35 protein-coding genes and 5 pseudogenes are annotated in these 41,892 nt (G+C 53.9%); 18 read left to right on the forward strand and 22 right to left on the reverse strand.

Features of this window, described 5'->3' with window-relative positions:
• Window positions 1-72: 72 nt before the first annotated feature.
• A pseudogene (locus ACSZO4_RS08905) lies at window positions 73-459 on the forward strand (HlyD family secretion protein); the annotation flags it as partial.
• Window positions 446-2,550, forward strand: a pseudogene (locus ACSZO4_RS08910) (peptidase domain-containing ABC transporter). The pseudogenes ACSZO4_RS08905 and ACSZO4_RS08910, both read left to right, overlap by 14 nt.
• Before the next feature lies 1 nt (window position 2,551).
• On the opposite strand, the gene ACSZO4_RS08915 reads toward ACSZO4_RS08910, so the two are convergent.
• The gene (locus tag ACSZO4_RS08915; RefSeq protein ID WP_437888532.1) at window positions 2,552-3,001 is read right to left on the reverse strand and encodes a DMT family transporter; all 450 of its coding nucleotides are present in this window, start codon (window positions 2,999-3,001) and stop codon (window positions 2,552-2,554) included.
• Window positions 3,001-3,516 (reverse strand): N-acetyltransferase family protein, encoded by a 516-nt coding sequence (locus ACSZO4_RS08920; RefSeq protein WP_437888534.1) that lies wholly within the window; start codon window positions 3,514-3,516, stop codon window positions 3,001-3,003. Before ACSZO4_RS08920 ends, ACSZO4_RS08915 begins: the two co-directional genes overlap by 1 nt.
• 38 nt (window positions 3,517-3,554) lie before the next feature.
• Between ACSZO4_RS08920 and ACSZO4_RS08925 the strand changes: the two genes are divergently transcribed.
• The 4 genes from ACSZO4_RS08925 (at window position 3,555) to ACSZO4_RS08940 (ending at window position 8,341) form a co-directional block, all read left to right on the forward strand.
• The gene (locus ACSZO4_RS08925; protein ID WP_437888535.1) at window positions 3,555-4,130 is read left to right on the forward strand and encodes a helix-turn-helix domain-containing protein; all 576 of its coding nucleotides are present in this window, start codon (window positions 3,555-3,557) and stop codon (window positions 4,128-4,130) included.
• Between the two features lie 118 nt (window positions 4,131-4,248).
• Window positions 4,249-5,286, forward strand: a complete 1,038-nt coding sequence (locus ACSZO4_RS08930; RefSeq protein WP_437888536.1) for an NADP-dependent oxidoreductase — start codon at window positions 4,249-4,251, stop codon at window positions 5,284-5,286.
• 258 nt (window positions 5,287-5,544) lie between these two features.
• Window positions 5,545-6,201 carry a GntR family transcriptional regulator gene (locus tag ACSZO4_RS08935; protein WP_437888538.1) on the forward strand — a complete coding sequence of 219 codons (657 nt, stop codon included), beginning with the start codon at window positions 5,545-5,547 and terminating at the stop codon, window positions 6,199-6,201.
• 199 nt (window positions 6,202-6,400) lie between these two features.
• A complete protein-coding gene (locus ACSZO4_RS08940; protein ID WP_437888539.1) occupies window positions 6,401-8,341 on the forward strand; it encodes a methyl-accepting chemotaxis protein in 1,941 nt (646 codons plus the stop codon).
• A gap of 55 nt (window positions 8,342-8,396) precedes the next feature.
• On the opposite strand, the gene pqqU is transcribed toward ACSZO4_RS08940, so the two are convergent.
• Window positions 8,397-10,505 (reverse strand): TonB-dependent receptor PqqU, encoded by a 2,109-nt coding sequence (gene pqqU, locus ACSZO4_RS08945; RefSeq protein ID WP_437888541.1) that lies wholly within the window; start codon window positions 10,503-10,505, stop codon window positions 8,397-8,399.
• Window positions 10,506-10,761: 256 nt separating this feature from the next.
• Between pqqU and ACSZO4_RS08950 the strand changes: the two genes are divergently transcribed.
• Entirely contained in the window at window positions 10,762-11,823 is a 1,062-nt protein-coding gene (locus tag ACSZO4_RS08950) for a YncE family protein (RefSeq protein WP_437888542.1), read from the forward strand.
• A 67-nt stretch (window positions 11,824-11,890) separates the two neighbouring features.
• On the opposite strand, the gene ansP is transcribed toward ACSZO4_RS08950, so the two are convergent.
• The 3 genes and pseudogenes from ansP to ACSZO4_RS08965 all read right to left on the reverse strand — a co-directional run bounded on the left by ansP (window position 11,891) and on the right by ACSZO4_RS08965 (window position 16,842).
• Window positions 11,891-13,387, reverse strand: coding sequence for an L-asparagine permease (gene ansP, locus ACSZO4_RS08955; RefSeq protein ID WP_437888544.1), 1,497 nt, complete (start codon window positions 13,385-13,387; stop codon window positions 11,891-11,893).
• Window positions 13,388-13,756: 369 nt separating this feature from the next.
• Window positions 13,757-15,066 (reverse strand): annotated as a pseudogene (locus tag ACSZO4_RS08960) (MFS transporter).
• Between the two features lie 579 nt (window positions 15,067-15,645).
• Window positions 15,646-16,842 carry an L-talarate/galactarate dehydratase gene (locus ACSZO4_RS08965; RefSeq protein WP_437888545.1) on the reverse strand — a complete coding sequence of 399 codons (1,197 nt, stop codon included), beginning with the start codon at window positions 16,840-16,842 and terminating at the stop codon, window positions 15,646-15,648.
• Window positions 16,843-17,163: 321 nt separating this feature from the next.
• Here ACSZO4_RS08965 and ACSZO4_RS08970 point away from each other — a divergent pair, with 321 nt between their 5' ends.
• The 3 genes from ACSZO4_RS08970 to pptA are packed head-to-tail and all read left to right on the forward strand — an operon-like array spanning window position 17,164 to window position 18,953.
• Window positions 17,164-18,177, forward strand: coding sequence for a LacI family DNA-binding transcriptional regulator (locus ACSZO4_RS08970; protein WP_437888547.1), 1,014 nt, complete (start codon window positions 17,164-17,166; stop codon window positions 18,175-18,177).
• Window positions 18,178-18,181: 4 nt separating this feature from the next.
• Window positions 18,182-18,736 carry an AAA family ATPase gene (locus ACSZO4_RS08975; RefSeq protein WP_437888548.1) on the forward strand — a complete coding sequence of 185 codons (555 nt, stop codon included), beginning with the start codon at window positions 18,182-18,184 and terminating at the stop codon, window positions 18,734-18,736.
• Entirely contained in the window at window positions 18,723-18,953 is a 231-nt protein-coding gene (gene pptA, locus ACSZO4_RS08980) for a tautomerase PptA (RefSeq protein ID WP_437888550.1), read from the forward strand. Before ACSZO4_RS08975 ends, pptA begins: the two co-directional genes overlap by 14 nt.
• 42 nt (window positions 18,954-18,995) lie before the next feature.
• Here the strand turns inward: pptA and ACSZO4_RS08985 are convergent, their stop codons facing one another.
• Both ACSZO4_RS08985 and ACSZO4_RS08990 read right to left on the reverse strand, forming a co-directional pair.
• On the reverse strand, window positions 18,996-19,568 hold the full coding sequence (locus ACSZO4_RS08985; protein ID WP_437888552.1) for a flavin reductase family protein: 573 nt from the start codon (window positions 19,566-19,568) through the stop codon (window positions 18,996-18,998).
• Window positions 19,569-19,613: 45 nt separating this feature from the next.
• A pseudogene (locus ACSZO4_RS08990) lies at window positions 19,614-21,419 on the reverse strand (diguanylate cyclase).
• Window positions 21,420-21,662: 243 nt separating this feature from the next.
• Between ACSZO4_RS08990 and ACSZO4_RS08995 the strand changes: the two are divergent.
• The 4 genes from ACSZO4_RS08995 to ACSZO4_RS09010 all read left to right on the forward strand — a co-directional run bounded on the left by ACSZO4_RS08995 (window position 21,663) and on the right by ACSZO4_RS09010 (window position 25,945).
• Window positions 21,663-22,364, forward strand: a complete 702-nt coding sequence (locus ACSZO4_RS08995; RefSeq protein WP_437888553.1) for an ABC transporter ATP-binding protein — start codon at window positions 21,663-21,665, stop codon at window positions 22,362-22,364.
• On the forward strand, window positions 22,361-23,329 hold the full coding sequence (locus ACSZO4_RS09000; protein ID WP_437888555.1) for an ABC transporter substrate-binding protein: 969 nt from the start codon (window positions 22,361-22,363) through the stop codon (window positions 23,327-23,329). The genes ACSZO4_RS08995 and ACSZO4_RS09000 overlap by 4 nt, the downstream gene beginning before the upstream one ends.
• Before the next feature lie 42 nt (window positions 23,330-23,371).
• On the forward strand, window positions 23,372-25,027 hold the full coding sequence (locus ACSZO4_RS09005; RefSeq protein ID WP_437888557.1) for an ABC transporter permease: 1,656 nt from the start codon (window positions 23,372-23,374) through the stop codon (window positions 25,025-25,027).
• Between the two features lie 75 nt (window positions 25,028-25,102).
• Window positions 25,103-25,945 (forward strand): arylamine N-acetyltransferase, encoded by an 843-nt coding sequence (locus ACSZO4_RS09010; protein ID WP_437888558.1) that lies wholly within the window; start codon window positions 25,103-25,105, stop codon window positions 25,943-25,945.
• On the opposite strand, the gene ACSZO4_RS09015 is transcribed toward ACSZO4_RS09010, so the two are convergent.
• Complete coding sequence (locus ACSZO4_RS09015; protein ID WP_437888559.1) at window positions 25,920-26,516, reverse strand: TetR family transcriptional regulator; 597 nt, start codon at window positions 26,514-26,516, stop codon at window positions 25,920-25,922. The genes ACSZO4_RS09010 and ACSZO4_RS09015 overlap by 26 nt on opposite strands.
• A 113-nt stretch (window positions 26,517-26,629) precedes the next feature.
• Between ACSZO4_RS09015 and ACSZO4_RS09020 the strand changes: the two genes are divergently transcribed.
• Window positions 26,630-28,150: a SmvA family efflux MFS transporter gene (locus ACSZO4_RS09020; RefSeq protein WP_437888561.1), complete on the forward strand. Its 1,521-nt coding sequence runs from the start codon at window positions 26,630-26,632 to the stop codon at window positions 28,148-28,150.
• On the opposite strand, the gene ACSZO4_RS09025 is transcribed toward ACSZO4_RS09020, so the two are convergent.
• The 3 genes from ACSZO4_RS09025 to yddG all read right to left on the reverse strand — a co-directional run bounded on the left by ACSZO4_RS09025 (window position 28,116) and on the right by yddG (window position 29,989).
• Window positions 28,116-28,592, reverse strand: coding sequence for an RES family NAD+ phosphorylase (locus ACSZO4_RS09025; protein ID WP_437888563.1), 477 nt, complete (start codon window positions 28,590-28,592; stop codon window positions 28,116-28,118). The genes ACSZO4_RS09020 and ACSZO4_RS09025 overlap by 35 nt on opposite strands.
• 3 nt (window positions 28,593-28,595) lie before the next feature.
• Window positions 28,596-29,042 (reverse strand): type II RES/Xre toxin-antitoxin system antitoxin, encoded by a 447-nt coding sequence (parS, locus tag ACSZO4_RS09030; protein WP_437888565.1) that lies wholly within the window; start codon window positions 29,040-29,042, stop codon window positions 28,596-28,598.
• Between the two features lie 65 nt (window positions 29,043-29,107).
• Window positions 29,108-29,989: an aromatic amino acid DMT transporter YddG gene (gene yddG / locus ACSZO4_RS09035; protein WP_437888567.1), complete on the reverse strand. Its 882-nt coding sequence runs from the start codon at window positions 29,987-29,989 to the stop codon at window positions 29,108-29,110.
• 222 nt (window positions 29,990-30,211) lie between these two features.
• On the opposite strand from yddG, the gene araJ reads away from it, so the two are divergent.
• Entirely contained in the window at window positions 30,212-31,387 is a 1,176-nt protein-coding gene (araJ, locus tag ACSZO4_RS09040) for an MFS transporter AraJ (RefSeq protein WP_437888569.1), read from the forward strand.
• Window positions 31,388-31,415: 28 nt separating this feature from the next.
• Here araJ and ACSZO4_RS09045 read toward each other — a convergent pair whose 3' ends face one another.
• The 9 genes from ACSZO4_RS09045 to ACSZO4_RS09085 all read right to left on the reverse strand — a co-directional run bounded on the left by ACSZO4_RS09045 (window position 31,416) and on the right by ACSZO4_RS09085 (window position 40,874).
• The gene (locus ACSZO4_RS09045; RefSeq protein WP_437888571.1) at window positions 31,416-31,703 is read right to left on the reverse strand and encodes a HigA family addiction module antitoxin; all 288 of its coding nucleotides are present in this window, start codon (window positions 31,701-31,703) and stop codon (window positions 31,416-31,418) included.
• The gene (locus tag ACSZO4_RS09050) at window positions 31,703-31,981 is read right to left on the reverse strand and encodes a type II toxin-antitoxin system RelE/ParE family toxin (protein ID WP_437888592.1); all 279 of its coding nucleotides are present in this window, start codon (window positions 31,979-31,981) and stop codon (window positions 31,703-31,705) included. Before ACSZO4_RS09050 ends, ACSZO4_RS09045 begins: the two co-directional genes overlap by 1 nt.
• Window positions 31,982-32,125: 144 nt before the next feature.
• A complete protein-coding gene (locus ACSZO4_RS09055; RefSeq protein WP_437888573.1) occupies window positions 32,126-32,563 on the reverse strand; it encodes a VOC family protein in 438 nt (145 codons plus the stop codon).
• Window positions 32,564-32,684: 121 nt separating this feature from the next.
• Window positions 32,685-34,403 carry an ABC-F family ATP-binding cassette domain-containing protein gene (locus ACSZO4_RS09060; RefSeq protein ID WP_437888575.1) on the reverse strand — a complete coding sequence of 573 codons (1,719 nt, stop codon included), beginning with the start codon at window positions 34,401-34,403 and terminating at the stop codon, window positions 32,685-32,687.
• Window positions 34,404-34,715: 312 nt separating this feature from the next.
• On the reverse strand, window positions 34,716-36,413 hold the full coding sequence (locus ACSZO4_RS09065) for an NAD-dependent malic enzyme (protein WP_437888577.1): 1,698 nt from the start codon (window positions 36,411-36,413) through the stop codon (window positions 34,716-34,718).
• 175 nt (window positions 36,414-36,588) lie between these two features.
• Window positions 36,589-36,723, reverse strand: a complete 135-nt coding sequence (gene sra, locus ACSZO4_RS09070) for a stationary-phase-induced ribosome-associated protein (RefSeq protein WP_437888580.1) — start codon at window positions 36,721-36,723, stop codon at window positions 36,589-36,591.
• 161 nt (window positions 36,724-36,884) lie between these two features.
• On the reverse strand, window positions 36,885-37,967 hold the full coding sequence (locus ACSZO4_RS09075; RefSeq protein WP_437888582.1) for a mannuronate-specific alginate lyase: 1,083 nt from the start codon (window positions 37,965-37,967) through the stop codon (window positions 36,885-36,887).
• Window positions 37,968-38,021: 54 nt separating this feature from the next.
• The gene (locus ACSZO4_RS09080) at window positions 38,022-39,560 is read right to left on the reverse strand and encodes a methyl-accepting chemotaxis protein (protein ID WP_437888584.1); all 1,539 of its coding nucleotides are present in this window, start codon (window positions 39,558-39,560) and stop codon (window positions 38,022-38,024) included.
• 690 nt (window positions 39,561-40,250) lie between these two features.
• A complete protein-coding gene (locus ACSZO4_RS09085; protein WP_437888586.1) occupies window positions 40,251-40,874 on the reverse strand; it encodes a helix-turn-helix domain-containing protein in 624 nt (207 codons plus the stop codon).
• A gap of 170 nt (window positions 40,875-41,044) precedes the next feature.
• Here ACSZO4_RS09085 and ACSZO4_RS09090 point away from each other — a divergent pair, with 170 nt between their 5' ends.
• Both ACSZO4_RS09090 and ACSZO4_RS09095 read left to right on the forward strand, forming a co-directional pair.
• Window positions 41,045-41,269 (forward strand): helix-turn-helix domain-containing protein, encoded by a 225-nt coding sequence (locus ACSZO4_RS09090; protein WP_437888588.1) that lies wholly within the window; start codon window positions 41,045-41,047, stop codon window positions 41,267-41,269.
• Between the two features lie 2 nt (window positions 41,270-41,271).
• Window positions 41,272-41,784: a DNA-binding protein gene (locus ACSZO4_RS09095; protein ID WP_437888590.1), complete on the forward strand. Its 513-nt coding sequence runs from the start codon at window positions 41,272-41,274 to the stop codon at window positions 41,782-41,784.
• Here ACSZO4_RS09095 and ACSZO4_RS09100 read toward each other — a convergent pair.
• Window positions 41,773-41,892 (reverse strand): annotated as a pseudogene (locus ACSZO4_RS09100) (IS5/IS1182 family transposase); the annotation flags it as partial. The gene ACSZO4_RS09095 and the pseudogene ACSZO4_RS09100 sit on opposite strands and share 12 nt — an antisense overlap.

Below are 41,892 nucleotides of genomic sequence, written 5' to 3' on the forward strand. Positions count from 1 at the left end.
GCGGGCATCGTGAAAAATCTATGGCAAAGAAAGCCTTATGTTCTCATAACTGACGATTAAATCGCACCTTCCCTTGTGACCTGGGTTCCTAATGACGCTATTCCTTATATTAAGCCCGGCGACCCGATTAATATCCGCTATGAGGCATTTCCTGCTACCCGCTTCGGTCAGTTCTCCGCTGTTATTACCATGATATCCAGCACACCGGCCTCGCCCCAGGAGATCATGACTTATCAGGGTGCGCCGGTAAGCGCAAATAGCGCCATCCCCTGGTTCAAAGTCACGGCAAAGCCAGTAACGCAGGTCATCCACTATGAAGATAAATACCTGCCTTTAGCCAACGGGATGAAGATCCAGAGCACGTTGTTTCTGGAAAAAAGAAAAATCTATCAATGGATGTTTGCGCCATTTTTCGAAATGAAACACAGCGCGATGGGGCCGATTCATGAATCAGAATAGGGTTAAAAAGCTGTTTAAACAGCTGGATCTGACCTTGCGTCGGCGGGTACCCGTTATTCATCAGACCGAAGCCGCTGAATGTGGGCTGGCCTGCCTGGCGATGATTTGTGGGCATTATGGCAAAAATATCGATCTGGTTGCTTTGCGCCAGCAGTTTAATCTCTCTGCTCGCGGCACCACCCTCGCGAGCCTTAGCACAATAGCCGACCAGCTTAAGATGGCGAGCCGGGCGCTTTCCCTCGAACTGGATGAGCTTAATGCCTTAAAAACGCCCTGTATTATCCACTGGGATTTTAATCACTTTGTGGTGCTGGTCAGCGTCAGCCGCAATCGTTATGTCCTTCACGATCCGGCCAGAGGCAAGCGGGTGGTGAGCCGCGCGGAAATGTCGCAATATTTTACCGGTATCGCACTTGAGGTCTGGCCTGGCAGTGAATTTAGTCCGCAGACAATTAAAAACCGTATCAGCCTTAAAACGCTGATTAACAGCATCCACGGGATAAAAGGTACGCTGACTAAAATATTCTGCCTTTCCGTCGTTATCGAAACCATTAATCTTATTCTGCCCATTGGCACTCAACTTGTTATGGACCATGCCATTCCGGCCGGGGATCGAGGATTACTCCTGCTTATTTGTATCGGGCTGGTATTTTTTATTCTGCTTCGCGCTGACGTCGGTATGCTTCGGGCGTGGTCCTCGCTGGTAATGGCAACCCTTATCAACGTGCAATGGCAATCTGGCCTGCTTAATCACCTGCTGAAGCTGCCGTTAAGCTATTTTGAACGCCGTAAACTGGGGGATATTCAGTCCAGGTTTGGTTCTCTGGATGCGCTGCGTTCAACCTTTACCACCAGTGTAACCGGCGCCATTATGGACGGGATTATGGTGCTCGGCGTACTGGTTATGCTGGTGCTCTATGGGGGATATCTGACGTGGGTGGTGCTGGGTTTTACGGCGATTTATGTTCTTATGCGCCTGCTGACTTATGGCTATTATCGCCAGCTCTCAGAAGAGAGCCTGGTCCGGGGAGCACGGGCAAACTCGTATTTTATGGAAACGCTGTACGGTATTGCCACGCTGAAAATACAGGGCATGACTCAGGGGCGTGGAAAACACTGGCTGAACCTGAAAATAGATGCCATTAATTCAGGGATTAAAATCACTAAAATGGACCTTCTGTTCGGCGGCATTAACACCTTTGTGACGGCCTGCGATCAGGTGGCCATTTTATGGCTGGGAGCGGAGCTCGTTATTGATAATCAAATGACCATTGGGATGTTCGTGGCCTTTGGCGCTTTTCGCGGGCAATTTTCTGAGAAAGTCGCGTAACTGACGGCATTTTTGTTACAGCTGCGCATGATGAGTTTGCACAACGAGCGTATTTCAGACATCGCATTGCATCCGCCAGAAGCGGAAAAGCCAGAACGGGAACGGGCGGCCGGGATGACGCCCGTGGCGCTGGAAGTTGTTGATCTTAGTTACCGCTATGACAGCCAGGCTAACCCGGTATTCCAGGGGCTGTCATTTGCCATTGCCGCCGGTGAAAGTGTTGCTATTACCGGTCCATCCGGCGTTGGGAAAACCACCCTGATGAAGGTCTTATGTGGCCTGTTTGTGCCAGACGGCGGCAAAGTGATGGTGGATGGGAGCGATATTCATCAGTTAGGGGTTAACAATTATCACCAGCTCATCGCCTGCGTGATGCAGGATGATCGCCTGTTCTCTGGCTCAGTTCGCGAAAATATCAGCGGCTTCGCTCAACAGGTGGATGAGTCATGGATGATTGAATGCGCAAGGGCCAGTAATATCCACGACACCATAATGACGCTGCCAATGGGATACGAAACGCTAACGGGCGAACTGGGAGAAGGGCTATCCGGTGGGCAAAAACAGCGGATTTTTATTGCCCGGCGCTTTACCGTAAACCGGGCATTCTGTTTATGGACGAGGCGACAAGCTCCCTCGATGCCGAGAGCGAGCGCCTGGTCTGCGAGGCCATTAAAAAAATGAGCATCACCAGAGTGATTATCGCCCATCGGCAAACGACGCTGGCGACGGCAGACAGAGCAATATCGCTGGCTGTCCGCTGATTCAGAACTGGCGTCTGGCCACCAGCCAGGCGCCGATCACCAGTAACACCGCGCCGCAGACCGGCCCCACCAGCGCTTTTAGCGCTACGCCCTGGCTTCTGACGACATCCATCACCAGCCCGCCAATCAACTGGCTTGCCACCAGCACCGCGATGGTGGTTGCTGCGCCCAGATACTGGTAGCCGCTGATACTGGCAAACACAAAAAAGGAGCCGAGCAGGCCGGGGATTATCGTCCACCAGTGTACGGTCGAGGCCAGCTCGCTGAAACCGGCAGCGCCATGTTTAACCAGCAAAATGCTGACGAACAGCACAATTCCCACCAGCGAGTTGAGCAGCATGGCGATAAGAATGGTGGAGGCTGACTGGGTAATGCGCACCATCAGCATATTTTGCACCACCAGGCCAATACCTGCGGCGACGAGGAAGCACAGTGTCAGCGTCTGGTTCATCAGATAGCGTCCGGATCCTGTCGGTCATCGAGCTGTAATTGCAGGAACGTTAAATCCAGCCAGCGACCAAACTTGGTCCCCACCTGCGGCATTTGGGCGGTGAGTTTAAACCCCAGCTTCTCATGCAGATGAATGGAAGCACCGTTTTGCGACTCAATTCCGGCGACCATCACATGCTTGCCGATTTTTCTGGCTTCATCAATCAGCCTGGCCATCAGCGCCTGACCGATCTTTTTTCCCTGGTATTCCGGGTGGACGTAAACCGAGTGCTCGACGGTGTGACGGAAGCCATCAAAAGCGCGCCAGTCGCCAAAAGAAGCGTATCCCGTCACCACGCCACCCTCTTCACTCACCAGCACCGGATAGCCGAGCAGCGCACGGGCCTCAAACCAGGCAATGCGATTATCCACATCAACCGTTTTATCATTCCAGATAGCGGCGGTATGCAGTACGGCGTGATTATAGATTTCAGCAATGGCCGCGCAGTCTTCTTTTAACGCAAAACGAATGTTCATGGTTGAACCTCAGTGGTTGTACACTATAGTATTACGATATGAATACTATCTCAGACAATATAAATCAACGGATCAGTGCGCGAATTCGCATTGAGCGTGAATCCCGGGGCTGGTCACTCAGCCATCTGGCCGAACGGGCAGGGGTTTCCCGTGCCATGATCCATAAAATTGAACGGGGCGAAAGCAGCCCGACCGCCACCTTGCTGGCGCGTCTCTCTGGTGCTCTGGGGATCAGTATGTCCACGCTGATTGCCCGTGCGGAAATGCAGGAGGGAAGACTGCTGCGTTTTGCTGACCAGCCCGTCTGGCGCGATCCGCAGAGCCACTATCTGCGCCGCCATATCTCCCCACGCAGTGATTTGCCTATTGACCTGGTGCAAATTGAATTGCCCGCAGGCAGTGATATCCCTATGCCTGCATCGGCTTATCTGCATGCCCGGCAGCTAATCTGGCTGCAGGAGGGGGAGCTGGTGTTTGTAGAAGGAGAGATCCGCCACGAAATGCAGGCGGGTGATTGTCTTGAACTGGGGCCGCCTAATGACTGCCGCTTCGTCAATGAGTCCGCTGAGAACTGCCGCTACCTGATTGTGCGCTTAAATCCCGGCAACGCGTAAAGTCAGCGTCTCTGTCGGTCCGCCATCCGCTTCTGCATCTTTGTATCCCTTAAGAGCGCGCACATCCGGAGGATACATCCTATTATCTATAGATAATTTTTCGGCACAGGAGCGCTGCATGAAGCAAGAAAGTGAACATAACCGCCGCTGGGTACTGGCCAGCCGCCCGCATGGCGCGCCGGTTGCGGACAATTTTCGGCTGGAAAAGGAGTCCATTGCGGCGCCAGAAGAGGGCCAGCTACTGCTGCGCACCGTCTTTCTTTCCCTCGACCTTTACATGCGTGGACGAATGAGCGATGCGCCGTCCTATTCTCCGCCCGTCGCCATCGGGGAGGTCATGTGCGGGGGGACGGTGAGCCGGGTGGTGCATTCCCGTCACAAACACTTTCGCGAAGGTGAGTGGGTGCTGGGCTACAGCGGCTGGCAGGATTATGCGATTTCCAGCGGTGACGGATTAGTGAAGCTTGGCGATAACCCGCAGCACCCCTCCTGGGCGTTGGGCATTCTCGGGATGCCGGGCTTTACTGCCTATATGGGCCTGCTGGACATTGGACAACCCAAAGCGGGCGAAACCCTGGTGGTGGCGGCTGCAACCGGGCCGGTGGGCGCGACTGTTGGGCAAATCGGCAAACTGAAAGGCTGCCGGGTGGTGGGTGTTGCAGGCGGTGCAGAGAAATGTCGCCATGCTGTTGAAGTGCTGGGGTTTGATGCCTGTCTGGACCACCGGGCCGCGGATTTCGCCTGGCAACTGGCGGCACACTGCCCGAACGGTATCGATATTTATTTTGAAAATGTCGGTGGCGCCGTGTTCGATGCGGTTATGCCATTATTGAATACTTCTGCGCGCATTCCATTATGTGGGCTGGTCAGTGGTTATAATTCGATCGATTTACCCACTGCTCCTGACCGGGTGCCATTATTGATGGCCACATTATTGAAAAAACGCATACGGTTGCAGGGCTTTATTATCAGCCAGGATTATGGTCACCGTATTGATGAATTTCAGCGGGATATGAGCCAATGGATAGCAGAGGGTAAGATCCATTATCGTGAACAGATAACTGAAGGTCTGGAAAGTGCCCCTGAATCATTTATTGGTATGCTGGCCGGAAAAAACTTTGGTAAAGTGGTGATACGTACCGGTTCTGACAACTAAATTGATGATGACGGTGAAAACCGTCATCATATTTCGTGCAAAATTTTTAAAAACAGCTTTAATTAACTATGCATAAGGAATTGATGACCTTGTCGGTTGTGGTTCCTGGTAGTTGTGCATAATAAATAACTATTCGTTCTAACATTTGCGTTACAATCCAATACCAGGCATGCATTTGCATATTATATCCTATGGACATTACGATTCTGGACACGCTACCAGGCTGATAATTAATAAGATTTTTTACAGGATACTCACATGCTTGATTTGGAAAAAGCGCAGCGGACGAGCCTTACTATGCAGGTAGAGGTCAGTCTGAAAAGCGCGCTTATTATTGGCGCTCTTAAACCCGGCGCCCGACTCATTACGAAAGAAATTGCGGATCAGCTCGGCACCAGTATTACTCCCGTCAGGGAAGCGTTACTGCGTCTTGTTTCGGCTGGGGCACTTCATGCGACTCCGGCGCAGGCTTTTTTAGTGCCTGATGTAACTCTGGAACGCTACAGCGAAATTAATCATATTCGTAAAAACCTCGAAGGAATGGCGGTGCGTGCTGCGAGTCAAAATATGACTCCGGCAATCCTTCATGAATTACGTAGCCTGGCAGATGTTTTTCATGAAGCAGTAAAAAGTGGCAATACTGAACTTTTTTTACAAACTAATCGTGTATTCCGTTTTGCTGTTTATCAATATGCCGGAATGCCGACGCTAACCGCTATTATTGAACAACTATGGGTACGTATTGGCCCATGTTTTAATTATCTTTATCCTTCATCTAATGAGTTAAGCCGCGGACATGATTACGGTGATTTATTAGCCGCTCTCGAACAGGGGGATGGAGCCACCAGCGAGAAAGCACTGTGGCGGGCAATTGATGATGGCGCTATCATTTTGCGCAAGCAATTTTATAGCTGACGGATAATAAGCCAGTGAAATAATGCAATAAAATTTGATGATCGCCCCATGCTCCTCACTGAAAATTTGCCCTGGAGGAGCATGAACTTCACATTTTTCTCGCAAATCCAGGTTTCTCCCTGAACATCTGCAATGACGTGCCGATAACCTGATGGTGCGCGGTAAGGCGCTAACATTGATGTGATGCAAGGAGTCCCGGATGTCTTTCAGCCAAGGGTTGAGCAATATTAATATCAGCAAAAAGTTGTCAGTTGGCTTTGGTGTGGTTCTGTTTCTGGTTGCCATTGCTACCGTTTTGAGCGTACTACGATTTAAAGAAATCCGCGACGTATACGAAAAAACCAACCTGATTTATAACGTCAATATCGAGGTCTTTCAGGCCAAAATAAACCGTCTTAAGTACCTCTACGGTGATGAGAAAGCCGGGGAGTTGATGGCCGGGTTCGTGAAAAACGCCGCACAATTAACCGACAGCGCTGAGCAGATGAGCTGGACGGAGAAAGAGGGCAATTATCTTAGCGCTCTCAACCAGAGCCTGGCCGGATTCCAGACCAGCGTAGCGGAAATGCAACAGACGACCAGCGCCCTTAATGCAGTCCGTCATTCGATGGACGAGCTGGCAGCTCAGGATCAGAAAGCACGCATTACTTCCCTGGTCCGCACGCCGGTTGAGGACAGCGCAGTCACAGCGCAGGTCTTTGATCAACTGATTAATATCAGCAGTGTGCGTGACGCTGCCCTGGTGCTGCGTTTTAGTCCGACTACCGAAGCGCGCGAGACGCTGGACAAACGTTTTAATGACACCAAATCTTCAGTGCAGGCGCTTTCCGCCCAGCTTCCGGGCGAGCTTCAGTCGTCCCTGAATGCGCTCTGGAATGACACGGCCAGCTATTACGCCCTGAGCCTGGAGTACTCTGCCGCAGTGCAGGCTGCCAAAGTGGCAGAAGACAAAGTGAAAGTGTCCGGTGACGAAAGCAGCGCCAACATTAAGCAGCTTCTTGGGCTGGTTAAGACGCACAACGATGCGCTGGCGAATACGTCCAGTACCATCACCGCGATTATCGGTCTGATTGCTATCCTGATTGGTATCTTTGTTTCCTGGTGGATCATCCGCCAGATCACCCGTCCTGTCGTGCATAACCTGGCACTGGCGGAACGCATCGCCAGCGGCGATCTCAGTTCGCAGATAACCGCACACAGCAACGATGAGCTGGGCAAACTGACCGGTGCAATGGGCCGGATGAACAGCAAACTGCGCGAGATGATTTCCGAAGTACGCAACAGCGTGTCTCAGGTTTCCCGTGCCGCCAGCGAAATTGCCGAGGGTAATACCGATTTATCTTCCCGCACCGAGCAGCAGGCCGCAGCGGTAGTGGAAACCGCAGCCAGTATGGAAGAGTTAACGGCAACGGTGAAAAATAACGCCGATAACGCCCGTAACGCCAGCCGTCTTGCGGCGCAGGCCTCAACCACCGCAAGTGAAGGCGGCCAGGTGATGCGTGAAGTGGTGACCACCATGAACGACATCAACACCAGTTCAGGGAAAATCGCCGATATCACCGCGGTTATCAACAGTATTGCCTTCCAGACCAACATTCTGGCGCTCAATGCTGCGGTCGAAGCCGCGCGTGCCGGGGAGCAGGGGCGTGGTTTTGCGGTAGTGGCCAGCGGAGTGCGTAATCTGTCCCAGCGCAGTTCACAGGCGGCGAAGGATATTGAGCATTTGATCAGCGAGTCGGTATCACGGATCACCAAAGGCAGCGACCTGGTGGTGAAAGCCGGGGCGACCATGGATGAAGTGGTGCAGTCCGTGACCCGGGTCAACGATATTATGGGCGAGATTTCCTCTGCCTCTGAAGAGCAGAGCCGGGGTATTGAGCAGATCGCGCGTGCGGTCAGTGAACTTGACAGCACCACGCAACAGAATGCGTCCCTGGTGAGCGAGTCCTCATCCGCTGCCGGTTCGCTGGAAGAGCAGGCCCGCCTGCTGGAGCAACTGGTTGCCACCTTCCGTCTGGAGGCGGGTGCGGCGCCAGCTTCTTCTGCGCCGCCACTGTTACGCCCGACGCTGAAATCAACGCCAAAAAGCAGCGCGCCAGCCAGCAGTTCTGACAATGATGACGGCTGGACGACCTTCTAAATTCTAAAAATAACAGGGGGCATTGTTGCCCCCTAACCACATTTAAAACAACGTATTACTCAAACCGATACGCCACCGACAGCCCGACACCATAATTGCGCCCCGGCGCCGGTTCGTAATAACGGCCATTTGATTCATTAACAATCACTGAACCGACATATTCACGGTCGAACAGATTGTCCACGCGGGCAAACAGATCCATTCCCCAGTTGCCCACATTGAGTTTATAGCCGCTGTTAAGACCGACAACCGTCCATGACGGCGCGATCGCGGTGTTTTCATCATCGGCGGCAATGTTGCTCAGATAACGAATATCCGCCCCGGCGTACCAGCCGTCCTCCGGCACATATCCCAATGACGCAAAGCCCATATTGCGGGCGATACCCGGAATACGGTTGCCCTGACAGTCGCTGTCGCTACAGACATCGTCACTGCGGTAGGTGGCATCAAGATATGTCCAGGCCACTTTGGCTCGCCAGTCACCGGCAAACTGCTGATCGAACGACAGCTCCGCGCCCTGACGGCGGGTTTTACCAGCATTTTTATAGGTTGTACGCCCGCCGCTGCTGGTGGCGGTGACCAGCTCATTATCGGTATCAGTACGGAACAGCGCGGCACTCAGCAGACCGTTGCCAATACGGGTTTTACTGCCGATTTCCAGCGTGTCACTGGTTGCAGGTTTGAGACCGAAATTTAGCCCGCTTTGCCCGTCGGCGCGGTAAGAGAGTTCGTTAATGGTCGGTGTTTCAAATCCGCGCCCGGCAGCGGCGTACAGGTTCCAGCCATCGGTAAGCGCGTATTGCAGTGAGCCTGCGGGGAGCCATTTGTGGTAGTTGGCTTCGCCGCTGTCATCGCCATTTGTCGCCGTGATATAGCGATCGTTTGAATCAAACCAGACGGAGCTGTAACGCACGCCTGCATCCAGCGACAGGCGGGATGTTAACTGCCACTGCGTTTGCAGGTAGGGATCGAGGTTCCACATCAGATTGCGTTCGTTACGGCGTAAATCCCCCTGTTGCCCGTACTGCGGCACACCGTTTGCCATCACAAAGTTCTCATAGCCTTTACGCTGTTCGCTCATATTCTCGTAGTTCAGCCCGCCGGTCAGCGTCACTGGCACCAGCCACTCGTCTTTATGCGTCCAGCGGGTATCAACCCCCTGATAGTGACGCGTCAGGCTGATAACGCCCCCCGCGTGGGTGGGATTAAGCTGCGGCGCGCGAGGGATCGACTGGAACTGCGTGGTTTCACGTTCTCCGGCGTACATCGTCAGGCTGATGTTATCCTGCGCGCCTGCCTGGTAGTCGTAACGCAGACCTGCCTGGGTCTGTTTCACCGTCTTACGGGTGTTGTACTGTTCAGCGCGCGGCGACTGGCGCGGATTATCACGCCACTCATCCCGGGTCAGGCCGCCAGGATCCTGGGCTTTGATATCAACACTGTTAAACATCAGCGTCAGTTTACTGACATCGTTAATGCGCACACCCAGGCGGGCGTTGGCGAGATTCTTACGCGCAGCGCTGCGGTCGCGATAACCGTGGGTGGTGAAACGGGTAGTAGAGACGTTGTAGTCCACATCGCCCGCGTGAGTGCCATCGCCAACCGCACCGGTTGCTTTGGTGCCATAACGCCAGCTTCCATAGCTGCCGTAGTAGCTGCTGGCTTCAATTTTGGTTGGCTGGCGGCCTGTTTCCGTTGTCACATTGATGACGCCGCCGGAGGCATTGCCATACAGGGCGGAGAAGGGGCCGCGCAGAACCTCAACGCTGTCCACGCTGTTAAGGTCGATATTCGATGTCTGCCCCTGACCATCCGGCATGGTCGCCGGAATACCATCGACATACAGACGAATGCCGCGCACGCCGTAGGTTGAACGTGAACCAAAACCACGAATGGAAAGCTGAAGATCCTGAGCATAGTTCTGGCGGTTCTGCACCTGTAATCCCGGTACGCTTGCCAGTGATTCTGACAGGTTAATTTGCGGTGTCGCCTGACGGATATCTTCTCCGCTAACCACACTGACCGCAGCAGGCGTATCCAGCTCGGAAACAACCTGAGGGGTGGCGCTGATAACCATGGTCTGCTCATTATCGGCGGACCAGGCCGCAGAACTCAGCAGTGCAGGCAGGATCAGGGCAATTCTTGAGATAGCGAAAGTGTTCATAAGTTGACCAGAATAAAAACGAACCAAATGGAACATGTCGGCAATGTTAATATTTTTGACAAATTATGAAAACCTTAACGGCACATTAGGTTAATACAAAGTGCAGAAAAAATGGAGAAGGGTAAAGGTTGTGTAATTCCCTCTCCACAATGTTACATATAATGATTACTATTCTCAGTTGAGAGGCGATGCCATGACGTCGCCGAAACGGCAGCATGTGAAGCAGTTATCAACGTTTTTATCAAAGGGAGTCGTCATGTCTTTACGTCATTTATGCACGCCGCGTCTGCGCGGTTCTTTGCTTCTGGGTTCACTGCTGTTTGCCGGAGCATTCAATGCCCAGGCGGCAGATGAAATGCTGCGTAAAGCCGTGGGCAAAGGTGCTTATGAGATGGCCTACAGCCAGCAGGAAAATGCGTTGTGGGTCGCCACCTCGCAAAGCCGCAAAACGGATAAAGGCGGCATTGTCTATCGCCTTGATCCTGTTTCACTGGAGGTCACTCAGGCTATTCATAACGACCTGAAACCCTTTGGCGCGACAATCAACAATAAAACCCAGACGTTATGGTTTGGTAATACCACCAACAGCACTGTGACGGCGATGGACGCCAAAACCGGCGATGTGAAAGGCCGTCTGGTTCTGGATGCGCGTAAACGCGGTGAGGGTGTTCGTCCTCTGCAACCCCGTCAGTTGACCGTTGATGAAACCACCAACACTGTCTATATCACGGGGATCGGCAAAGAGAGCGTGATTTGGGTGGTGGATGGCGAGTCAATGAAACTGAAAACCACCATCACCAATACCGGCACCTTCAGCACCGGTCTTGCGATTGATGCCGCGGCCAAACGTCTTTACAGCACCAATGCCGATGGTGAACTGGTCACTATTGATACCGCCACCAGTAAAGTGCTGAGTCGCAAGAAATTGCAGGACGATGGCAAAGAGCATTTCTATCTTAACCTGAGCCTCGATACTGCCGGGCACCGCGCCTTTGTGACCGACTCAAAAGCGCCGGGAGTGCTGGTGGTGGACATTCGCGATGGCAAGGTGCTGGAGAAAATTTCCGCCCCTGAGTCGCTGGCGGTGCTGTTTAACCCTGTTCGCAATGAAGCCTATGTCACCCATCGTCAGGCAGGCAAAGTCAGCGTTATCGACGGCAAAACTTACAAAGTGGTGAAAACCTTCGATACCCCAACTTACCCGAACAGCCTGGTGCTCTCTGCGGATGGCAAAACGCTTTATGTCAGCGTGAAACAAGCCTCAACCAAAGAGAAAGAAGCCAGCGATCCGGATGATGTTATCCGTATCGCACTCTGAGTTTGATGCGATAAAAAAAAGCCAGCCGGTGAACGCCTGGCTGGCTTTTTTACTGCATAACGCAATATTACTTCGCGGTTTCTTCCACCAGCGGCGTTACTGTCTGTTGCTCATCCTGTACGACAGGCGCCGTGCTGTGGATGGCGGCAACGCGTTTACGCACGCCAAACCAACCGGCAACCAGCAGAATCACCAGCAGAGGAATGGAGCCGATGGTCAGGGTGCCGTTCGGGTAATCAAACGCCATCAGCACCAGCACGCTGAACAGGAACAGCAGGGTAAGCCATGACGTGAAAGGCGCGCCCGGCATTTTAAAGCTGACTTCTGCAGCCCGGCCTTCTTTGATGGCTTTACGCAGACACATCTGACAAATCACAATAAACGCCCAGGAGGCGATGATGCCCACTGACGCCTGGTTAAGTACGATTTCGAAGACCTGAGCCGGAACCAGATAGTTCAGGAACACGCCCACCACGTACACTGCCAGCGTCGCAAGGATCCCCGCGTAAGGCACATGCTGTTTGCTCATTTTGGACATGAACTGCGGCGCAGAACCGCCCATCGACATTGAGCGCAGAATACGACCGGTGCAGTACAGGCCGGAGTTCAGGCTCGACAGCGCGGCGGTCAGTACCACGATGTTCATCACATCGCCCATATAAGGCACGCCGAGTTTTGAGAAGAAGGTGACAAACGGGCTCTGACCTGGCTGGTAGGCCGTCCACGGCAGCAGCAGTACCAGCAGCACCACGGAGCCAACATAGAACAGGCCGATACGCCAGATAACGCTGTTGATTGCTTTTGGTACGGTTTTCTCCGGGTATTTACATTCGCCCGCCGCGGTGCCCACGAATTCAATAGAGGCAAACGCGAAGACCACGCCCTGGATAAGCACCAGCGCTGGCAGCAGACCGTGCGGGAAGAAACCGCCGTTATCGGTGATCAAGTGGAAACCGGTAGTATTGCCATCCAGCGGTTTACCGGAGCCGAGGAAGATGGTGCCCACGACCAGGAAGGCGACAATGGCGAGGACTTTCACCAGCGCGAACCAGAACTCCATTTCGGCGAACCACTTAACGCCAATCATATTCATGGTGCCAACAATGGCCAGAGCGCCGAGCGCGAACACCCACTGCGGGACATCGCCAAAGGCGCCCCAGTAATGCATATATAACGCTACGGCGGTGATGTCGACGATCCCGGTCATTGCCCAGTTAACGAAGTACATCCAGCCTGCAACGTAGGCGGCTTTCTCACCCAGAAACTCACGGGCATAGGAGACAAAACTGCCGCTGGAAGGGCGGTGTAAAACCAGCTCGCCCAACGCACGCAGAATAAAGAAAGAGAAGATACCGCAGACCAGATAGACGATCGCCAGTGATGGTCCTGCCATCTGCAGACGCGCACCCGCGCCCAAAAACAATCCTGTACCAATTGCGCCGCCGATAGCAATCATCTGCACCTGACGGTTACCCATCGCCTTGTTATAGCCCTCTTCATGAGAGTTTAACCAGCGTCGTTTCGCGGCCTGATGGTCCGCCGCGTTATTCTCTGTTTTTTTCATTTTGTACCTGTTGACCTGTCTGTCTGACCCTTTGGGGTAACCTTGCCCCCGACAACGCGCCTCACCAATGGTTTGCTCTGTCGGGAAAGTGTCCTGCCTTTTCCATCTTTTTTACCCAGGAATAAGACACAACATGGCGGAGCATCCTACCCGCAATCGTTTTCCGACGCAAAAGATACCAGAGGAAAATATGATGATGATAAGTTGAATTTGTGACGCCGCCAGCAGGCAGTAGAGTAAGCGATTAGAATTGGCGAAAAATGCAGCAGGAATGACTAATCATGCAAAATAATTAGCAGATGAAGCATAAGTGCTGGTGATGATTGTCTGAACGCTGCTTCACACCTGGTGAAGCAGCATCTGTCAGGATCAGACCGTCGCAGGGGTTAATTTAATGCGTTCCAGCGGGCCAACAATAAAGATATACGAGAACAGGCCAATCAAACCCATCGACCCGACGTACAGAATGGCGTAATCAAACGACTGGGTGGCGGAGAGGATCACCCCAATCACCAGCGGCGTGATGATACTGGCCATATTGCCACACATATTGAAGACCCCACCGGCAACGCCGAGCATCTCTTTCGGGGAGGTGTCGCTGAGGACACACCAGCCCAGGTTGCCAAAGCCTTTGGCAAAGAAGGCGAGGCTCATCGCGGCAATCACTACCACTTCCGACTGGGTGTAGTTGGCAATGACAATCACGCAGGAGAGCAGCATCCCACAGATAACCGGCAGCTTACGCGCCACCGTCAGGCTGTAACCTCGTCTCAGTAACCAGTCGGAGAATACGCCTCCCAGCAAACCACCGATAAACCCGGCGATGGCCGGAATACTGGCGATAAAACCGACTTTCAGAATCGACATGCCTTTGGCCTGGTATAAATAGGTCGGGAACCAGGTCAGGAAGAACCAGGTAATAGAGGTGACGCAGAACTGGCCAATATAGACCCCGAGCATCATGCGGTTGACGCAAACGCTTTTGATCTGTGCGAGGGTTATTTTCTCTTTTTTGCTGGCGCTGCCGAGAGTGGGTTCTCCGCCGCCTTCGCGAATATAGTCCAGCTCCTGCTGATTAATTTTCTTGTGTTGCATCGGGTCGCGGATTTTGGCCAGCCAGACAATCCCCAGCACCACGCCAATGGCGCCAATATAGTAGAAGACGTAGTGCCAGCTCATATTGTGCAGGATAAGCGTCATCAGCGGCGTTACTATGCCCAGCGAAATATATTGCGCGGCCTGGTAAACCGCCGTGACAAACCCACGTTCTTTATTCGGGAACCACTGGACGCTTAAGCGACTGTTGGCCGGAAAGGCGGGGGCCTCAATCGCGCCCATCAGCAGACGCAGAATAACCAGAACAATTAATGGACTGGCAAACAGATAAATGGTGCCCTGGAACATAGTGACAAATGACCAGCCAATAAGCGCGCAGCCATAAACCAGTCGGGAGCCGTATTTATCGAGCAGCCAGCCGCCAGGGATTTGCATTATGACGTAGGAGATACCAAAGGCTGAAAAGCCAGCCCCAGCGCCTGTGGGTCAAAACCTAACTCTTTACTCATAATAGGGGCGACGACGGAAAGCGTTGCCCGGTCGGCATAATTAAATACGGTGGCAAGAAATAAGAAAATAAGAATACCGTGACGCACATTAGTGCGCTGAATAACATTACTCATTATCGAATCCTCGGCGAGGGATGAACCCCGGCGTAGTGTATTAACGGGAATGTCCCGTCAGGCTTTTTACTCAGCGGCGTTTTCCGTAAGGCAAGCGGCGCGCTTGCCTGTCAGGGCGACTGCGTAGGGCATGGGTTTTTCGGCATAAAGGCAAACACCCTTATTGGCATCTGAGGTCATGCAGCACTCCTTTTATATAATAATGTTTGCGCTAACATTATTATTAAATGTGGAAGGCGAGATCCAGAGGGAGAGGGCAAATATGTATGAATGATCACACAATAATGCGGCTTTTAAGCTGATCTTAACGCAAGCACGAAAAACTATTCTTCGGCGCAATAATTAAGGCTTAAATGATAGCGATAACAATAATGGGTTTAACTGGCAAATAATGTAAAGCGAAAGGGGGATTATAAGCAGGGGGAAATAAAAAGCGCTGCTCCGTCGGGAGGACAACCATATGGCGGGGCAGCGTGGAATATGTATACCCTGAGTTCCGTCTGAATGATTACGGGTATCGCATCCTATTTAGAACAACATAATGAAATAAGACGGGAGAGTATCCCGTCTTTATTACGACTACGGACGTTTGCCGAATTCGCAGCTCTGCTGCGTCCAGATACGCGCCTGCTCGCTGATGCTGAAGCCCAGACCGTGGCGGTCAGAAACATACATACGGCCATCGCGCAGTTCAAGTTGCTCGTTGAACAGCGGGTTCAGCCATTCGAAATGCTCCAGCCACGGCTCAAGCGGGTAAGCTGCGGACAGGTGCAGGTGCACTTCCATCGCAAAATGCGGCGCCAGTTTACGCCCGTGTTTGGCGGCCAGATCCATAATTTTCAGGAACGGCGAGATACCGCCCACGCGTGGGGCATCCGGCTGCACGAAGTCGCTGGCATTGCCAAGGATCAGTTGCTCATGCTCACGGAAGCTGGTCAGCATTTCACCGGTGGCAATCGGGGTGTCCAGGGCGGCAGCAAGCTGTGCGTGACCTTCCACGTCGTAAGCGTCAAGCGGCTCTTCAATCCACACCAGGTTGAACTGCTCCATTTTGCGACCCATACGGATAGCGGTTTCGCGATCCCACTGCTGGTTGGCATCAACCATTAACGGGAAATCATCGCCCAGCGCTTCGCGCACGGCTGTCAGGCGGCGAATATCTTCTTTGGTGTCCGGCTGGCCGACTTTAATTTTGATCCCGCCGATACCGTTTTCACGTGAAATGATCACGTTTTTCAGTACCTGATCCAGCGGAGTATGCAGGAAGCCGCCGGAGGTGTTGTAGCACTGAACCGAATCGCGGTGCGCGCCCAGCAGTTTTGCCAGTGGCAGGCCCGCGCGTTTGGCTTTCATATCCCACAGGGCGATGTCGATAGGGGAGATGGCCTGTACCGCCATGCCGCTACGACCCACGGACGCGCCCGCCCACAGCAGTTTGGTGTAGATTTTATCGATATCGCTGGGATCTTCGCCCAGCAGATTGTCTGCAATCTCTTTCGCATGGGCGTAAATCCCCTGGCCGCCTGCGCGCTTGGAGTAGCTGAAGCCCACACCTTCGAAACCATCGCGGCTACGAATTTCGGCGATGATGATGGCAACCTCGGTCAGCGGCTTCTGACGACCAGTCAACACCTTGGCATCACTGACAGGGGTTGCCAGCGGCAGGAAGGCGAGGGAGAGTTTTACCCATTCAATACGGTCGCCGGTTTCAGCGGCAGTTTTCGCACCCTGCATCTTGGCGTAGGTAACGGCATCAGAATTAGCACTAACAGTCATGATTAGCTCCTGTGGAGAGGTATTAATGTTTGCGCTAACATTAATAATCCTGACCTTGCATTTATGCCAGTGCTTTGCCGTCAATATGTACAGTTCGTCACAATAAATCGCTGTAAATGATGGCTTGATGTGACTTGTGTCACATTATTATGAGCTGAAGGGCATTGCCTGATTTTTTATGATAGCGATAACATTAATCTCGATAAGGGAACATATAACATACTGATTTTGCACATATCACGGAATGTTGGATGAAAGGCGAATAAATCTAACAAATCGCTTATAATCCCTGTCACAAAAATAAAGCCGTTGTGAGCAACTATGTCGAAAACCTCTCGTCCTGTACCACCACGTGCACCTACGCTTGAAGATGTCGCCCGTACAGCGGGGCTGTCTTCTATGACCGTGAGCCGGGCACTGAATACCCCGCAACTGGTCCGTCCTGGCACGGTGGAGAAAGTCCTCGCGGCGGTAAAAGCGACCGGCTATATCCCTAACGCCCTGGCGGGAGGGCTGGCTTCCCGACGCAGCAAGCTGATTGCTGTCGTCGTACCGCAAATCAATAACAGTATGTTTGTCGATACCATTCAGACCATCAGCGATGAACTGGCCGAGCGTGGCTACCATATGCTGTTGTGTGTGGCGGGTTACACTCAGGACAATGAGGCGGAGCTGGTGGCGACGCTGTTGTCCCGTCGTCCTGACGGCATTGTCCTGACCGGCATTCATCACTCTACCGAGCTTAAACGGGTGATCCTCAATGCCAGCGTTCCGGTGGTGGAGATCTGGGATCTGACGCCCACGCCGCTGGATATGCTGGTGGGTTTCTCCCATGAGAAAGTGGGGGAGGCGACGGCAGAATATTTGCTGCGTAAAGGTTACCGCCACCCTGGTTTACTCTGGACGGTGGATAATCGTGCGGCCCTGCGCCGCAGTGGGCTGACCGATGCCCTCGCACGCAACGGGATTACCGGTTGCCCGGCTATTGATGTCGCACTGCCTGCCCGTTTTGTCTCCGGTCGCCAGGGGTTGGGCAACTTACTGGCGGCGGGCGAGTTCGATGTGATTGTGTGCAGTTCGGACACCCTGGCGCAGGGGGCGATTGTTGAAGCCCAGTCCCGGGGCTTACGGGTGCCTGAGGATCTGGCGGTGATTGGCTTTGGCGATTTAGATTTTGCCGGGGATACCTGGCCGTCAATTACGACCGTCAGCGTCGATCGTCATGCTATTGGTCACCGCGCGGCAACCCTGCTTGCCGACAGCATTGAAGGGATTGCGCCACAGGATGCGGTGGTGGATATCGGTTTTCACTTTGTTGAGCGCGAGTCTGCGTAATGTTATGAAAATCAATGTGATTGGAACCAGCGGTAGCGGGAAATCCACCTTGTCCCGCCGCCTGGCGGCACAGCTTAATGTGCCTTATATCGAAATGGACAGCCTCTACTGGTTGCCTGACTGGCAGGGGCGCAGCGACGAGGCAATGAACAGCCTGCTGGTCGCCGCACTCGAAAAGCCCGGCTGGGTGCTGGACGGCAATTATAACCGTACCCGGGATCTCAAGTGGCGTGATGTTGAGGTGATTGTCTGGGTGGATTATGGTTTCTGGCGCACATTACGCCAGGCCGTGATGCGCGCAGCCAGACGGGCCTGGAAAAAAGAGGAGCTCTGGGCCGGGACCGGCAACCGGGAGAGTTTTCGCCGCTCGTTTTTTAGCCGTGAATCTATCATTATCTGGACACTCAAAACCTGGCGTAATAACCGCCGGCGCTATGCCGCTGATATGGCAAATCCACGTTATCAACATCTGCGTTTTGTGCGTATTACCGGCCCACAGCAGGCCGACACATTTCTTGCAAGTCTGACAAAACAAGGAACAGACCATGCCACACATTGATATTAAATGTTTTCCCCGTGACCTGAACGATGAACAAAAAACCGCACTGGCGGCCGATATCGCCGAGACGATCGCTCGCCACCTCGGCAGCAAAGACAGTTCCATTAGCGTGGCATTAAATCATGTGGAGCCTGAAGCGTGGAAAAGTGAGGTCTGGGATACTGAAATCGCCCCCAATATGGCGAGTTTAATTAAAAAGCCTGGCTACGAGATGTAATTGCCGCGCAGGCTTTTGCACTGCCGCCCGGTGAAATGCCCATTACCCCGGCGCTTTCACCGTTCTGCCGCTGGTGACAAAATTACCGCCCCCGAGATGATGCAGGCTGTTAAGCTTATCGTCATCAAACTGCCAGTGGCCATTAATAAAAGCGCGTTCATCGGCGGCGGCGGCCACCACTTCGCCAAACAGGGTGTCATATTTCTCCTGGGCGGCGGTGGCAGGCAGCAGACGACACTCCATCCAGGCCAGGCATTTTTCTTCAATGATCGGCAGGCCGAGCACCGGGCCTGAAATTGCCGGAATGCCGTAACAGTTAAACTTATCTTCCTCACGCCCGGTGACGCTCCCCACGGCATAAGTCCAGTTGGCGGCGGCAACGCCGGGTATCACGATACCAAACATACCGCTGCGCTCAATCAGCTCCCGCGACCATGCGCTTTTGTCCACCACAATGGCAATACGCGGGGGTGAAAACTCAACGGGCATTGACCAGGCGGCCGCCATCACATTGCGGCGATCGATGCTGTCATCCCGGCTGGTTATCAGTATGGTCGGCCCGTGATTTAACAGGCGGCTGGCATGTTCGAGTGATACCGGGCGGAAATAGCGCATAACAAATCCTTAAGTTCAATAATTACAGCCAGTAAAGCACAGACTTCAGGAGACCACACTGCCGGTGTTTTTTGGTCCACCGGCCCTGGCCACCACAATCTGGCCGCGACCTCGCTCCTTGGCCAGATACAGCGCAAGATCTGCCGCACGGATCAAGTTAGTGGCCCTCGCATGCTGCGGCCAGGTTGCCAGCCCAATGGAGACGGACACCGGGCCAATATCATGGGACTCGTACAGAATATGGTGGGTGAGCACGTTGTGCAGCAGCTGCTCGGCCAGTTTGCGGGCGTTTTCCTCGGTGGTATCCGGCAGCATAATCAGAAACTCTTCGCCGCCGTAGCGGAAGGCCGTACCCCGATCGCCAAGGGTTTCCACCAGCAACTGGGCGATTTCTCGCAGCACTTTATCACCCGCTTCATGGCCGTGGCTGTCATTGAGTTTTTTGAAATAATCAATGTCCAGCATCAGGCAACTCAGGCAACTGTTGCTGGTCATTGCCATATCGATCATTGAGCGCAATGACTCTTCCAGGTTGAGGCGATTACGCAGCCCGGTGAGCGGATCGTGGGCGGCTTTTTCGGTCAGGGTATCGCGCAGTCCCTGATTAGCCAGCGCCAGGGCGAGAGTCTCCGCCATCAGCTCAAGGTAGGCGTAGGGCGGTTCTTTCGCCTGGTCCGGCTGGTCGAAGGTCAACAGGCCAATGGTTTTGTTCTGGGCGATCAGCGGTACGCAAATAGCGCGGGCCGCAAGCTCCGGCACAATATGTTCGCACGGCATATCCACCGAATCACGGGACGGGCAATGCAACTGGCCGCGCTTCAGCGCCCAGCAGGCGTCAGGTAAGAAGGGGGCGTCTTCCCCCGCAGGCAGCAGCCAGCGAGTGGCGGATTTCATCCTGTTGGTACGCGCATCAAGGATATACAGGCGGCCTGGCAAGTCCGGTATAATCCGTGGCGCAAAACGGCTAACCACCCGGATGATCCCGCTCTGGGAATCACATCCCTGCAAACGCTGGGTCATCCTTGCCAGCAGGGTACGTGAAGCCCATTCCGCGTCACGCTCCTGCTCCAGTCGCTGGCGGGCAAGGCCGTTTTCACGAAAGATATGAATGGCCTGCGCCATATCGCCAATTTCGTCCACCTGCGCCAGCACCGGCGTTTCCACCGCATAATCCTGAGTCGCCAGTCGGTTGACCACATCGCTTTACGTCACCACCGGGCGCAGGATCCGGTGTTTGATAATAAAGCCGAGCACAAATAAAAAGAGCAGGGCGGTGAAACCGACCATGATTTCCGACAGGGTACGTAGCCGCTGCGACAGCGCGGTCGCCTGGCTAATGACCTCATCGGTACGCTGATCGGAGAGACTACGGAAATGGGAAAAACGGTATTCTGCCTGGCTTAACTGATCTTCATAAGGCTGACCGAAAAGGATGTCGATGGCGTCATTTTTGTTTCCTGCCTCCACGGCGGCCATCGCCTGGCGTTGTTTATTCTCCAGTTCCCTGAGCACTTTCATTCCGTCGCGCAGGATCAGAATTTCTTCGGTCGTGGCATTGCGGTCCCGGAACCTGACCAGCCGATCTTCCAGCTTAATGTCGATATCCAGTTGCGCCCGCCAGGCTTCGATATGCTCTGGCAGTGGTCGTATCGCCGCTTCCCGGGCCAAATCAGTTAACGCAAAGGCATCGCGTTCCAGCTCATCGATCAGCGTGTCTGATACCCGGCTGTGAGCAACGGCTTCACGTTCAGCCCGTTCGGCATTAGAGGCGGTAAAGAGCGCCACGCCTGAAGAAAGCGTCAGCACCACGGTGGCGATATAAGCAAAATTCGTGATCGTTGCGATACGCACGTAATCACCTTTTATTATTAAGGAAAATCAGGAGAGATCATCTAAGCGTTTACCACTCTTCGTTATAAATCAAGCCGCAACATAAACGTAATTTTTACGTCACATTTCCTGCCTATAGTCGGCGGCATCAAATCCCAAAGAGGATAACAATATGTTTGCTCCCCTGACTTATGTGCAGGTGGACGCGCCCCGTTGGTTGCAGACCACGGGTGTTTGCGGCTTTCTCATTGTGGGAGGGCGCTAATGGACGCGTTCACTGATATCCGCCTTGACGGTGTTTCGTATGCTTTTGGTACGCATACCGTTCTCAATCAGATCGATCTCCATATTCCCGCCGGCGCCGTTGTGGCATTGCTCGGCCCTTCCGGCTGCGGCAAAAGTACCCTGTTAAGGCTGCTTGCCGGACTGGCTCAACCATTGCTGGGCACCATTACCTTCGGTAACCGGCTGGTGGCAAAAGCCGGATGGGCGCTGCCGCCGGAATCACGTGATATTGGCATGGTCTTTCAGGACTATGCCCTCTGGCCGCATATGACCGTCGAAGATAACGTCGCCTTCCCGCTAAAAATGCGCAATGTTCCGCGTGCACAACGGGAAACCCGTGTGGCCGCAGCGCTTGAACGCGTCGGGCTTGGCGAGTTCGCGAAGCGTAAACCTTCGGGGTTGTCCGGTGGTCAGCAGCAGCGCGTTGCGCTGGCCAGGGCGATAGTCGCCGAGCCACGGGTATTACTCTTTGATGAACCCCTTTCCAATCTCGACAGTGAACTGCGTGAATCGCTGTGCCGTGATATGGCCGTACTGCTTCGCCAGCTCGGTATTACCGCTGTTTATGTCACTCACGATCGCGGTGAAGCCGGGATCATCGCTGACCGTATCGTTCATCTGTCTGCTGGTCGGGTGGATGCCATCCGTTCTGTTACATCATCCTCAGGGGAAATTGCATGAAAGCCAGACTGTCCGTGAAGAAAGGAGTTGTGTTAGCTATGGCGTTATCGTCTGTCATGATGTCCAGCGCCCATGCGCTTACCGTCTATACCGCCGGTCCAGGCACCCTGGCAAAAGGCCTTGCCAGCGGCTTTGAGAAAAAGACCGGTGTGAAAGTGGATGTTTTTCAGGCCACCACCGGGAAAGTGATGGCCCGCCTGGAGGCTGAACAGGCCAATCCGCAGGCAGATATCCTGATCTCCGCCTCCTGGGATACCGCCGAAGATTTGCATAACCGCGGCTGGTTGCTGCCTTATCAGAGCGCCAATGCGGCAAATGTACCGGCCACGTTGAAAAGCGCGGATTATATTGCTCAGGGTATCTCTGCGCTGGGGATCGTCTGGAACACCAAAAGCGGTACGCCGGAGCCAAAAGAGTGGCAGGATCTGACCCGCGCTGAATTTAAAGACAAGGTGACGACCCCGGATCCGGCACTGTCCGGGGCCTCCCTCGATCTGCTGATCGGCCTGCAAAATGGGATGGGCGATAAGGCCTGGTCTCTGTTCGATGCGCTGAAAAACAATGGCATGGTGGTGAGCGGCCCGAACGCTCAGGCGGTGACGCCGGTTATGCAGGGGGCAAAAGCAGCGGTCTTTGGCGCGGTCGATTACGTGACCTACGGCAACATTGAACAGGGGGAATCTCTGAAGGTGATTTTCCCGGCCAGCGGAACGGTGATTGCCCCGCGCCCGATGATGATCCTCAAAACCACTCCGCATGAAGCCGATGCGAAAGCCTTTGTTGACTACGTGCTCTCGCCGGAAGGGCAGAAAATGGTGGCCGACGCCTGGCTGATGCCGGCCCGTACCGATGTACAGGCAAAACGTCCACTGTTTACCGAACTGAAGGTGCTGCCCACCAAAAACGACGGTACCAGCGAGCGTAGCGATGTGCTTAAACGCTTTAACGCACTTTTCGCCCAGTAACCTTTACCCGGCGGGGGCAACTCCGCCTTTCGGACTGCCGCTGTGAACCAACGACTACTCTCTCTGGCAACCCTCACCGTGCTGGTGGTGCTGGTTGCGTTACCGCTGTTATTTATTGTGCTGCAGGCCATCTTTCCGCAGTTCAGTGCCGGAAAGCTTAGCGGGGCATTTTCCGGGATCGGACCGCTGCTTGCGGAGCCTCAACTGGCGGCCATGTTTGCCGGTACGCTGCAGATTGCGACCGGCGTTGCCCTGCTCAGCGCCTGTATTGGCCTGCCGCTCGGTGTGGCGCGGGGATTGTTTAACTTACCCTGTCCGCGGCTGTGGGATCTGCTGTTTCTGATCCCCTTTCTGACGCCGCCCTATATCGCCGCGCTGTCGTGGATGCTGGTGCTGCAAACCAACGGCTATCTGGCGCAACTGCTGGGTTTTGATCTCAATAATCTGCTGTTCAGCAAGAGTGGGATCGTACTGGTGATGACGCTCAATATCTTCCCGGTGGTCTATTTTGCCGTATCCCGTAGTCTGCTTGCCAGCGGGCAGCGAATGGCGCTGGTGGCCAGAGTGCATGGCGCAACGCCCTGGCGTGCCTTTGTGCATATCACGCTGCCTTTGCTGTCGCCGTCGCTGGCCGGGGGCATGTTGCTGGCCTTTACCCTGGCAACTGAAGAGTACGGCGTACCGGCGGCACTGGGAGCGCGTTCCGGAGTGGTGATGCTCACCGTGGGCATTGAAAAGCGGCTTGCCGACTGGCCCGTCGATCTGCCGGGGGCTTTTGTGCTCTCTTTGAGCCTGATAGCCATTGCCCTTAGCGCCTGGTGGCTGCAGGGCAAGCTGACGGGGGGCAAAGATGTTACCAGCGTGACGGGTAAACCGACGGAAAACATGGGCGCAAATCCCGGCATGATGGCCGTGCCGATGGTGCTGGCGCTGGCGTTTGTCGGCTTTCTGGCCGTCGTGGTGCCAGGGCTTTCGATGGCGGTCACTGGGGTGATGTCGACGCTCTCGGGGGGATTATCCCTGGCCAATGCCACCAGCGCCCACTACGCGGCGTTATTTGCTCAGCAAGGGGATGCGCTGACGGCGCTGGGTACCAGCCTGTCTCTGGCGCTGGCCTCGGCGCTGGTCACCGGCGGTGTGGGATTAGTTGCCGCCTGGCTGGTGGTGGTGCAACAAATCAAAGGTCGTAAGGTGATTGATGCCCTGTCGCTGATGCCTGCGGCATTGCCGGGTATTGTCGTTGGGGTGGGATTGATCCTGCTGTGGAACCGCACTTTCTGGCCGGTTTCACCTTATAACAGCTGGTTTATTTTGCTGCTCTCTTATTGCTGTTTACTGCTGCCCTGGCCGGTACGCTATGTCAGCAGCGCTTTGCGTCAGCTCGGCGGCAACCTTGAACCTGCGGCGCGGGTGCATGGCGCCAGCGCTTTTCAGGCGCTGCGCTATATTGTTCTGCCGCTGGTCTTCCCGGCTATGTTAGCCGCCATGCTGATGGTGTTTGCGGTTGCCTCGCGCGAACTGGTGACCTCGTTACTGCTGGCGCCAGCGGGTACGCAGACCGTCGCCGTCTTTATCTGGCGGCAGTTTGAGCAGGGTTCGGTCGGGCAGGGAATGGCGATGGCAACCTTAACGCTGGTCAGCGGGCTTATATTAATGCTGACTGCGCTGGCGATTATGCAGCGTGGCACGCAACGATAAATACAGAGCACAAAATCGCCCATCAGCCAGAAAAAATACGTTATAACAGAAGGACATCTATAGCAGGAGCTGGTTATGACCCCTTTTCTGGACGCCTATTTCGCCCGTATTGATTTTGCTGGTAAACCGGATGTGAGTATCGACACATTGCGGTCTTTGCATGCGCTGCACAACGCGGCCATTCCGTTTGAAAACCTCGATGTGGTGCTGCCCCGTGAAATCGAACTGACCGACGAGGCGATTTTTAACAAACTGGTGGTCGCCCGTCGCGGCGGCTACTGTTTTGAACAGAATGGACTCTTTGAACGCGTTCTGCGTGAGATTGGGTTTAACGTCCGCAGTTTGCTGGGCCGGGTGGTGCTTTCAAATCCGGCGCAGATGCCGCCGCGTACTCACCGGGTGCTACTGGTGACCCTGGACGATCAACAGTGGCTGGCCGACGTTGGATTCGGCGGGCAAACCCTGACCGCGCCAGTGCGTCTGGCGGCGAACATTGAGCAGGAGACGCCGCATGGTCTGTACCGTCTGCAGCCTGCCGGAACTGACTGGATTTTGCAGTTCCGCCACCATGAAAAATGGCAATCGATGTACCAGTTAGAGATAGGGCCGCAGTATCAGGCCGATTTTGTGATGGGCAATTTCCATTCGGCGCACTGGCCGCAGTCCCATTTCCGCCATCATTTATTGATGTGCCGCCATTTCACTGACGGCAGCAAACTGACGCTCACCAACTTTCACTTTACCTGGTGGAAAGCAGGCCAGGTTATCAAAGAGATCGTTGCCCCCGATGCCCGGAGCCTGCATGGGCTGCTGCAAGAGCATTTTGGTCAGGGGGCCGATCATCCGCAGTATGGCTTCAGCGCGGATGCTCTCGAGGTGACAATGTCACGTTTTAATCTTCATGAGGAAGGGCGCTAAACAGCTCCTGATGTATGCTGGCATCCAGATGTCTGTCGAAGGTGGAGTCGTCGATATCTGGTATGCCCAGCACGCAGATACCATCCAGCCCACAGACCAGGGCGATTAAGCGCCAGGCAATGTTTTCTGGCGTGTCGGTGGGGGTGAATTCCCGGGCCGCAACCCCGGCAGAAATGATCTCCACAACTTTGTTGTGCCACATCTCCATGCTCAGCACCCAGGCGGCTTTCAGTTCCGCTTCTTTGCTGATCTGCAACTGCACTTCCCGCCACAGGTGAATATAGGCATCCAGCCCGCCTTCATCGCTGCCCAGCATCGCGTGTAAACGTTCCCGCCAACTGGCGGTGTCAGGCAACACGTTGACCTCCAGAACGTCGCGGCTGATACGGATAAAGGCTTGCGCTTTTAACGAGTCCACCGAGGCGAAATGATGGTGGACCTGGCCAGTGGCCACGGCGGCTTCGGTCGCAATCCGGCGTACCGTCATTGCACTGATGCCTTCGGCAAGGGCCACGCGTATGGCGGCCTGTAAAATGATCTCACACCGCTGATCCCGAGTTAAATAAGCCACATAGCCCCCTTTATCCATTGATCGGGCGAAGTTTAACAAAAAGCTGGACAGATGTTCAATATTCCGTAGGATCGCATTTCTGGACGTGTGTCCAACAAATGAAAGAGGGTGTTATGTTTCGGCAGTGGTTGACGCTGGTTATTATTGTGCTGGTCTATATTCCGGTGGCAATTGATGCCACGGTGTTGCATGTGGCATCCCCGACGCTCAGCGCGGAACTGGCGACCAGCAGTAACGAATTATTGTGGATAATCGATATCTATTCCCTGGTGATGGCCGGAATGGTGCTGCCGATGGGGGCGCTGGGCGATCGTATTGGCTTTAAGCGATTGCTGCTTACCGGCAGTGGGATATTTGGCCTTGCTTCTTTGCTGGCGGCGTTTTCCGGCTCTGCCGGGCAGTTGATTGCTGCGCGGGCGCTGTTGGCAACAGGTGCGGCAATGATAGTTCCGGCGACCCTTGCCGGGATCCGCACCACCTTTACCCACGCCGCCCAGCGTAATATGGCGCTCGGCGTCTGGGCCGCCGTGGGATCCGGCGGCGCAGCCTTTGGTCCGCTGATTGGCGGATGGCTGTTGGCCCATTTCCACTGGGGCGCGGTATTTTTGATTAATGCCCCGATTGTGCTGCTGGTTATGATGCTGACGGCGCGCTTTGTACCGCCTCAGCAGGGCAGACGTCAGCAGCCGCTGAATCTGGCGCAGGCGTTTATGCTGATTGCGGCCATTCTGCTGCTGGTGTGGAGTGCAAAAACGGCAATCAAAGGAAGTGTTGCGACCTGGGGCGTGGCCGCGGCCTTTTCTGTCGGCGGCATTCTGCTGATGGCTTTTGTGCGCCAGCAACTGGCGGCGAGTGTGCCGATGATCGATCTGCGGCTGTTTGCCCAGAGGATTATTTTGTCCGGGGTGGTGATGGCGGTGACGGCGATGATAGCCCTGGTTGGTTTTGAACTGCTGATGGCGCAGGAATTACAGTTTGTTCACGGCTTCACCCCTTTTGCCGCTGGCATTTTTATGCTGCCGGTGATGCTGGCCAGTGGCTTTAGCGGCCCGATTGCCGCAATACTGGTCTCACGTCTAGGGCTACGGCAGGTTGCGGCAGGGGGAATGGCGCTCAGTGCCGTCAGCTTTCTTGGTTTGTCGGTCACCAACTTTGCCACTCAGCAAACCCAGGCCTGGATCCTGATGGCCCTGTTAGGTTTTAGCGCAGCCAGCGCGCTGCTGGCCTCTACCGCCGCAATTATGGCGGCAGCCCCCAAAGAGAAAGCGGCCTCGGCGGGAGCGATTGAAACCATGGGGTATGAGCTTGGGGCGGGGCTGGGAATCGCGCTGTTTGGTCTGATCCTGACCCGCAGCTTCTCCACCTCCATCACGCTGCCAGGCGGACTGAGTAGTGAACAGGCGGCGCAGGCGTCTTCCTCTATTGGCGAGGCATTTCAGCTGGCGCAGAGGCTTTCGCTGCCCACCTCCGGGGAGGTTATTTCTGCGGCGAAATCAGCGTTTATTACCTCGCACAGCGTGGCGCTGGCAACTGCAGGGGCATTGTTATTGCTGCTGGCTTTTGGCGTCTGGTTTAGCCTTGCCGGGCTTGATAAAACCGTCAGCAGGGTCGAGCCAGACGGGGATCGAGGGTAAAGGGTTCGGATTTGACGCTTTTCAGTACCTTTGCCGCCTGAGGGTGCTCGGGATTAAACAGCGCGTTCCACTCGCCGGTGATGGTGCTGGGGACGCGCAGCATCAGGCCGTTGGTTGTCGATGCCAGCCAGTCATCGCCGATATGCTGAGTGGAGACGGGCGGCGGATCGGCCTTCCAGTCTTCAGGCAGTGACGCTAAATCCAGGGTGGCGACCAGATTGCGGGGAACGTTGAGGGTTAAAAAGCAGTAGCCGAGGGCAAGATCTTCAATGTCGAGATGGACCAGGGTTTCAAGCACACACAAGGCTCTGGAGGAACCGAGGTAGACGCAATCCTTGCCGGGGGAATTCCAGCGTCCGCCCCAGGTGCGGGCTCCATAGCCATCGAAGGCCGTGGCGGCGTATTTGTCTTTTACCAGCCGCCAGAAGGTGATGTTTTCCATTAATTAATTGACCACACCGTGTTCAATACGGCCGATCAGCGTCAGGACGGCTTCCGCTCCGGCGGGGGTGGAGAGCAAATCCGCCGGCTTTTTACCGCCCAGTCCCTTGGCCGGTTTAATGAGCCACTGCGCCATGCGCTCGCTGTTGCCATTAAAGAGTTCGCGGGCGGCGCTGATCACCCGGGCTAAAGTGTAAACCCGCGCACTTTGTTCCGGGGAGAAGCGTTTTTCAGCGCTGTTAAGGCGACGGTTATAGGTGTTGCGGTCAATACCCGCCATCCGGCAGAGCATGACTTCATCGAGGGCGACGGCGCCTGCGATATCGCGCAGCACGCCTGCATTCAGTCCCACGCTGATGCTGTCATGGGCCGCAATCGCCGTCGCGGGCAGTCCCAGAATACTGAGCAGATCGTGCGCTGCGGCACGGGTGCCGGGAGTATAGAGTTGCATAGGTGCGCTCCTTTTGTTCATTTGATATTTATTTTAGTTCAAATGAACAGGCGGGGCAATCTTCGTTACTGCTGACGGGTCGCCCACCAGCAAAGTAACGAACCAGCGCAGACCATTATGGCGCCTTGCCAGAATGCGAACGAGAGCGGGGCGCTTAGTACAAAGGCGGCCAGCGCAGAAGACAACACTGGCGTAAAGTAAGAGGCCGCAGCCAGTACCGCCACGTGACCGTGTAAAATCCCGACGTTCCAGGCAGCATAACCCATTCCCAGCGCAATGGCGGTTAGCACAAGTTTGATAACCACCGGTACGCTGAATTGCATCGGCGGTTGTTCGCTGAGGAAAAACTTCACCCACAGCGTGGCTGCCGTCAGCAGAATAAACAGGGTAATGCCGTTTGCGCCACGGGCATATTTGCGGGTGACGGTGCAGTTCATCGCCCAGATAAAGGCTCCGGCGAAGGCCAGCGCATAGCTGAGAGGACTGGAGAGAATATTTTGCCGGATATCGTGCAGATTAATGCCCTGTTCACCGCCTAAAACCCAGCTCACGCCGACAACCGCCAGCAGCAAGCCCGGCACTACCAGCCATGTGGATTTTTGACCGGTAAACAGAATGGCGAAGAGTATTGTCAGGCTGGGCCATAAATAATTGACCATTCCGACCTCAATGGCCTGCTGGCGCGTTCCGGCATAGCCCAGCGATAACGCCAGACACAGTTCATAGCAGACAAACAGAACGCTGCCCGCCAGCAGATAGCCGCGTGGAAAACGCCGCAAATCAGGGAAGCCAACGGTGAACATAAGCAGGATCGCGCTCAGGGTGTAGATCATCGCCGCTCCTCCTACCGGTCCCAGTCCTTCGCTGACGGCACGAATCAAACCCACCATCGTGCTCCACAAAACAATGGCGGCAAGGCCGGTCAATGTTGCTCTTTGTTTATTCACATCCATCCTGCTTTTTTACTTTTAACAACGGCAAACAGGGGAATGTATAGTACTTTGCCTGCTATGCAAACTCTTGCGTCACTTAGCCGCACTCACAGGGACGGACATTCACAATCCGTGGCGTTGATATGGATTAATCCGCCAGAACGCTGATTTGATCTGGATCACACTTAACCAATGGCTGATAATAACCGCTGCATTTTTTTAACAAGTGGTTGTGGTATGAAAAAGACGATTTTTTCGTTAGCACTTGGCACCTTTGGCCTCGGCATGGCGGAATTTGGCATTATGGGTGTGCTCACGGAGCTGGCGAAAGATGTCGGCATTACCATTCCTTCCGCCGGGAACATGATCTCCTTTTATGCTTTTGGCGTGGTGATCGGCGCGCCGATCATCGCCCTGTTTTCCAGTAAATTCTCGCTGAAAACGATCCTGCTGTTTCTGGTCGCCATGTGTGCGGTCGGCAATGTAATTTTTACCTTCTCAACCTCCTATACCATGCTGGCGATTGGGCGGCTGGTCTCCGGTTTTCCGCATGGCGCATTCTTTGGCGTGGGCACCATTTTGCTGTCAAAAATCGCCCCGCCGGGAAAAGTAACCCTGGCGGTTGCGGGGATGGTGGCAGGGATGACGGTCGCAAACCTGGCCGGGGTTCCTGTTGGCACATGGCTGGGACATGCGTTTAGCTGGCGCTACACCTTCTTTCTTATCGCCATCTTTAACCTTCTGGTGATGCTGTCGATTATTGTCTGGGTGCCAAAACTTTACGACAGGGCAGAAACGCGCCTGTCTGAGCAGTTTCGCTTTCTGAAAAAACCAGAGCCCTGGCTTATTTTCTCTGCCACCATGTTTGGTAATGCGGGGGTCTTTGCCTGGTTCAGCTTTGTGAAGCCGTTTATGCTCAATGTCTCGGGTTTCCCGGAACTGTTTATGACCGTCATCATGATGCTGATGGGATTAGGTATGGTGCTGGGAAACCTGATGAGCGGCAGATTGTCCGGGCGTTTTAGTCCGCTGCGTATTGCCGCCACCACCGACCTGGTGATTGTGTTGTCACTGCTGATGCTGTTTGCGTTCGGTGAAAATAAGATAGCTTCGCTGACCATGGGCTTTATCTGCTGCGCGGGCCTGTTTGCGCTTGCCGCACCTTTGCAGATTTTGCTTATTCAGAATGCCAAAGGCGGCGAGTTGCTGGGGGCGGCGGGTGGTCAGGTCGCCTTTAACCTTGGCAGTGCGATTGGCGCGTATTTTGGCGGGCTGATGATAACCATTGGCCTGAGCTGGGATTATGTCACGCTGCCGGCGGCCATTCTTTCGTTCTCGGCAATGTCGTCATTACTGATGTACGGGTATATGAAGACCCGTCGCAGCCGGCCAGAAGGGCCAGTTCTGGCCTGAGAAGAGCACCGCTCCTGAAAGGGAGCGGTTAAGGTAACGTCATAAGACGCTGAAGTGTCGAAATATCGATATGTTTTTGTGCCCGGGCCAGACTCCAGGCGTTTTGCAGCTGAAGCCACATATCGGCTGAGCTACCAATAACCACCGACAATCTGACGGCCATCTCTGGCGTCAGGACGGCTTTCCCGGACAACAGGCGACTTGCCGTTGACGGCGCAATATCCATTGCCCGGGCAAAAGTCCGCAGGCCAATATTAAGCTCATCCAGTGCTTCCTGAATGATCTCCCCGGGATGGGGGGGATTCGCCATTTTCATCAGTGGTAGTCCTCATAATCAAGAATCCAGGCATCACCATCGCTAAACTCGAAGGTTAATCGCCAGTTGGCAGAAACCGTAATAGCCCAAATGCCCTGCCTGGCGCCCCCGAGAGGATGTAACCGATAGCCAGGCAGGTCGATATCATTGAGATGTGACGACGCGTGAATAACAGCAAGTCTTCTGCGTAATCGTTGTATATGCTCAACCTTTACGCCGCGCTCCGTGCCATTAAGAAACAGGTCCCGAAGTCCTTTGTGGCGAAAACTCCTGATCATCATCACTCCCTGTTCCCTTCCGCGGAACAATATACAGTCTGTTGCGTCATGCGCAACACTCCTTCCACCATCAAATAACCTTAAGGGAAAATATGTGTGGCGGTTAGCATATTGTCTGTAATCAGGAGGGCGGCTCGCAGAATATTAATCCCGCATCCACGGGGTGATACTTAAGCCGACCAGCATGCCTTCGGGGCTGAGTAACCGGCTGATACTTTGCCCCCAGGGCTCCAGGCGATTAGCCACCAGCAATTTGTAACCCTGGTCCTGCAAATGTTGCGTGGCACGGCTCAGGTCTTCCACTTCAAATTCGATCCAGCTTTGCGGCACCGGTAGATCCGCAGGCCAATGTTCTTTGCCAAAGCAGGACTCAGCCGCCTGCGACAGCGGCCAGAGCGCAAAGTGTTTAGCCCCCTTAAGCGCATCATGATCGGCGACCAGATACTCTTCATTGCCTTCCATCCCTTTCAGGGGAAGACCTAAGGTGGCCTGATAAAAGGCGGCGCTCGCTTTCACATCGCGGGGAATGGGGCCAAAACCCGCAATAAACAGTACATCCAGCCCGCTTGCAGAGATATCCATCTGCACTTCTCCTTTAGTTAATGGTGAGCAAAAAATCAGGGTTCAGATGAGCGTAAGAGCAGAGTGGCGGTAATGCAAATGCCCCATACCGGCACATAACCCGCCGGTATGGGGTTAACACTTACAGCAGAATGGCGCTTATCCGCTTAATCTCCTCTCGCCACTGCGCCTGTCGGGCCGGTTTTTGATGGGCGACTTTGCGGGCCAGATCCTGCTCAAGCAGGGCTTCAAGCTCGATCAGCCGTTCCAGCAGGGCGTCGTTTTCATCTTCACCGGCAATAGCGGAAATCTGAGGTGACGACGACATATCTCCGGCAAGCGACGACTTCTCACCGAGGACGGCGCAGGCGGCATCAACGTCATGCCATTCGCTAAACTGCCCGTCGTGGATGAGCCAGAAGCGGTTGCAGCTGGCCCGGATAAGTTCCCGGTCATGGCTGACCAGCAACACGCCGCCGCTGAACTGCCCCAGAGTCTGTGCCAGCGTCTCTTTACCGGCCATATCCAGATGGTTTGTCGGTTCGTCCAGCAACACCAGGTTGTAACGCGCCAGCGACAGGCCAACAAACAGCAAACGCGAACGTTCGCCACCGCTTAGCGTCGCCACCTTTTGTCCATGGCGGGACCAGGAAAAACCCGCGCTGATAAGGGTTTTTTTACGTAGTTCCGCTGAGGGGGCAAAAGGGGTCAGTGCGTCCAGCAGCGTTGCGTTATCCGGCAGTTGCTCAAGCGACTGATCGTAATAGCCGCTGTGCAGACGCGGATGCAGCTGGATTTCCGGCACACCGTCAGCGGACGACAGATGCCGCCAGATAAGACGCAGTAACGAGGATTTCCCGCAACCGTTTTGCCCGATAATCGCGACCCGGTCGCCGGTTTTTATCCGCGCCAGCGCAACCCTGAACAGAGCGGGAAGCTCCGGGGCGGCGCAAACGGCCAGATTTTCCAGCGCCAGCAAACGATCGGCCACCAGAGGTTCGCCTTGCAACGCCAGACGCCACTGAGAACCGGCGGTAAGTTGTGTCTGGCTCTCTTTCAGGCGCTCCACCTGCTTTTCCATCTGTTTGGCTTTGCGGGCCAGGTCTTCGTTGTCATAGACCCGCCCCCAGGTCGCCAGCCGTTTTGCGCTGGTGGTCACGCGGTCAATTTCCTTTTGCTCAGCCTTGCGGCGCAGTGCATCACTGCTATCCCGCTCACTCAGCGCCTGACGAGCCGCAGAACAGGGAAGGGAAAAACAGTGCAACTGCTGATCACGCAGGATCCAGCTGCCATTGGTCACGGCATCCAGCAGGACTTTGTCATGGGAGACCAGAACAAAACTGCCTTGCCAGCGTTGCAGGAACTGCTCAAGCCACAGCAGGGTGGGCAAATCGAGATGGTTGCTGGGTTCATCCAGTAGCAGCAGATCCGGCTCATTGATGAGCGCCCGGGCCAGTAACAAACGGGTATGCTGCCCGCCGCTCAGCGTTGCCGCCGGGAGGTTTATCTCGCTGGCGCTCAGCCCCATGCCCGCCAGCAGCGATTCAGCCCGCCAGCGTTGGGCTTCACGCGCCTCCAGCGGGAGCTGCGCCAGCACGGCATCCAGCAGCGTTAGCGGGCGTAGCGCATCAGGAAGATGCTGCTCAACCCGCGCCAGCAGACAGTGACTGGCGACCGAGACCGTGCCGTTTATCGGCGCAAGAGTGCCGTCGAGGACTTTTAAGAGCGTGCTTTTGCCGCAGCCGTTATCGCCGATAAGGCCCAGCCGATCGCCCTGTTTCAGGGTAAAGGAGATGTCAGAAAATAACGGGCCGAAGGCCGTTTCAACACGTAATGATTGTGCAGACAGTAATGTGCTCATTTCTTACTCAAGAGTTACAGGCATAAAAATGCCTCGTCAAACATCGCTGACGATAACCCGGTAAGCCCGAGGGAAGGGAGTTAGTTAGCTTCGCTCAAGCCGAAGTTATCGCAGCACGATACCGATAACGCTTGAGCTGGTGCGATCACCAATAGTACGTGAAACGAAAAAGATTTCACTGTACAGCATAATTATCCTCCTTTTTATTCAGTAAGTTGATGAGTGAAAGGAGTGTAGCCTGGGGGGAGAGAGAATGCCACAAGGTTTACCGGGCGGGCGTTACTGCCTCACCCGGTAAATTGAAACCGCAGATCAGATTGAGGTGCGGCGGTAGTTACGGTACTCAGGCTTCCAGAAGTTGTCGTCGATGGCCTGCATCAGCGCCTCTTCTGAGGTCTTGACCGCGATACCCTGCTGCTGGGCGATTTTACCCACCGCAAAGGCGATGGCGCGGGAGACCACGTGAATATCTTTCAGCTCAGGTAGCACCAGTCCTTCGCCGTTGATTAGCAGCGGCGAGTATTTTGCCAGGGTTTCGCTGGCCGACATCAGCATATCGTCAGTAATACGCGATGCGCCGGAGGCGATAACGCCAAGACCGATACCCGGGAAAATATAGGAGTTGTTACACTGGGCGATCGGATAGGTTTTATCATTCCACACGACCGGGGCAAACGGGCTGCCGGTGGCAACCAGCGCCTGGCCGTCGGTCCAGCTGATAATGTCCTGCGGCGTGGCTTCCACACGGGAGGTCGGGTTGGAGAGCGGCATAACGATCGGGCGCGGGCAATGCTTGTGCATTTCGCGAATGATCTCTTCCGTAAACAGACCGGCCTGGCCGGAAACGCCAATCAGAATATCCGGCTTCACATTGCGCACCACCTCCAGCAGGGAGATGGCTTCTGCGCTGGTGTCCCAGCTTTGCAGATTCTCACGCTTTTGCACCAGCTTACTCTGGAACGGCAGCAGGTTAGGCATCTGGTCGGTGAGCAGGCCAAAACGGTCAACCATATAGACGTTCTGACGTGCGGCGTCTTCGCTAAGTCCTTCGCGCTTCGTCTGGGCGACAATCTGTTCGGCGATACCGCAACCGGCAGATCCCGCACCGAGGAAGACAATCTTCTGATTACTGAGCTGGCTGCCTGCAGCACGGCTGGCGGCAATCAGGGTACCGACGGTAACCGCGGCCGTTCCCTGAATATCATCATTGAAACAGCACACTTCATCGCGGTAGCGGTTGAGCAACGGCATGGCATTTTTCTGGGCGAAGTCTTCGAACTGCAACAGCACGTTCGGCCAGCGGTGGGTCACGGCCTGGATAAACTCATCCACAAAGGCGGTGTAATCATCCCCGGTAATACGCGGATGACGGGAGCCCATATACAGCGGATCGTTGATCAACTGCTGGTTATTGGTGCCGACATCCAGTACCACCGGCAGCGTATAGGCCGGGCTGATGCCGCCGCAGGAGGTGTACAGCGAGAGTTTGCCGATAGGGATCCCCATACCGCCAATGCCCTGATCGCCCAGACCAAGGATACGTTCGCCGTCGGTCACCACAATCACTTTGATATTGTGGTTAGGCACGTTTTGCAGGATGTCATCCATGCTGCCGCGGTTGTTCCAGGAAATAAACACGCCGCGCGCGCGACGGTAGATTTCGGAGAAGCGTTCACAGGCCCAGCCTACGGTTGGGGTGTAAATAACCGGCATCATCTCGTCGAGGTGATTTTCCACAAGACGGTAAAAGAGGGTTTCGTTAGTGTCCTGGATATTGCGCAGGTAGATATGCTTATCAATATCCGTCTTAAAGCCCTGATACTGCAACCAGGCGCGCTCGGCCTGTTCCTCAATGGTTTCCACCACTTCCGGCAGTAAGCCAAGCAGGTTGAAGTTGCTTCGCTCTTCGACGCTAAAGGCGCTGCCTTTGTTGAGCAACGGGAATTCAAGTAACAGTGGCCCTGCATAAGGAATATACAACGAACGATTTTTATTATGCTTCGAATACATCTTACAACTCCTGAGTCATTGAACCCGCAGCGAATGCGTGCTCGCGTCGGGGTACTGCGGCGCGCGCCAGTATAAATCATCAAAATGTTAAATACTTGATGCGTGCATGATTTAGGAGATGAATTTTATGGAGTTAATACCACCCCGGGCGGGGTGGCAGAGTATGAAAGTGCGCTTAGTTTACGCGGGCATGACGACCTGAACGGTGGGTGACCAGGCTGTGACTGCCATCTTTGTTCACTACTTTCCTGATATTTGAGACTTTATAATCCAGCCCCAGGATATGACGTGCCTGACGGTTCGACTTCATATGTACTCCTTAATCCAGTGATATTTCAAGGGTGAGCCCGTAAGTTTGCGGGCTGATGTCATCTCTTCCGGCGCGGGGATACGTCGTCCCGCAGGGCTTATCCTCTGCTATCTTTGCGCCTGCTGCAACCGACGGGATCGGCTTTCAGAACAGTCCGTGAGTCAGGGCGTGGCAAACAACCGGCTCAGATCGCCACCCAGTCGCGTGTTACGCAGCGGGCGCTGCTGCTGGCGAAAGGCATCAAGACTTTCCGGGCAGTGCTCCAGCGCGCACCAGCCTTCAAGCCAGGCCAGATTTGTCGGCTGGTGGCTAAAGGCGAGATCCTGCTGGCTGCCGGTTTTCTGCCGGAAGGCCTGCGGGTCATGTAATCCGGCGATCGTCAGTTCCGCCAGGCGTGCCAAGGCATTATGGTTTTCTTTAGTCACCTCAACCCCGTTGCTGCGGGCAAAAAGGGCGATCATCACCAGCGGTTGAAGAGCATAGTTGTGATACGCCAACGCCCGTTGCCGACGGCGCAGTTCATTGGGTAAGAAACCGTCTTTATCGACCTGGTATGCCGCCGTCCGGTAGATGGCCAGCGCGTGCTGAAAAAGGGACTCGCGCTGGGTCACCACCGACGTTGCCATGATGGCCCACGCGGCCCAGTAACTGTGATTGTTGGTTTTTTCCAGCGGAAGGGTTGACCAGTCGGCGACCACAAGGTCGGCCAGTTGACCCAGCCAGCGTTCAATGCGTTCAGAAGGCGCAGCCCTGGCCTTTAGCGGCTGCTGAGGGGAATATTGCAGTTGCAGCCACGCCGAGGACAAACTGGCCAGCGCCCATTTGCGCATCGAACGGCCGGTATGGTTGGTGTCCGTTGCGCTCAGGGCATCTGCCTGCGCCCAGCCTGCAAGCCCCTTGACCACGCAGGCAACACGGGCCGGGTCGCCGTCACGCTCATAGCCGATAACCAACTGGCTCACCTGCTTTTCAAGGGTTGTGATTGCGGAGGTCTGCTGGTGGAAGTCCTGTTCGCTGACTGGATTTAGCGTGGCACGGGCGCCGTCGGAACCGGCGTATTTGCTGGAAAACTGTAGCGCTGCGGTAAAGGGAGCAGGGAAGTCCGGGCAGCGAAAACGGGAAGGGGATGCAGGGGTGCTGGCGGGTGGGCGCAGATAACCCGGTGGCGGAACCAAAGCCTGCTTCGCCTGCGCCGTCGAAACAGCAATCAGCAACAGCAGGAAGACCCGGAGCAAAGAAAACATGAGCGTGCTACCTGTATAACAAAAAACTGACTATAGCACGCTCACCGAATGTGCTTAGCTGCCGCCGAACACATGTACCGCCCGGTGCAGACGAGCCGCGCGTTCTGAGAGATCTTCTGCCGTGATGGTGACGTTTTCCACCATGCTGGTGTTATTGTGGGTCATGGTGCCAATACGTGATACCGAAGTGTTAATCAGCTCCAGCGCCAGCGTCTGTTCCTGAGTGGCCGTACCAATCTCTTTAATCATGGTCGACATATTCAGGACGTTATCGATCATCGTCGTTAAATGTTTTTCCGTATTTTCGACCATATCGACACCGTTTTTCACATTGGTGACGTTCTGCTCAATCAGCGTCTGGATCTCACGGGCTGCTGACGCAGAATGCTGAGCCAGGTTACGTACTTCCGCTGCCACAACGGCAAACCCACGCCCTGACTCACCGGCTCGCGCCGCTTCCACTGCGGCATTAAGCGCCAGGATATTGGTCTGGAAGGCAATGCTGTCAATCACGCCGATGATGTCAACAATCTTACTGTTGTCCGAAGAGAGCGACTGCATCATGGCGATGGCCTGTTTCATAATCTTGCCGCTGTTTGTCGCATTGGTGCTGGTCTCATCGGCACGGTGCATGGCCTCGGAGGCGGTTTCTGCGGTCTGTTTGACGGCACTGGCGATTTCTTCAACCGCTGCGGCAGTCTGATGCAGATCCGCTGAGGTTTCCTCCGTGCGTTTTTGCAGAGACTCGCCTTCTTCGGTGATGCGCTGACTGATTTTACGGATGCCGTTGATCTGGGCTGAAACATCGCCGACCAGAGAATTGAGGTTTAACCCCGACTGGTTAACCAGGCGCAGCAGCATGCCAATCTCATCCACACGGTTGAAGGTGTAGTAATCTGACTTACGCCCGGAGACCACTTTTTGCATCTGAGTAAGAATGGTTTTCAGTGGCCGGGAAACTTGCGCCAGTAAATAAAACGAAAGCGCCGCTAATGTAATCAGTGTACTTCCGGCTTTTTCCAGTGCGCCTAATTCAGTAAATTGCAAAGCACTCAGTAATACCGCTGCGGTGATAATACCCAGATTGATACGACGGCTGACGCTGATTCGTTGAAACACCGATAAGAAAGAAAGCAGGCCACGCCTTACCACCAGCCCTTTATAAAAACGAAAGCCGCGTAGTTTATTCTCATTTACCTGCTTATATAAATTATCGCTGGCTTCTATTTCTTCGCGTGAAGGTATATTACGTACTGAAATATATCCGGTTAGATTTCCTTGTTGATATACCGGAGTAACATTCGCACGCACCCAATAATGGTCGCCATTCTGCCGACGGTTTTTGACCAACCCGGTCCAGCTCTCTCCCTGCTGGATGGTAAACCACAAGTCCCCAAAGGCGGCAGGGGGCATGTCCGGGTGGCGGATGATATTGTGAGCCTCACCGACGAGCTGATCTTCAGTAAATCCACTGGCATCAATAAACGCCGTATTAGCATAGGTAATATGACTATGCGTACTCGTTGTTGATAACAGCGTAGTGCCTTCGTTAAGCAAAAGCTCTTTCTGTGTAACGGGAGTGTTACGCTTCATGAATAACCCCATAATGAACTGCGAACAATAAAACTGAATAGGCTATGCCGCTAATGGCTTTTTTATATTTACCAGTCAGTTGGAATGTTTTTTTAACGCAGGGTCATTTTCCACTAATAAGTGGATAACTGAAAGTAGGCAGTGTAAATATTTTTTAAGTTAGACTTACTTCTTATTATTTAAATATTGTTATGATTTTGCAAAAGAAAAAATAACGATCAAATTTTAGCCGGTAAGATTTATTTGCCTAATGCAAATTAATGGTGGGACATGCGGAAGTGAGGTGAAAATAACCGATAAAAAAAAGAAACATTAACATCGCCGGTTAATAGATCTACATTACTGTAAAAAATTTGTCATAATCGGGAAGGATTTTTACGCTTCAATAGCAACAGCAAATGAAGTATAGCTAAATCTGCCCGCAGTGGTGTGGGGAGGTGATCGTTTCTGCATGGAAAGGTGAGTCTTTGAAATTGCCGCGAAGGCTTATGGGGACTGGGATTGCGGAAATTTATTGAATCTGCACTGAAAAAAAATAATGAGAAAAACTAGATATTTTTGCGATTAATTTTGCATTCTTATGTTTGCGTTTAGATCGAATTTAAAGACCGTTTAAGCATGTTTTGCATCAATCCATTTATCGTATATTAAGACGACAAAGAAAGAAGTTGGTTATCACAATTCATCTGCTTAACCGGCCTTCTTGTCATTTATTGTTAGGTCTGAATCGGCTACGCTGCGATCGGCCTCAGGTGTCCCTTTTTTCAATTGTTCATGCAACCGCAGCAAGCGTTCTTGCTCGTTCGGAGACAACGTTAACCATTTTTCTGCATGGGATGTTTCACCGCTTAGTAATGCTAATACACCTTTAACCCCTATTTTTGCAAACACATCAATTAGCTGGTTTTTTTCCTGAGAGTTCAAGGCCTCAAAAAACATAGCCCACGTCAAAGATAAGAATTTTTCGTCTTTAATTGGTGTAGCTGTCATTGCTGTTTGAATGCTGTTGTCCACGGCGGATTGGTGCGTTTTCTCCGAACTAGTCGAGCTATGGATCTCATCGCATACAACTGTCTCTACGCCATTACCTATCCATCCTATCGAGACGTTCTCCTTCCTCGCAATACTTATTGCCACTTTGAGTGATGGAATCGTCCCCCTCGTCAAATAGTTGTTTAATGTGGAGAACGACAAGCCCCAATCGTTCGCTGCGGCACGCACAGTTCTGTTCCCGATGAGTGTTCTCAAGCGGTCGGCAATACTTTCTTTTCCATTATCTTCTATAGCAAGTTCATTTTCTTTTTCTGAAATCATTTTCTTTCCTTCCTAACTATATGAAAAAAATAACAAAACCCAAAAAAGGCAATTCATTGTGCTCATAAAGGCAAAAGAAAGGAGCTCTTTTGCTTTACTTGTGCTCTATGTGGATCAATAATTACACCAACGGATAAGCCGCACGGTTAACTATTTAGGGTAATCGAAGTATGGAAAGAAATGAAGTCCAGCATGACTGGCACCGTATTGACATTGTTGCCGCTCTTCACAAGCGAGGTGTGACTATGCGTGGTCTTTCCACCAGTGCAGGTCTCAAACCCGACACACTTAAAAATGCGTTGCATCGTTCATACCCGAAGGGAGAGCGCATCATTGCTGATGCTCTCAATGTGACACCTGCATCCATATGGCCAAGCCGTTATAACAAGGACTAATCATGTTCGTGACAGTTAACGAATTGGTCGGGCTTCCTGGTTTGCCGACAACTCAACAAGGGTTGAGATATAGCCTAAATAAAGTCGCCTGTAATTCCCCAGAGCTGGTACGTAAGCGCTCTGGAAGTAAAGCTTTTGAATACCACATCGACTGTCTGCCGGAACAGGTTCGTGAAATTATCAGGGAGCGCCATTATCGCGAGATCCTGCAGCAAGATAGCGATGATTCAGGTCAACCTTCGCAACGTGTGAATACAACAACACGTGATGAACTTAAGTTATTACGTCAATGCCCGGCACTTCTTGAAAGAGAGGTGGGATATCTTACTGAGAAACAAAAAGAAATTGCCGATGCCCGTGCCACGCTGGCGCTGTATGTTGAAAAGCTTCGCGATGCTGGCATGTCACGCACCGCAGCCGTCAATTATGTTTCCCTAGAATCCCGTAAGGGGAGGCTGCCCGCACATCTGCTCAAGGCTGCGGAGTTGTCTAGGCAGTGTCCCTTAATTGCATAACCTCTTGTAAAACAATCGGATGCAACCCAGCTTGACCATTGAAAGATAATTCCTCGCCGTTTTGTCGTAACGTGTTGCAATGCGCCGGTATTCTTTCAGGCGACCAAA

Source organism: Phytobacter sp. V91, from assembly GCF_965644225.1.
Taxonomy (GTDB): domain Bacteria; phylum Pseudomonadota; class Gammaproteobacteria; order Enterobacterales; family Enterobacteriaceae; genus CBFFRJ01.

What these genes read in the sequence shown, in the direction of transcription:
- ACSZO4_RS08915 (WP_437888532.1), bottom strand. Translation starts at nt 3,001, where the DNA reads ATGAACCAGACGCTGACACTGTGCTTCCTCGTCGCCGCAGGTATTGGC.
- ACSZO4_RS08920 (WP_437888534.1), bottom strand. Translation starts at nt 3,516, where the DNA reads ATGAACATTCGTTTTGCGTTAAAAGAAGACTGCGCGGCCATTGCTGAA.
- ACSZO4_RS08925 (WP_437888535.1), top strand. Translation starts at nt 3,555, where the DNA reads ATGAATACTATCTCAGACAATATAAATCAACGGATCAGTGCGCGAATT.
- ACSZO4_RS08930 (WP_437888536.1), top strand. Translation starts at nt 4,249, where the DNA reads ATGAAGCAAGAAAGTGAACATAACCGCCGCTGGGTACTGGCCAGCCGC.
- ACSZO4_RS08935 (WP_437888538.1), top strand. Translation starts at nt 5,545, where the DNA reads ATGCTTGATTTGGAAAAAGCGCAGCGGACGAGCCTTACTATGCAGGTA.
- ACSZO4_RS08940 (WP_437888539.1), top strand. Translation starts at nt 6,401, where the DNA reads ATGTCTTTCAGCCAAGGGTTGAGCAATATTAATATCAGCAAAAAGTTG.
- pqqU (WP_437888541.1), bottom strand. Translation starts at nt 10,505, where the DNA reads ATGAACACTTTCGCTATCTCAAGAATTGCCCTGATCCTGCCTGCACTG.
- ACSZO4_RS08950 (WP_437888542.1), top strand. Translation starts at nt 10,762, where the DNA reads ATGTCTTTACGTCATTTATGCACGCCGCGTCTGCGCGGTTCTTTGCTT.
- ansP (WP_437888544.1), bottom strand. Translation starts at nt 13,387, where the DNA reads ATGAAAAAAACAGAGAATAACGCGGCGGACCATCAGGCCGCGAAACGA.
- ACSZO4_RS08965 (WP_437888545.1), bottom strand. Translation starts at nt 16,842, where the DNA reads ATGACTGTTAGTGCTAATTCTGATGCCGTTACCTACGCCAAGATGCAG.
- ACSZO4_RS08970 (WP_437888547.1), top strand. Translation starts at nt 17,164, where the DNA reads ATGTCGAAAACCTCTCGTCCTGTACCACCACGTGCACCTACGCTTGAA.
- ACSZO4_RS08975 (WP_437888548.1), top strand. Translation starts at nt 18,182, where the DNA reads ATGAAAATCAATGTGATTGGAACCAGCGGTAGCGGGAAATCCACCTTG.
- pptA (WP_437888550.1), top strand. Translation starts at nt 18,723, where the DNA reads ATGCCACACATTGATATTAAATGTTTTCCCCGTGACCTGAACGATGAA.
- ACSZO4_RS08985 (WP_437888552.1), bottom strand. Translation starts at nt 19,568, where the DNA reads ATGCGCTATTTCCGCCCGGTATCACTCGAACATGCCAGCCGCCTGTTA.
- ACSZO4_RS08995 (WP_437888553.1), top strand. Translation starts at nt 21,663, where the DNA reads ATGGACGCGTTCACTGATATCCGCCTTGACGGTGTTTCGTATGCTTTT.
- ACSZO4_RS09000 (WP_437888555.1), top strand. Translation starts at nt 22,361, where the DNA reads ATGAAAGCCAGACTGTCCGTGAAGAAAGGAGTTGTGTTAGCTATGGCG.
- ACSZO4_RS09010 (WP_437888558.1), top strand. Translation starts at nt 25,103, where the DNA reads ATGACCCCTTTTCTGGACGCCTATTTCGCCCGTATTGATTTTGCTGGT.
- ACSZO4_RS09020 (WP_437888561.1), top strand. Translation starts at nt 26,630, where the DNA reads ATGTTTCGGCAGTGGTTGACGCTGGTTATTATTGTGCTGGTCTATATT.
- ACSZO4_RS09025 (WP_437888563.1), bottom strand. Translation starts at nt 28,592, where the DNA reads ATGGAAAACATCACCTTCTGGCGGCTGGTAAAAGACAAATACGCCGCC.
- parS (WP_437888565.1), bottom strand. Translation starts at nt 29,042, where the DNA reads ATGCAACTCTATACTCCCGGCACCCGTGCCGCAGCGCACGATCTGCTC.
- araJ (WP_437888569.1), top strand. Translation starts at nt 30,212, where the DNA reads ATGAAAAAGACGATTTTTTCGTTAGCACTTGGCACCTTTGGCCTCGGC.
- ACSZO4_RS09045 (WP_437888571.1), bottom strand. Translation starts at nt 31,703, where the DNA reads ATGAAAATGGCGAATCCCCCCCATCCCGGGGAGATCATTCAGGAAGCA.
- ACSZO4_RS09050 (WP_437888592.1), bottom strand. Translation starts at nt 31,981, where the DNA reads ATGATCAGGAGTTTTCGCCACAAAGGACTTCGGGACCTGTTTCTTAAT.
- ACSZO4_RS09055 (WP_437888573.1), bottom strand. Translation starts at nt 32,563, where the DNA reads ATGGATATCTCTGCAAGCGGGCTGGATGTACTGTTTATTGCGGGTTTT.
- ACSZO4_RS09060 (WP_437888575.1), bottom strand. Translation starts at nt 34,403, where the DNA reads ATGAGCACATTACTGTCTGCACAATCATTACGTGTTGAAACGGCCTTC.
- ACSZO4_RS09065 (WP_437888577.1), bottom strand. Translation starts at nt 36,413, where the DNA reads ATGTATTCGAAGCATAATAAAAATCGTTCGTTGTATATTCCTTATGCA.
- sra (WP_437888580.1), bottom strand. Translation starts at nt 36,723, where the DNA reads ATGAAGTCGAACCGTCAGGCACGTCATATCCTGGGGCTGGATTATAAA.
- ACSZO4_RS09075 (WP_437888582.1), bottom strand. Translation starts at nt 37,967, where the DNA reads ATGTTTTCTTTGCTCCGGGTCTTCCTGCTGTTGCTGATTGCTGTTTCG.
- ACSZO4_RS09080 (WP_437888584.1), bottom strand. Translation starts at nt 39,560, where the DNA reads ATGAAGCGTAACACTCCCGTTACACAGAAAGAGCTTTTGCTTAACGAA.
- ACSZO4_RS09085 (WP_437888586.1), bottom strand. Translation starts at nt 40,874, where the DNA reads ATGATTTCAGAAAAAGAAAATGAACTTGCTATAGAAGATAATGGAAAA.
- ACSZO4_RS09090 (WP_437888588.1), top strand. Translation starts at nt 41,045, where the DNA reads ATGGAAAGAAATGAAGTCCAGCATGACTGGCACCGTATTGACATTGTT.
- ACSZO4_RS09095 (WP_437888590.1), top strand. Translation starts at nt 41,272, where the DNA reads ATGTTCGTGACAGTTAACGAATTGGTCGGGCTTCCTGGTTTGCCGACA.